Here is a 56,868-nt window from a genome sequence, read left to right as displayed (position 1 = left end):
TAACCACGCTGAAGAAGACCATGCCGGGGCGCTGACCGAGCTGATGTCCTGCATCCCGGACACGCCGATTTACTGCACCGCCAACGCTATTGACTCTATCAACGGGCACCACCATCACCCGGAATGGAACTTTAACGTAGTGAAAACCGGTGACAGCCTGGACATCGGTAACGGCAAGCAGCTGATCTTCGTTGAAACGCCGATGCTGCACTGGCCGGACAGTATGATGACCTACATGACCGGCGATGCGGTGCTGTTCAGTAACGACGCTTTCGGTCAGCACTACTGCGACGAACGTCTGTTTAACGACGAAGTTGACCAGACTGAACTGTTCGAACAGTGCCAGCGTTACTACGCCAACATCCTGACGCCATTCAGCCGTCTGGTTACACCGAAAATTACTGAGATCCTCGGCTTCAACCTGCCGGTCGATATGATTGCCACTTCCCATGGCGTGGTATGGCGCGACAACCCGACACAAATCGTTGAGCTGTACCTGAAATGGGCGGCGGATTATCAGGAAGACCGCATCACCATTTTCTACGACACCATGTCCAACAACACCCGCATGATGGCGGACGCGATTGCCCAGGGCATCAACGAAGTCGACCCGAATGTAGCTGTAAAAATCTTTAACGTCGCCCGTAGCGACAAAAACGAAGTTTTGACCAACGTCTTCCGCTCTAAAGGCGTGCTTGTCGGGACTTCCACAATGAACAACGTGATGATGCCGAAAATTGCCGGTCTGGTGGAAGAGATGACTGGCCTGCGTTTTCGTAACAAGCGTGCCAGCGCCTTTGGCTCGCACGGCTGGAGCGGCGGTGCAGTAGACCGTTTGTCCACGCGTTTGCAGGATGCAGGTTTCGAGATGTCACTGAGCCTGAAAGCGAAATGGCGTCCGGACCTGGATGCACTGGAACTGTGCCGCCAGCACGGCCGTGAAATCGCGCGTCAGTGGGCGCTGGCTCCATTGCCGGAAACAACCGTGAAAGCCATCGCCCAGGAAGAAGCCTGTGCGTGTGCCGCTGCGGCTGCGGCCGATCTTGGTCCAAGCATGCAGTGCAGCGTGTGCCAGTGGATTTACGATCCGGCGAAAGGCGAACCGTTGCAGGACGTTGCACCGGGTACGCCATGGAGCGAAGTTCCGGACAACTTCCTGTGCCCGGAATGCTCACTAGGTAAAGACGTCTTCGACGTACTGGCAACGGAGGCAAAATGAGTCACGGCATTGTCATCATTGGTTCGGGCTTCGCCGCCCGCCAGTTAGTCAAAAATATCCGTAAGCAGGATGCGAATGTTCCGCTGACCTTGATTGCCGCGGACAGCATGGATGAGTACAACAAGCCCGATCTCAGCCATGTTATCAGTCAGTCACAGCGTGCAGACGACCTCACCCGCCAGTCGGCGGGGGAGTTTGCCGAACAGTTTAATTTGCGCCTGTTTCCACATACCTGGGTAACCGATATCGACGCCGATGCCCACGTAGTGAAAAGTCAGGACAAGCAGTGGCAGTACGACAAGCTAGTGCTGGCGACGGGCGCTTCAGCCTTTGTACCGCCGGTTACCGGACGTGAGTTAATGCTCACGTTAAACAGCCAACAAGAGTATCGCGCTTGTGAAACGCAGCTGCGTGACGCCCAGCGGGTGCTGATTGTCGGCGGCGGGTTGATTGGTAGTGAACTGGCGATGGATTTTTGTCGTGCCGGTAAAGCGGTAACGCTTATCGAAAACGCCGCCAGCATTCTGGCTTCGCTGATGCCGCCGGAAGTCAGCAGTCGCTTACAGCATCGTCTGACCGATATGGGCGTACACCTGCTGCTGAAATCACAGCTCCAGAGTCTGGAGAAAATCAGCACCGGTATTCGCGCCACGCTCGATCGTAGCCGCAACGTAGAAATCGATGCGGTGATTGCCGCCACCGGCCTGCGCCCGGAAACCGCACTGGCGCGTCGCGCCGGATTGAACATCAATCGTGGCGTCTGCGTCGACAGCTACCTGCAAACCAGCCACCCGGACATTTATGCTCTCGGCGACTGTGCGGAGATTAACGGTCAGGTGCTCCCGTTCCTGCAGCCGATTCAGCTGAGCGCCATGTATCTGGCGAAAAACATGCTCGGCGGCAATACGCCATTGAAACTGCCAGCCATGCTGGTAAAAGTCAAAACGCCAGAACTGCCTTTACATTTGGCCGGGGAAACCCAGCGCCGCGATCTGAACTGGCACATCGCCGCCGAAGCACAGGGGATGGTCGCAAGAGGGATGAACGACGAAGGCCAGCTGTGTGCGTTTGTCGTCAGTGAAGACCGCATGAAAGAGGCCTTTGCGCTGCTGAAAACGTTACCCGTGTAAGTCTGTGATGCCGGATAGCGCCGCTTCGCGTCTTATCCGGCCTACGACTTTGCCCGGCAACGCTGCTACTGATTTATTAACCTCACGCACATGGATGTGCGTTGCCACTTGTCGGTATGCCCCGACATGTTTTTCTTGCCCCGCCAGTCCCGGGGCTTTTTTTATTTTTGCGTCAACACCCGCGCCGCGGCAATCACGCCCTGTCCCAATGACAACCCGCCGTCGCCCGCCGGTAAACGCTGCGGGAACAGTAAGGTAAAATCGCGCAGATAAAACGCCAGACGGGCCGACAATAAGCGGTTATGCATCACGCCACCGCTGAATACTAACGTTTTAATTCCGCGCGCTTCGGCCTGCTCACGCATCAGCGTGGCAAAACCACACGCCAGCGCGTCGTGAAACGCCCACGCTCTTTCTGCAGGGTCGGTCTGCCAGGTCAGCCATTGCTGCCAAAAAATTGCTAAGTCCAGTTGATTGCCATTAAGCGGCACCGTAACAGGGTGATCAACACCGGCACACTGCGATGCCAGCGCCTCCAGCGCACAGGCCGCCTCACCTTCATAACTCAACGATTCCGGCGCACAATGCAACGCGGCGGCAACCGCGTCAAACAAGCGCCCACACGACGATGCCAGCGGGGCATTGATTCCCCGCTCGATGGCGCGCGCCAGTACGTTCCAGTTTTGATGCTGTAGCCCCGATGTTTCTGGGTAACGCTGCCAGTCAGGAACAAAACGCAGGCACTGCACGAGCAGATTGCGCCATGGCTGTTTTGCCGCTAAATCGCCGCCCGCCAGCGCTACCGCCGGTAAGCCGCCAAGGTGTTCGTATTCACGATAGTTGACCCGCAGACATTCGCCGCCCCACAGCTCGCCATTTTCCCCCATGCCGATACCGTCCAGCGTCAGAGCAATCACATCGCCGCCATCGAGCGGCCAACCGTGCTCGGCAAGACATGCAGCGGCATGAGCATGGTGATGCAATACCGTTTCGGTTGGCAGATTCATTTCGCTGGCCCACTGGCTGGAAACATAGCCAGGGTGGGCATCATGCACGATACGCTGTGGCGTAAAATCATAAATATTCTGGATCAGGCGTAGCGCATCACGCCACTGCTGCTGAATGCCGTCATCGCTGAGATCGCCTAAATGCTGGCTGATAACCGCCTGTTCGCCACGCACCAGGCAGAAGGTATTTTTCAGATCCGCGCCTAAGCACAGCATCGGTGGCACGTCGCGAAATCCTGGCGGCAGCGCGACCGCATCCGGCACGTAACCCCGGGAACGACGCAGCATTTCCCCACTGTCACGCACCACGGAGTCATCCATCCGCTGCACAATTTCGCGGTTATGCAGCAGGAAACCATCAGCAATCGCACTTAAATCTTCCAGCGCCTGGGCGTTGGTAATGGCCGGAGGCCTGCCGCTGAGGTTGCCGGAGGTCATCACCAGTGGACAATTCATCTCTTGTAAGAGCAAATGCTGCAACGGATTCGCGGGCAGCATAACTCCAACCTCCGTTAACCCTGGCGCAATGCCCTCGCTCAATGCAGCGACATAGCGTTTCTGCACCAGCACGATCGGCGCAGCAGGTGTAGTCAGCAAACGACGAGCAGGTTCGGGCAGTCCGTCATCACCTGGCAGCATTACCGCCAGCGGTTTCGCCGGACGGTGTTTACGCAGCCTGAGCAGCGCGACAGCGTCATCATTGCGCGCATCGCACACCAGATGAAACCCACCAATGCCTTTAACTGCCACAATACCGCCTGCTTTCAGTCGCGATACCGCCGCCTGCAGCGCCTCTTCTTTCACTGCCCGCTCATCCGTGCTGAGCCACTCAAGATGAGGGCCGCACGCCGGACAGGCAACGGGCTGGGCATGGAAGCGACGATCATACGGGTCACGATACTCTTTGTCGCATTGCGCACAGAGTGGGAACGACGCCATCACGGTGAACGGGCGGTCATAGGGCATGGCGCGGATAATCGTAAAGCGTGGACCACAGTGGGTGCAGTTGATAAAGGGGTATCGGTAGCGACGTTCGCCGGGGGTGTTCATTTCAACAAGGCATTCGGGACAGGTCGCGGCATCCGGAACGATTTGCGTATTCATCGTACCGCCAGCACTTTGACGAATCGAGAAATCGGCAGGTTGCTGCGTCCAGGCGAATGCTTCGCTCTCAACGCTGTCAATGCGCGCCAGCGGTGGGCAGTGTTGATGTAACTGCGCAATAAATACCGCCGGATCTTCCTGTAAGCGCACAACCACACCGTCACCGTCGTTACACACATCGCCATGCAGTTGTAACCGCTGCGCCAGTTGCCAGACGTAGGGGCGAAATCCGACGCCCTGTACTTTGCCGCGAATACGCAACTGTACGCCGGAGTGGTTGTTTATTGTCATTAGATTATTCCCGCAGTCATCAATCCCGGTTAGCCTGATGGCGCGATGCTTATCAGGCCTACGGGGATGCGAACAGTAGGCCGGATAAGGCGAAGCCGCCATCCGGCATAAGTACTACCGTATTTTACGCGGATTTTCAGATATCAGAACAGCAAAGATGCGGTGGAATCCAGCGCCGCGCGACGGCGTTTTTCCGCGCTAAGTTGCTCAAGCTTATTGCGATCTACATAAATCAGCGCGTGAGTCGGGCACACTTCCATACAGGCAGGACCGGCCTCGCGATGGTGGCACAGGTCGCACTTATTGGCTTCAGCTTTTTCTGCACGGACGTTCAGACCCGCGCCGCTGTTACGCACAACCGGACGCACGACCACTTCCATTGCGCCGTAAGGACAAGCCACAACGCAAGTTTTACAGCCAATGCAGCGTTCCTGCATTACGTGAACAAAACCTTTATCACGGCTGATCGCACCGTTCGGGCAGACGTTAGCGCACGGCGCGTCTTCACACTGGCGGCACAGCGTCGCCGTGGAGACATTAACGCCTTTGATGACGTGAATGCGGGGTAAAAAAGTTTCAGGGGTCAGCGATGCGCAGTCCTGGTTATCCTGATGGGATACCACGCAGGCCACTTCACAGGTACGGCAACCAATGCATTTATTGGCGTCTGCAATGATGAAACGGTTCATCAATTTCTCCAGCAATGACAGAATATCTGCCGAAGCATTCACAAATCGTGCCAGAATTCAATTTGCTGTTATTAAAGGAATTTTATTTTGAAGAACGCAAGAAGGGCGTGTCATCGTCACTAGTGACGATGACAAATGACAGCCGTCAGCGCGAAGCGGGCGGCGCAACTGAGTCGCGCTGGATGAGTTCACCGGTGAAGGTCTTTGGCGGCCTAAACGCCCCGTCACCCAACATAAAGATCAGACGCCCAATCGTTTCCTGAATCATTTCTGTTACCGGAATTTTAACGCTGGAAAGCGCCGGAATAGTGTATGGCGCGAGGGCGATATCATCAAAGCCAATCACCGACACCTGTGCGGGAACGCTCACGCCTTGCTCGTGCAACTGCTTCATCGCGCCGATCGCCATATCGTCATTACTGGCCACCAGCGCGGTAAAATTGACATTGCGCGAAAGCAAAGTATCCACACCCGCTGCGCCGCAGGCTGGCGTCCATTTCCCTTTAACAATCAGATCATTATTTAGCGCGATACCATGATGTGCCAGCGCGTCTTTATAACCTGAAAGTCGCTCCAAGCCTGTTGGAGAATCCATCGAGCCGGTAATAAAACCAATCTCTTTATGCCCGGCGGCAATGAGCTGAGTAACGGCGTTAAAGCTGGTCTGCTTTTGATCACACCATACGCTGTGGCTACTGTTTTTCCGCAGGCGTCGATTAAGCACCATAATCGGCTGGCTGTGGGCATCGATGATATCGTCTATCTCATCCACGCTGAGAAAACGCGGATAAATCATAATCGCGTCACAGCGCAGGTCGAGCAGGTACTGGATCGCCTGGCGCTCTTCCTCAGCGCTGTGCTTACCGTCAGCCAGTAACAGCTGGCGTCCTTTATCTTCCGCCATCCGCGCGGTATGAAACAGCAGCTCGCTGAAATAGACTCCGTGATAAAGGGTATTTGTTACCACCAGGCCCAGCGTCTGCGTGGTTTTCACCGCCAGACTGCGCGCCAGCAAGTTTGGGCGGTAACCACTCTCTTCAATGGCCTGAAACACGCGGTCTTTGGTCTCCTGGCTGACGTAGCCGTTCCCGGAAAGCACCCGGGAAACTGTCGCTTTCGACACCCCGGCACGTTTCGCCACCTCCAGCATCGTGGTCATATTACTCATCCCTATTCTCTCAATGTGACGCAGTGTACTGCACCGTTTCGCCGCTGTCCTTGCTGCTAAATCGCAGACGCTGACATCTGGTGATCGTAGTCACAATTACAAAAAATGATCAAAATTAAATCTTGCTCATTACTAATATTTTAAACATGATTTTGTGGAACCGGTTTCCTATCTGCGTTTCATAACCCAGAAAAGCGACCCAACGTAAACGGATAAAACATAACGTATCCTACTGATAAAACAGGATTAAATCCGATGTCCAAGAATTATGCAGCGCTGGCGCGCTCCGTTGTGACGGCTCTGGGAGGCGTCGACAACATCACAGCAGTGACCCACTGTATGACCCGTTTGCGTTTCGTTATCAAAGATGACTCGCAGGTCGACAGCGCGACGCTGAAGACGCTTTCTGGCGTACTTGGCGTGGTGCGTAGCGATAACCAGTGCCAGGTGATCATCGGCAACACCGTTTCGCAGGCGTATCGCGAAGTGGTCAGCCTGTTGCCTGCCAATATGCAGCCTGCTGAGCCGCAAACCAAACCCCGACTGACGCTGAAGCGGATTGGCGCGGGGATCCTCGACGCGCTGATCGGCACCATGTCGCCGTTGATCCCGGCAATTATCGGCGGATCAATGCTCAAACTGCTGGCAATGATCCTCGAAATGACCGGCGTGCTGGAGAAAGGATCGTCCACGCTCACCATTCTGACCGTTATCGGTGACGGCGCATTTTTCTTCCTGCCGCTGATGGTCGCCGCGTCGGCCGCTATCAAATTCAAAACCAACATGTCGCTGGCAATCGCCATCGCGGGCGTACTGGTGCATCCCAGCTTCATCGATCTGATGGCGAAGGCTGCGCAGGGTGAGCACGTTGAGTTTGCCCTAATCCCGGTGACAGCAGTGAAATACACCTACACGGTGATCCCGGCGCTGGTGATGACCTGGTGCCTGTCATACATCGAACGTTGGGTCGATCGCATCACTCCGGCGGTAACCAAAAACTTCCTTAAACCAATGCTAATCGTGCTGATCGCCGCGCCGCTCGCCATTGTCATCATTGGCCCGATCGGTATCTGGATCGGTAGCGCAATTTCAGCGCTGGTCTATACCATTCACGGCTATCTCGGCTGGCTGTCGGTGGCCATTATGGGCGCACTGTGGCCGCTGCTGGTAATGACCGGTATGCACCGTGTCTTTACGCCAACCATTATTCAGACCATTGCCGAAACCGGAAAAGAAGGCATGGTGATGCCGTCAGAAATCGGCGCCAACTTGTCGTTAGGTGGTTCATCGCTGGCAGTAGCATGGAAAACCAAAAACCCGGAACTGCGTCAGACGGCGTTAGCGGCAGCCGCCTCCGCCATCATGGCGGGGATTTCCGAACCTGCGCTGTATGGCGTAGCGATCCGCCTGAAACGACCACTGATTGCGAGTCTTATCAGCGGTTTTATCTGCGGTGCCGTTGCAGGAATGGCCGGACTTGCAAGCCACTCCATGGCAGCTCCTGGCCTGTTCACCAGCGTCCAGTTTTTCGATCCGGCCAATCCGATGACTATCGTTTGGGTATTTGGCGTGATGGCGCTGGCGGTAGTGCTTTCCTTTGTATTAACGCTGATTCTCGGCTTTGAAGATATCCCTGTCGAAGATGCAGCCGCGCAGGCAAGAAAAAACCAGGCCGCACAACCGGGCAATATCAATGGAGCCAGCATTTGACTGGTATGAACTGAGGTTAATTATGTCTGTTTTTCCGCAAGGATTTTTATGGGGCGGCGCACTGGCCGCCAACCAGTCTGAAGGGGCATACCGGGAAGGCGGCAAAGGACTGACTACCGTCGATATGATCCCCCACGGCACACATCGGATGCCCGTCAAGCTGGGTCAGGAAAAGCGCTTTGCGCTGCGGGATAACGAATTTTATCCTAGCCATCAGGCGATCGACTTTTATCATCGCTATAAAGAAGATATCGCGCTGATGGCAGAAATGGGTTTTACGGTATTTCGTACTTCCATTGCCTGGAGCCGTCTCTACCCTAACGGCGATGAGCTGACGCCGAATAAAGAGGGCATCGCGTTTTACCAGAGCGTGTTTGCCGAGTGTAAAAAATACGGTATTGAGCCATTAGTCACGCTGTGTCACTTCGATGTGCCAATGCATCTGGTCACCGAGTACGGCTCCTGGCGTAACCGCAAAATGGTTGAGTTCTTTACCCGCTACGCCCGTACCTGCTTCGAGGCCTTTGACGGTCTGGTGAAGTACTGGCTGACGTTCAACGAAATCAACATTATGCTGCACAGCCCCTTTTCAGGCGCCGGGCTGGTATTTGAAGAAGGTGAAAATCAGGATCAGGTGAAATATCAGTCCGCTCACCACGAACTGATAGCCAGTGCCCTGGCGACTAAAATAGCCCATGAAATTAATCCGCAAAACCAGGTCGGTTGTATGCTGGCTGGCGGTAATTTTTATCCTTATTCCTGTAAACCAGAAGATGTGTGGACCGCGCTGGAAAAAGACCGCGAAAACCTGTTCTTTATTGATGTGCAGGCGCGCGGGGCCTACCCGGCTTATTCTGCCCGCGTGTTTCGCGAAAAAGGCGTGGTCATAGAAAAAGCCCCAGAAGATGACGACATCCTGAAAAACACCGTTGATTTCGTCTCGTTCAGCTATTACGCATCGCGCTGCGCCTCGGCGGAAATGAACACCGGCAATACCAGCGCCGCCAACGTGGTGAAGTCGCTGCGTAATCCGTATATTGCGGCCAGCGAATGGGGCTGGGGCATCGATCCGCTTGGTCTGCGCATCACCATGAATATGATGTATGACCGCTACCAGAAACCGCTATTTCTGGTGGAAAACGGGCTGGGAGCGAAGGATGAAATCGATGCCAATGGTGAGATCAATGACGACTATCGCATTAGCTATTTACGCGAACATATTCGCGCCATGGCAGACGCGATTGAAGATGGCGTGCCCCTGATGGGTTACACCACCTGGGGCTGTATCGATCTGGTTTCTGCCTCAACCGGTGAGATGAGCAAACGCTACGGTTTTGTGTATGTGGACCGCGATGACGCGGGCAACGGCACGCTGGAGCGCACCCGTAAGAAATCATTCTGGTGGTACAAAAAAGTAATCGCCAGCAACGGCGCCGATCTGGCATAACAGATCTGCCGGAGGGGGTTACAGTCTTCCGGCAGAATTACATATTTTCATTTCATTTATTACATTCCAGATGTGGAATCGTCCTTCCAGTTTCAGGTTTGCCCTCATCCTTTTTTACTGGCATTTTATTCAGTAGTTTTTAATCCTGGCCGTTCACCACAAGGAAGCGTGCATGTTTGATAAAAAGGGTAAATCAGCAGAGGTAATCACCAAACCGGTACGTCGCTTGAAAGTCAGCTATGTCAGAAAACGCCATGAAGATCCAAAAACGGGTTACACGCGACGAATCAGTCGGCACGCCTCGCTCACGCTGAACGGCGACTGGCTGGAACAAGCTGGATTTCCGACCGGTACGGCAGTGAATGTATCAGTGATGCAGGGGAAATTAATTATTGAGCAGGCAATTGAATGACGAGGATACACTGGGAAAACAGGCCGGATGTCGTTCACATCCGGCACTGATACAGTTTACTCTTCTGGCGCTTCCAGCTCGGAGAATCCACCGTGTCCTTCCCAACCGGCTAATCGCTGATAGACGGTATCAACAGCATCTTTGATCGGCTGTGTCATCGGGTAGTAAAAACCGACGATGTCCGGTTGAATGCCGAGGAAAATCACCTCACCAACGTCGTCTTTCAGCTGATCGACCAGGTAATTCAGCGGCATGTTATGGGTGGTCATCATGAACATCTCGGCAATGTCATCGGGATCGATAATGCGGATTTCACCTGGGTTCAGCCCCATATCGGTAGCATCAACAATCAACAAACGTTGCGGACGCAGTTCACGGATGGCGACAATATCGTTCTCCGGCGCGCTACCGCCGTCGATGACAACCCAGTTGCCTTGAGGATTTGCAGCACACATTTCAGCCAGCAGCGGGCCCGCGCCGTCATCGCCCATCATGCTGTTACCCACACATAATAAAACGTCAGTCACGGTGTCTCCTCACCATCAGATAGATGGCGCTTTCCTGGTGTATGTCGTGCAGCATGCTAAGCATCAGCTTGCTCCACTCCTGCTGCTGCGGGGTCTGTACGGCACGCGCATCATCGAACGCGCGTGCCAGCATTTGCACATGGTTGAAATCGATAACGATCTCGCCGTATTTCGGCACGCCTTCCATTTTCCGGCGGGCTTCGCTTCCCTCAGCAAGGGTAGCAATCCATGCCAGATATTCGTCCCATGGACAAGTTAACGCCGCTTCCAGGCAATCGATGATCCCAAGGTGGTGACCAATCGCCAGGCTGTAATAGACAACCTGCTGCGCCTCAGCGGGCGTCGCATCGTTCTCATCAATAAACTTACGGCTCAGTTGACTGAACACCACCGTTTCACTCATCGGATACGCGCCTCTTCGACAACATGGTTAAGATGCGTGACGATCTCGGTCAGACGCGGATCGTTTTCCGCCTCCAGCCAGCGCGCCACCTGATGCTCGCCCTGCCCTAACTGCGTCATATAGTCATCAGCAATCTGGCGGCCATAGCGGTATCCCGCCAGACGGCGAGCCTCGCGATCCACCTTCACTCGCAGCGGCTGAACCATATCCGGATGCAGAATTTCGGCGGGCTGTTCGTCCAGTTCACCCGGCGCACGCGCGTGAATTTTTTGTTCCAGCAGACCCAACGCCATGGCAAAACCATACAGCGTGGCTGCAGGCGTTGGCGGGCAGCCAGGGATATACACATCCACCGGTACGATTTTGTCCGTGCCGCCCCAGACGCAGTATAAGTCGTGGAAAATACCGCCGCTGTTACCGCAAGCACCGTAAGAGATACAAATTTTCGGGTCTGGCGCAGACTGCCAGGCGCGTAGCGCCGGAGAGCGCATGGCACGGGTTACCGCGCCGGTAAACAGCAGGATATCCGCATGGCGCGGGGACGGTACCACTTTGATACCAAAACGTTCGGCGTCAAACAGCGGAGAAAGCGTGGCGAAGATTTCGATTTCGCAACCGTTGCAGCCGCCGCAGTCCACACGGTAAACGTACGCTGAACGCTTGATGCTTTTTAGCAGCGACGCTTTCATGCTGGCAATGGATTCATCCACCGTCATCGGTACCGGAATACCGTTGGCGTCACGTGGGCCTAATAAATTGCTCATCAGCTGGCCTCTTTCATATGGCGAGTCAGTTCAATACGGTCAGACGGCACCAGGCATTTCTGGCGCTTACAGTCCGGGCAGGTCTCAAAGCTTTCACGGTGGTTTTCCGCGCGACTATCACCGTTGTGCTTAAGTAGCGCAATGGCGTAATCAATCTCTTTTTGTACCGCAAACGGACGGTTACACACGCGGCAATTACACAGCGCAAAGCGGGACTGCTGCAGGAAATCCTCTTTCTTCCACACCGCCAGCTCATACTCCTGCGACAGCTTGATCGCCGCCGTCGGGCAAACTTCTTCGCAGCGGGCGCAGAAGATGCAGCGACCGAGGTTGAATTGCCACGCCAGTTCATTGGTGACCAGATCGGTTTCGACCGTCAGCGCGTTCGACGGGCACGCATTTACACAGGCCGCGCAGCCAATACACTGCTGCGGGTTATGTTCCGGTTTGCCACGGAAGTTTTTATCGACCGCGATCGGCTCCAGCGGATACGACGACGTCGGTGCCCCAGTTTTGATGACTTTTTTGATAAAGGTAAACATGGCGATTCCTTATTTCAGCGGCGAGTTTTTACGCTCGATGCTGTAGCGCTCAAGTTCTTTGTACGGCACGACTTTGCTCTTCTTCTTACGTACATCGACCACGGTCATACGGTCAGTACAGGAGTAGCAAGGATCGAGGCTACCGATAATCAGCGGTGCATCGGAAACGGTATTGCCACGCAGCATGTAGCGCAGCGTCGGCCAGTTGGCGTAGGTCGCCGCACGGCAGCGCCAGCGATACAGTTTCTGGTTGTCGCCGGTCATACTCCAGTGGATGTCATCTCCACGCGGCGCTTCAGCAAAGCCTAGTGCGAAACGGTGAGGAATATAGGTAAAGCCTTCTACCATCAGCGGGCCGCCCGGCAGGTTATCCAGACCGAAGTCGATCATATTCAGTGCAGTGTAGACTTCATTAATACGAACTTTCAGACGAGAAATAACGTCGCAGCCCTGCTCGCTATGAACTTCCATCGGCAGCAGACCATAGCCGACAAACGGGTGATCGGCGCGGGTGTCACGCGCGTGGCCGCTGGCGCGAACCATCGGGCCGACGTTACTGAAGTCACGGGCAATTTCCGGATCCAGACGACCAATACCAACGGTACGCTGTTCCATGTTCGGCGTGCTGAGCAGCATATCGACCAGTTCCTGCACGTCACGACGCATCTGCTGCGCCAGTTGACGGGTCTGGATCATATCTTCTTTCAGCAGATCACGACGGATACCGCCGATCAGGTTCAGACCGTAAGTTTTACGAGCCCCGGTGAGGATCTCCGCCATCTTCATCGACGTTTCACGCACGCGGAAGAACTGCATAAAGCCGGAGTCAAAACCGGTGAAGTGACAGGCCAGGCCGAGGTTCAGCAGGTGCGAGTGCAGACGCTCAACTTCCAGTAGAATGGCACGGATCATCTGCGCACGTTCCGGCACCACGATGCCCATCGCATTCTCAACGGAGGTGGTATAGGCGGTGCTATGCGCAAAGCCGCAGATACCACACACGCGATCTGACAGGAACGTCACTTCGTTGTAACCCATACGGGTTTCCGCCAGTTTCTCCATGCCGCGGTGGACATAGAACAGACGGTAGTCGGCATCGATAATGTTCTCGCCGTCCACGAACAGGCGGAAGTGACCAGGTTCATCGGAGGTGACGTGCAACGGGCCAATCGGCACCACGTTATTTTTCTTGTCGCCCAGTTCGTTGATGAACTCGTAGGTTTCAGCATCGGTAGTCGGCGCCGGGCGCTGACGATAATCCATGCTGTCTTTACGCAGCGGATAGAGTTCGTCCGGCCAGTCATCGGGCAGTACCAAACGGCGCTCATCCGGCAAACCAACCGGGATCAAACCGTACATATCGCGCACTTCGCGCTCGCCCCAGACCGCAGCCGGAACGCGCGGCGTGACGGACGGGAACTCCAGCTTGTTGGCATCGACTTCAACGCGGACGGTTATCCAGCATTTGGTGCCCTGCTCCATCGACATCACGTAATAAACAGCGTAATGGCCGCACAGCTGGCGTTCGTCGTTACCAAACAACACGGACAACCAGCCGCCCTGTTTGTAGTACAGGAACTCCACCACTTCCGGCAGGTAGTTCACCTTGACGGTGATCGTCAGCTGATCTTTGGTCTGCCAGGCTTCATCCAGTACCACGCCCGGAAAGGCCTGATGCAGCGCAGCGAGATATTGTTGACCTAATTTTTCTTCAGACATGCTCAAACTCTCTTAAATCACGCCACCAGCAAGGAGACGAACGCTAAAAACGCAAACCCAAAACCGGCCCAGGTCACGCGTGAAGTGGCGCAAAAACGCAGACGCGCCATGCTGTTTTCGAACAGGGCGATGACCAGCACGCCGAGGACCAGCTTGACGACGGCAATCACCAGCGCCAGCAGCAGCCCACCCGCGGTGAAGGTTTCCATCTGTCCCCACGGCAGGAACACACCAACGAACATTTGCAGAACGACCAGTTGCTTGAGGCTAATGCCCCATTTCAGCACGGCAAAACCGCTGCCGCTGTATTCAGTCAATGGACCTTCCTGCAGCTCTTGCTCTGCTTCTGCCAGATCGAATGGCAGTTTGCCCATTTCGATAAAGGTGGCGAAAGCACAGGCACACAGTGCCAGAATCAGCGGGATGCTGTGCGCAGCAGGCCAGTGGTAAATGGTATCGGCGATATTGCTGATATGGGTTGAACCCGCAACCTGTGCCGCTACCCACAGCCCCAGCAGCAGGATAGGTTCAACCAGCACGCCAAGCATCGCTTCACGGCTGGCACCAATGGCGGTAAACGGGCTACCGGTATCCAGTCCCGCGATAGAGAAGAAGAAACGGGCAATGGCGAACAGGTAAATTAAGGTGATCAGATCGCCCAGTTGCGGCAGCGGTGAGCCAACGGTCACTACCGGTAGCGCAGTGGCGATAGTCAGCATCACGCCCACCATCACAAACGGCGTCAGGCGGAAGACCCAACTGGAATCCGCAGGCGCAATGCTCTGACGACCCAGCAGTTTGATAATGTCGCGGTATTCCTGCAAAACGCCAGGACCACGGCGATTGTGCAAACGCGCACGCGCCACGCGGGTAACGCCGGACAGCAGCGGCGCAACGGCAAACAGCACGAGCGCCTGAATTAACGGATATAAAACACTCATTTTCAGGCTCCTCGTGAAACCACAATCACCACCAGCACCGCCAGCTCAATCAGCGCCAGGCGACGGAACAGCACCGGCGCAGCCGCATTCTGCCAGCCCGGAACCAGTGATACCGGATTTAACCACTTACGCAGTTTGAGTACCGGGGCAAAGGCTTCTTTCACCGGCATGGCAAAACCGTGCGCGGTAATGACCATTGACTGCTCGTGATCGTAACCACACACCCATGCCGCACCGCGTGAACGCGACGGCAGACGGTTGCCTTTGAAAATTGCCATGATGATGAACGGCAGCAGCGGACATGCGATCAGCAGCAGCGTGATCATTGGCTGAGAAACGGTGGTGTTCGCAGTTTCCAGCGGCAGCGGAACGGCAGAGGAGATCATCGGCAGCAGCCACGGCGCAGCCACGCCGCCAATCACGCAGCAGATAGCCAGCGCAACGACGCTCACGCTCATCAGGATTGGTGCGCAGCAGGCGTTTTCAGCTTCCTTCGTACGCGGTGCGCCAAGGAACGTTACGCCATAGACTTTCGCCATACACATCACCGCCAGCGCGCCGGTAATTGCCAGCCCAACCGCCAGCAACGGCCCTAACAGACGACCGACAAACGCCCCGCTGTTACCCAGCTTGAAGAAGGATTGATAGATAACCCACTCACCGGCAAAACCGTTCAGCGGTGGCAGCGCGGCCATCGCCATCAGGCCAACCAACATCGCCAGAGAGATAACCGGCATGCGTTTGCCGATACCGCCCAGTTTTTCGATATCACGATGACCGGTACGGAACCAGATGCTGCCTGCGCCCAGGAACAGAACGCTTTTGAACAGGCTGTGGTTTACCAGGTGGTACAGACCGCCGGTCAAACCCAGCGCAATCAGCGCCGGTTGATTCAGGGAAATCCCGGTCACGCCAGCGCCCAGCCCCAACAGAATAATGCCGATGTTTTCCAGCGTGTGGTACGCCAGCAGGCGCTGGATATTGTGTTCCATCAGCGCATAAAGACCGCCAACAAATGCGGTGATCATGCCCAACACCAGCAGCGTAACCCCCCACCACAGCGGTGCATTACCGCCCAGCAGCGACAGGGAGAGAATACCCAGTAGACCGACCTTCATGACGACGGTAGAGAACAGTGCCGCAGCCGGTGCGCTGGCATTGGCGTGTGCCTGTGGCACCCAACCATGCAGAGGAATAATCCCGGCCAGCAGGCCAAAACCTGCCACGCCCAGCAGCCAGATGTCAGACCCGAGCGGCAGCTCCTGGGTGCGCAGGTCTAGCAGACGCAGCTCCAGAGTGCCGTAACGTTGCCACACAAGGTAGCAGGCAACCGCCAGCAGCAGCGTACCAATACGCCCCAGCGCAAACCACAGTTTGCCTTCTTTACTGCAGCCGGTGAGGAACACGGCACACAGCGCCATGATTTCCGCCATCACCACCAGCGTACCGAGGTTGCTGGCAATCACCGCACATACCGCCGCGGCCATCAGCAAATTCACCAGCAGGCCGTTAGCTTTCACCTGGGGATGACGATGCCAGTCAATGTTGTACAGGCTGACAAACAGGCCGCACAGTCCCAGCGTAATCAGCCAGATAGCATTCAGCGGAGTAATTTGCAGACTGTGCCCAATAAACGGCATCACGCCGCTCACCGCCAGCGCATTAGTCAGAACGGTAAAACCAGCGGCTGCCGTACACAAGCTGCCGACCGCACCGCCAACTCCAGCAATCCAGCCGCTCAGCGATTTATGAAATGAAAACAGAAATGCCAGAACCGCAGCCGCTGTAAACCAGGCCACGCCGCTGTTAATCAGTGAAATTGCGCTCATTTTGCATCCCCACTCTGAGCCTGCTGAAACAAGGTGAGATCGCCGAAATCGGTATTGAAAGTCAGCTCACGCTTACGTTTGCTGGCGCGGGCGATATCCATGTTGCTCACCAGGTGCAGGGCTTTGGTCGGACACATGCGCACGCAGGCCGGACCAAGCTCGTCAAAACTGCACAGATCGCATTTCACCGCGATGGCACGAACGCCTGGAACCCAGTCCAACAGCGAACTCACGCGAGCAGGCGCTGGCGGAGCCGGAGGCGCTTTTGGCGTATTGGCGTTTGCCGGGATATGCAGCGGACGGCTACCAGAAAACTCTATCGCGCCAAACGGACAAGCGATCCCGCACAGTTTGCAGCTTACGCACAGGCTTTCATTCAGCTGTACGGCGCCATCAACGCGGTTAATGGCATTAACCGGACACACGGTGGCGCAAGGCGCATCTTCACACTGGTGGCAAAGCTGCGGCGCGGATTCTTTTTCATTTAACATCACTTTCAGGCGCGGCATTGACTGCAGGCCATGCTGGCGATGTGTCTCTGAGCAGGCGGCTTCACAGGTGTGGCAGCCAATACAAAGAGTGGAGTCAGCAATTACAAAACGATTCACCAGGCATTCCTCAGGTGATAGTCATTTTTGACGAAAACATGTCTGCAAAATGTCATTTCGACATTTTTCGACATGCCCATTCCCTAAAACATCGTGACGCAGTATGTAAACCGCATCATGACAAAGTGGACAGCACCTGAGGCTTAAGCCGGGCTATGTCCCTCAACCAGTTGGCTTAAATTCACCGGCATATTGTTCTCAACCGCGGTGTACAGGCTGTCGTAGACGGTGGCGATTTTCTCAAGATAGTGCTCCAGCACCTGTTCGCGATCGCGGTTACTGAAACGCTCATCGACTTGACCGTCGATGGTCAACTGTGCCTGTGCAATCAGTTGCTTATCATCACCATCTTTTGTTTCGACGTAGTACTCGATGGTGTGGCTATTGAAGCCATCCGCCAGCGTGACGTAGATAGTGAAGTGTTCAAAAAGGACAAAGCAGAGATCTTTGTCCGGCGCACAGCTCATTGCATGATGCAAACGCGCTTTCGACAGGGTGATCCCCTGAACCAGCGAGTTGCAGTAAATACGCCACTGGTCCTGTAGGCGACGATGCCGTTCAGCGATGTAATCGGCTTTTTCGCTTATTTCCCAAATAGTCATGTCAGGTTACCCGTTTAGCAGAGATGAACAGCCTTAAGCACATTTCATGCCAAAATTAAATTACTTAATTTTCATATAGATAAAAAATAAAAGGCGGGTGACGACATGTCATTTCGTCATTGTCGTCATTGTCACGAATGAAAAAATTCAACCTGGCATGCTTATTGCTTTTGATACGGCAACTTCACAGGAGGCGGTATGCACGAAATAACCCTCTGCCAACGGGCACTGGAATTGATTGAACAACAGGCCACGCAACACGGTGCTCAGCGAGTAACTGGGGTCTGGCTCAAAATTGGCGCATTTTCTTGCGTAGAAACCAGCGCTCTCTCCTTTTGTTTTGATCTGGTATGCCGCGGGACCCTTGCAGAAGGTTGTAAACTCCACCTCGAAGAACAAGAAGCCGAATGTTGGTGCGAATCTTGTCAACAATACGTCACATTACTGACGCAACGCGTGCGCCGATGTCCGCAATGCAACAGCGATATGCTGAGAATTGTGGCCGATGACGGCTTACAGATTCGACGTATTGAAATAGATCAGACTCCAGCGCCGGATGGCGACGCTTAAGCGTTTTATCCAGCCTACAGAAAGAGCTCGTTTGTAGGCCGGATAAGGCAACGCAGTCATCCGGCAACAGATGTATCGCAAGTAAAAAGATCAGGAGTGAGCGATGTGTACGACATGTGGTTGCGCTGAAGGCAACCTATATATAGAGGGTGATGAGCATAATCCCCACTCGGCGTTTCGCAGCGCGCCATTTGCCCCAGCGGCTCGTCCAGCGCTGAATATTACCGGTGTGAAGACCTCAAATTTCACACCGAGCCAGACCGAAGAAGGCGATTTGCACTACGGTCACGGTGAGGCAGGAACCCACGCACCAGGTATGAGCCAACGCCGTATGCTGGAAGTGGAAATTGACGTACTGGACAAAAACAACCGCCTGGCCGAACGCAACCGTGCCCGCTTTGCGGCCCGTCAGCATCTGGTGCTGAACCTTGTTTCAAGCCCGGGTTCCGGTAAAACCACGCTGCTGACCGAAACGCTGATGAAGCTGAAAGATAGCGTGCCGTGCGCCGTTATTGAAGGTGACCAGCAGACGGTGAACGATGCTGCCCGTATTCGCGCCACAGGCACGCCCGCCATTCAGGTCAACACCGGTAAAGGTTGCCACCTTGACGCACAAATGATTGCTGACGCTGCGCCGCGTTTGCCGCTTGACGATAACGGCATTCTGTTCATTGAGAACGTCGGCAACCTGGTCTGCCCGGCCAGCTTCGACCTCGGCGAGCGCCATAAAGTGGCCGTGCTTTCCGTCACCGAAGGTGAAGACAAACCGCTGAAATATCCACATATGTTTGCCGCCGCATCACTGATGCTGCTCAACAAAGTGGATCTGCTACCGTACCTCAATTTTGACGTTGAAAAATGCATCGCCAGCGCCCGGGAAGTGAACCCGGGAATTGAGATTATCCTGATTTCCGCCACCAGTGGTGAAGGCATGGATCAATGGCTCTCCTGGCTGGAGACGCAGCGATGTGCATAGGTGTTCCGGGTCAAATCCGCACCATTGATGGTAACCAGGCCAAAGTCGACGTTTGCGGTATTCAGCGCGACGTCGACCTGACGCTGGTCGGTAGCTGTGATGAGCATGGCCAACCGCGCCTCGGCCAGTGGGTACTGGTCCACGTCGGTTTTGCCATGAGCATCATTAATGAAGCTGAAGCGCGCGATACGCTCGACGCGCTGCAAAACATGTTTGACGTTGAGCCGGATGTCGGCGCGTTGCTGTACGGCGAGGAAAAATAAATGCGTTTTGTTGACGAATACCGCGCACCAGAGCAGGTGATGCAACTGATAGAGCACCTGTCTGAACGTGCCGCCCACCTCCCCTACACGGCTGAACGCCCACTGCGCATCATGGAAGTTTGTGGTGGTCATACCCACGCTATCTTCAAATTCGGCCTCGACCAGTTGCTACCGGAAAACGTGGAGTTTATTCATGGTCCGGGTTGCCCGGTTTGCGTTCTGCCGATGGGTAGAATCGACAGCTGTGTAGAAATCGCCAGTCATCCAGAAGTCATTTTCTGCACCTTTGGTGATGCGATGCGCGTCCCGGGTAAGCAAGGCTCCCTGCTGCAAGCCAAGGCGCGCGGTGCAGATATCCGCATCGTCTATTCACCGATGGATGCGCTGAAACTGGCACAGGAAAACCCAACGCGTAAGGTGGTGTTCTTTGGTCTGGGTTTTGAAACCACAATGCCAACGACCGCTATCACTCTGCAACAAGCAAAGCAGCGTGACGTGCAGAACTTTTACTTTTTCTGCCAGCACATCACGCTTATCCCTACGCTGCGCAGCCTGCTGGAACAGCCGGACAACGGTATTGACGCCTTTTTAGCACCAGGCCACGTCAGCATGGTGATTGGCACTGATGCCTATAATTTCATTGCTTCAGACTTCCATCGTCCGTTAGTGGTCGCCGGTTTTGAACCGCTCGATCTCCTGCAAGGCGTGGTGATGTTAATTGAGCAGAAAATTGCCGCGCACAGCCAGGTAGAAAACCAGTACCGCCGCGTGGTACCGGATGCCGGTAACGCGTTAGCACAACAGGCCATCGCCGAGGTGTTCTGCGTCAATGGCGACAGCGAATGGCGCGGTCTGGGCGTTATCGAATCCTCTGGCGTTCACCTGACGCCTGACTATCAGCGCTTTGATGCCGAAGCCCATTTCCAGCCAGCGCCGCAGCAGGTGTATGACGATCCGCGCGCGCGTTGTGGGGAAGTGCTGACGGGCAGATGTAAACCACATCAGTGCCCATTATTTGGCAAAACGTGTAACCCGGAGACCGCTTTTGGCGCCCTGATGGTCTCCTCTGAAGGCGCATGTGCCGCCTGGTATCAGTATCGTCAGCAGGAGTGTGAAGTATGAGCAGCGTACAACTCGCCCACGGTAGCGGCGGTCAGGCTATGCAGCAGTTGATCAACAGTCTGTTTATGGAGGCATTCGCGAATCCGTGGCTGGCGGAACAAGAAGATCAGGCACGTCTGGAACTGGCGCAACTGGTCGCTGAAGGCGATCGTCTGGCGTTTTCAACCGACAGCTATGTTATCGATCCGTTGTTCTTCCCGGGCGGTAATATCGGCAAGCTGGCTATCTGTGGTACGGCTAACGACGTGGCGGTCAGCGGCGCGATCCCGCGCTATCTCTCCTGCGGTTTTATCCTCGAAGAAGGTTTACCAATGGAGACGCTGAAAACCGTCGTTAACAGCATGGCGGCAACCGCGCGCGAAGCGGGTATCGCCATCGTCACCGGCGACACCAAGGTTGTACAGCGCGGCGCGGCGGACAAACTTTTTATCAACACCGCCGGAATGGGCGCGATCCCCGCCAACATTCACTGGGGCGCACAGACCCTGAGCGTGGGCGATGTGCTGCTGGTCAGCGGCACGCTGGGTGATCATGGTGCAACGATCCTTAACCTGCGCGAACAACTGGGTCTTGATGGCGAACTGGTCAGCGACTGCGCGGTATTGACGCCGCTTATCCAGACGCTACGTGATATTCCCGGCGTGAAGGCGCTGCGTGATGCAACCCGTGGCGGCGTGAATGCAGTAACGCACGAATTTGCCGCATCATGTGGGTTTGGCATTGAGCTGTCTGAAGCGGCCCTGCCCGTGAAGCCCGCGGTGCGTGGCGTTTGCGAACTGCTGGGACTGGATGCGCTCAACTTTGCTAACGAAGGTAAGCTGGTGATTGCCGTTGAGCGTCAGGCCGCTGAAACGGCGCTTGCCGCGCTGCGCGCGCATCCATTAGGACGCGATGCCGCAATGATTGGCGAAGTGGTAGAACGCAAAGGTGTGCGTCTGGCCGGACTTTACGGCGTGAAACGAACCCTCGATTTACCACACGCCGAACCTTTACCTCGTATATGCTAACTGCCCATTAGCAGCAACGTGTAGGCCGGATAAGCGAAATCGCTATCCGGCAATAATTTACGACTTATACCTATAATTCATTTACCGTTTTCGCACCGTTCTGCGGTGCTTTTCCTGGAAAAGCAATATGTCGTATACACCGATGAGTGACCTCGGACAGCAAGGCCTGTTCGATATTACTCGTACATTATTACAGCAGCCCGATCTCCCGTCTCTTAGCGAGGCGCTTTCGCAGCTGGTCAAGCGTTCAGCGCTGGCCGACTGTGCGGCTATTGTCTTATGGCAGGCACAAACGCAGCGTGCGCGTTATTTTGCGACGCGTGAAAATGGTAAACCCATCGATTATGAAGACGAAACGGTACTAGCTCATGGTCCGGTACGCCGTATTTTGTCTCGCCCCGATGCGCTGCACTGCAACTATCACGAGTTTACGGAAACCTGGCCACAGCTGGCCTCTGGCGGACTGTATTCTGAATTTGGCCACTACTGCCTGCTGCCGCTGGCGGCGGATGGGCGTATCTTTGGCGGTTGCGAGTTCATCCGTAATGAAGATCGTCCATGGAGTGAAAAAGAATATAACCGTCTACAGACCTTCACCCAAATAGTCGGCGTCGTTGCTGAACAAATTCAAAGCAGGGTCAGCAACAACGTCGATTACGATCTGTTGTGCCGTGAGCGTGATAACTTTCGCATCCTGGTCGCCATCACCAATGCGGTACTCTCCCGCCTGGACATTGACGAACTGGTCAGCGAAGTCGCCAAAGAGATCCATCACTACTTCGACATTGATGCCATCAGCATCGTGTTACGCAGCGATCGTAAAAACAAGCTCAGCATTTATTCCACCCACTATCTGGATGAACATCATCCAGCGCACGAACAAAGTGAAGTGGATGAAGCAGGTACGCTTTCCGAACGCGTGTTCAAAAGCAAAGAGATGCTGCTGATTAATCTGAGCGAACGCGATACGCTCGCTCCTTACGAACGGATGCTGTTCGAAACCTGGGGCAACCAGCTACAAACCCTGTGTCTGTTACCGCTGATGTCGGGCAATACGATGCTCGGCGTACTCAAGCTGGCACAGTGCGAAGAGAAAGTTTTCACTACCGCTAACCTCAAGCTATTGCGCCAAATTGCCGAGCGTGTGGCAATTGCCGTGGATAACGCGCTTGCGTATCAGGAGATTCACCGCCTGAAAGAACGTCTGGTAGATGAAAACCTGGCGCTGACTGAACAACTCAACAATGTAGAGAGTGAGTTCGGCGAAATCATTGGCCGCAGCGAAGCGATGTACAGCGTACTCAAGCAGGTCGAAATGGTGGCGCAAAGCGACAGCACCGTCCTGATTCTGGGTGAGACCGGAACGGGTAAAGAGCTGATCGCACGGGCCATTCACAACCTGAGCGGACGTAACGCCCGTCGGATGGTGAAGATGAACTGCGCGGCAATGCCTGCCGGATTACTGGAAAGCGATCTGTTTGGTCATGAGCGTGGCGCGTTTACCGGTGCCAGCACGCAGCGGATTGGTCGTTTCGAACTGGCCGATAAAAGCTCGCTGTTCCTCGACGAAGTGGGCGACATGCCACTGGAGCTACAGCCTAAGCTGCTGCGCGTTTTGCAGGAGCAGGAGTTTGAACGTCTGGGCAGCAATAAACTGATCCAGACCGACGTACGCTTGATCGCCGCCACTAACCGCGATCTGAAAAAGATGGTAGCCGATCGCGAGTTTCGTAACGATCTCTACTATCGACTGAACGTCTTCCCGATCCATCTGCCGCCGCTGCGTGAGCGCCCGGAAGATATTCCGCTGCTGGTAAAAGCCTTTACCTTTAAAATTGCTCGCCGGATGGGGCGCAATATCGACAGCATTCCCGCCGAGGCGCTGCGTACGCTGAGCAGCATGGAGTGGCCGGGCAACGTGCGCGAGCTGGAAAACGTGGTAGAACGTGCGGTTCTGCTTACCCGAGGCAACGTGCTGCAGCTGTCCCTGCCGGATATTGCCCCTTTGATGCCGTCTACGCCTCCGGTGGCAACCGAAGTCGCACAGGACGGCGAAGATGAATACCAGTTGATTATGCGCGTATTGAAAGAAACCAACGGCGTGGTTGCCGGTCCCAAAGGCGCGGCACAACGGCTGGGGCTGAAACGTACAACGTTACTCTCACGCATGAAACGCCTGGGCATTGATAAGGATGCGCTGGTTTAACGGTTCGCCCGATGGCGCTTTGCTTATCGGGTCTATCCACTGGTGCGTTTGTATTTGTAGGCCGGATAAGGCGCAGCCGCCATCCGGCATAGAATTGTTACATTACTTCTTGCGCTGATATTTCTCTGGCAATTCCGGGACAGGGCGTTTGTCATCAATCAGATGACGCACGGTCAGAATCGGATGACGCCAGAGCATTCTTGGCCCAGCCCAACGCATAATTTGCTTCATCTCTTCGCGTTTAGCAGGTTGATAGCAGTGCACCGGACACTGCTTGCAGGCCGGTTTTTCCTCGCCAAACACGCACTTATCCAGGCGCTTTTGCGCATAGACAAATAACGCATCGTAATGCCCCGGCTCGTCTGAAGCCTGCGGACACTGGCTTTCATACAGCGAGATCATTCTCTGGATCGTCATTTTTTCACGTGCAATACGTTTGCCGGACATAATGCCTCCACAATTAAGTTGCATAAATAATACACCTTAACCATAGAGGCAACCAATAGCCGTTAACAATTCCAGGAAGAATGACTAAATTGCCCGGCGTTTATAAGGACGGTAGTGCGGTAGCCAAAAGTTATCGTTGATGCTCTGCAGCAACACCTCGTCGCTTATCTTCTCTGCCACACCGGACTGCTGTGCCGCCTTACCGACCTCAAAAGCAATGCTGCGAGTCACGTCGCAGATTGTCCCAATCTCCGGCAACAGAGCGCCTTCCCCGTTACGAACCAGCGGAGAAGCATCGGCCAGTGCGCAGCTTGCCGCCATCAGCATAGCGTCTGTTATGCGCGTCGCACCACTGGCGATAGCCCCCAGACCGATAGCCGGGAAAACATACACGTTATTACATTGCGCAACCGGAATGGAGCGCCCATTAAATTCAACTGCATCACAGGGGCTGCCGGTCGCGATGATGGCCTGTCCCCTGGTCCAGCGAACAATATCTTCTGGCCGCGCTTCCATTCTCGAGGTGGGATTCGACAGCGGCATAACAATCGGGTGATCGCAGTATTGATACATCGTGCTAATCACCTCCTGCGAGAACAATCCGGCCTGGCCCGACACACCCAGCATCACCGTGGGTTTGACATTATGAATCACCTCCAGTAATGACGGCGCCTGCCCCTCATACTGCCAGTCAGATAAGGCCTCGGGAGGTTGTGCCAGCGGTTGCTGGAAATCCGCTAAAGCATGATTGGTGGTCATCACCAGACCGTCGCGATCCACCATAAAAATTGTCCGTCTGGCTTCAGACTGGCTCATCCCTTCACTGATGCGACAGGCAATGATATGCCGGGCTATGCCACATCCGGCTGCGCCCGCTCCCACAATCACGATCGGTTGCTTGCAGAAATCGCGGCCGCTGCCACGACATGCGGCAAGTAAGGTCGCCAGAGCTACCGACGCAGTGCCCTGAATGTCATCATTAAAGCAGCACAGATCATCGCGATAACGCTCCAGCAGAGGCACTGCGGTATGTTGAGCGAAGTCTTCAAACTGCAGCAAAACGTCAGGCCAGCGCCGTTTTACGGCCGCAATAAACATGCCAATAAATGCGAAGTAGTCTTCACCGGTGATACGCGGATGACGCCAGCCGATATAGCGCGGATCGTCCAGCAGTCGCGTATTGTTCGTCCCGACATCCAGTAGAATGGGGAGCGTATTAGCCGGATTTACCCCGCCACATACGGTATAGAGCGACAGTTTTCCGATAGGGATCCCCATACCGCCTACGCCCTGGTCACCCAGTCCCAGAATGCGTTCGCCATCTGTAACGACGATGACCTTGATATCGTGCCGTGGATTATCATGCAAAATATCGTCAATACGATCGCGATCGGGCCATGAAATAAAGACGCCACGCGCACGACGATATATCCAGGAGAATTTTTCGCAAGCGGCCCCGACTACCGGGGTATAAACGATGGGCAGCATCTCCGGCAGATGCTTTTTCAGCAGGTAATAAAATAACGTTTCGTTGGTATCCTGAATATTACGCAGATAAATATGTCGAGCGTTGTGGGATTCAGCCTCAAGATATTGTTGATACGCCCGCTCGGCTTGTTCATCAATATTCTCAATGGCGCAAGGCAGTAGTCCACTCAGATTAAAGTCATGTCTTTCTTGCTGCGTGAAGCTACTTCCCTTGTTCAATAACGGAGACTCAAGCAGTAACTTCCCCGTAAACGGGACGTATAAAACATCGTTTGTCACGTTGCCATCCATAAATTACAACCAGATAAAAAAATAAGAGCCTGCATTAACAGGCTCTCGGGATTCAAATCAGGACATAGTTGGCAACCAGCATCGCCGCGATACCGGCCAGCGCTGGAAGCAGCGTTCTTCTGACGATCATAAACGGTGAACATTCCCCTGCTTTGCTTACCGCAATAATGATGCCAGCCACAGGAGACATTGAGCGCCCCATTCCCGCCATCAACTGCATTGGCAGAATCATATTGACAGCGCTCTCACCAAATTTTGCCGCAATGGAGGGAGCCAGGCCGGAGAAAGAGAAAAAGGCGGCTACGCCAGAGCCTGTCAGGACGGCGGTGACGCCCACCAGCGCGGTCATCACCAGCGTCATACTGGTAAAACCCAGGCCTGCGTTTTGCACTGACTGCAACAGGTAGTCCACCGCGCCAATTTTCTGCAGCCCCTGGGCATAGATATCCGCACACACCAACAAGGAAACAATACTGGTAAACATGCTGCCCATGCCTTTGAAAAAGACCTGTAACCCTTTACAGCAGTTTTTGAAATCTCGGGTAGCCACCAGTTCGAAGAAAAACGCGACGACCGCGCCAAGGATCATTGCCGTGACCACGTCAATTTTGATGGATTTGATCACCAAAGGGCTAAAGACCAGCACCAGTGCTACAGGCAGGACCGGTAACAACGCGTAAATAGCGGGTGCCTTGCGGCCCTCTTCTTCTGCTTGCGCGACGCTTTGCTCGCCTGATATGAAGCCATCCTTTTTGTCGAAATACTTCGCGGTGAAGTAAATCACTACAGCAACGGCCAACATCACCACCACCGCCACCGGCATCTGGTAATGAGCGAAGTAGATAGCGCTTTCCATGCCAGCATGCTTGGCCGCCAGATTCGCAGTACCAACCGCAGGCCCTAGATCCATAAATGCGCACAGACCGATCATCGCGGCTGCAGAAGCTTTACTGACCCCAAGACGAACCAGTACCGGGAAGAATGTCACCAGCAGCAACATCGCCAGCCCCGCCGCACTTGAAATTGCCACGTGCAGAAGCTGTGCGCAGATGTACCCCAACGCGAGGATCAGGTAAGGCGCTTTAATCACCTGTAGCGGACGAATGCACATATTCACCATCGCATTCGACGCTTTGATGTGATCCATATAGCTGGCAAATCCACCCGCCGCCATGATGATAAGACCAATACCCGCAATTTGTGTGGTCAGCGATTCTTTGGCAAAGCTAAAGATGTCCAGCCAGGTTGACCCCGTGGATTTCGCTTTATCATAGAGAATGCTGTTTTCAGGATAAAACAATACGGTAATGGTCAATAATGCCAGTCCAGCGAGTAATAAAACAGTTTGCGGCTGATAGTTTTTTACAATTAACCATGCTGCAATAACTGTTATCACTATTGCTATAATAAACGCTGTCATAATAACAATTCCTATGCCATACAAATTTGGTAGGGTTACCCGTCATATCATCATTGCTTATGTAGGATAGTAAAAAAGCGCCTCCATATATAAGCAGTTATAATATGTACGTAAATTTATCGTATTACACACTCAAATATTGAGATTTAATTGTAATGGGTTGTGTGGTTATAAAATACGGGAAAGATATTTTCCCACCCCTTTTTGTGAGTAAGATCGCAACTTATATGAGTATGGTCATATCTTCCAGGAAGAGCTGGATGCGGGTTTCCAGGATATTCATTCAATGATTGACGTCGAAAGCGTATTACCCTATAACAACGTTGATATTCAACAGCAATCGGGTGTTATCCATGTATAATAAAAACACATTAAGTCTGGATGAGTATAACTTACTTACTCTTAATATGGGTGATCTAACTGAATCTGAGTGCCGACTTAATGAGTACATTAATAAACACTTCAATGAACTGCCTTACCATGGCATTGTTGATCTCTCGCAAAATGCGATGGTAAGCAAAGCAACTATTGGCCGATTTTTAAATAAAATGGGGTTTACGGGTTATGCTGCTTTCCGCAAGGCATTAGACATCACGCTGTCAAAAAATAAAATATCCGCACCGTTTGAGAAAAACATCAAACTGCGTAACAATCCTGGGATTACCACTGAAAGTATCGTTACCGATTTCACCTACAAAGTATCAGAATTATTTAATCAATTTAAAAATAATATCGATATTGAGAGCCTTAATGCATTTATCGATCTGGTGCTGAACAACAAACGTCATATTTATGTCGTCGGCCCTTCATCGTCTCATGCCATGGCAACGCATTTTTGTACACTGCTAAAGTACTTCCGCAGTAACATCTCCCTGTTACCGACGGACATCAGCGAACTCCCCAAATGTCTCGTCAACATTGAGGAAGGAGATGTCCTGATTGTTTTCTCTTACTATCGATTTAACCGGGTCGCCCTCAATATTGCAAGATGGTTCAGAAAAAAGAATGCCGCCGTAGTGTTGGTGACCAACTCAGAGGCGAACCCTTACGGTAAGTTCTGCGATCTGCAGTTTGTTCTCCCAAGCGACGTACATTCCATTTTTCAAAGCCGTATTCTTGGCTTCTTTTTTATCGAACTCATTCTACATCTGGCTTATGAGAAAGGAGATAGCGAGGGGAATTTTGCCCAACTGGAAGAATTATTCGTCTTTTTCGAAACATTTTCGGCATCGTCCCACAATACTTAGTGCCACCAACCGCCAGGAGAGCTATCCCTCCCGGCGACATGACGAATCAGGCAATATCTGCGGTTTTCACGCGATCGAACTCAGCGATAGTCTCAGCGATTAACGCGTCGTTAGCCCCGATATATGACAGCGGCTCGCAGGCGGCAGCAATTTCCGCCCCAGATAATGACGCGCGGATTTCCGGGCTAGCCTGTACGATCTCCATGAAGCTGTACTCGCCGGTTGCATGCTTCAGCAGATTTTTCACCAGGTTATAGGCGGACTCTCTGCCAATTTTGGCGGCAAGCTTCATCGTCAGCGACTCAGACATAATAAAGTGCTTTGAGCAGTCAAAATTAGCGCGCATCTTATCTTCATTAACAATGAGATGCGAAAGCAGATTCTTTGCGCGTGTCAGGCTGGTCGATAACGCATTAGAGGCCTCCGGGAGGATCGTCCAGTTTAATACCCGCATTGAGGCAGCTCGTACATCCTGTTGATCCAGCATTGCTGGCGCGCCGGAAGCATACATCCACCCCATTCTTGCCAACGTTTGCACCATATTACAGGCGCGTGGATTAACTTTGTGTGGCATGGTGCTGGATCCGCCACCGCCCTCTCCTTCGAGTACTTCTGCAATCGGCGTGCGTCCCATGGTTTCGACATCGTTGGCCAGACGACACAGCGTGCCGTGAACAAGAGCAAAAAACTGCACAACCTCAACAACCGCATCCTGGCTGGCATTATTAATCCCGCAGGGCACGTTCAGACCCAACGCTAACATCAGCCGCTGGCGCGTTTCCATTCCCTGCTTACCTACAGAAGCCAGATTCCCCACCGCACCGCCAAAAAGTCCGGTTACGGCACGCGGATACAGCTGCTGTAGTCGTGTCAGGTGGCGGTTTATCTCCGCCAGATAACTGCAAACATGAAGCCCCCACGTCGTTGCAGAGGCATCCACCGAATTGGTACGCGCAACCATTACCGTACGCGCGTGTCGTAACGCCATCGCTTTCATGGCTTCGCCAACATCAAGCAATTGCTCACGCAATAGCCGCAGCGTTTGCTGCAATCTCATCGCCATGCCTGAGTCGAGTAAATCCTGAGTGGTGCATCCCCAATGCAGAAACTGACTGACCAGCGGTGTTCCGCTGGCGGAGATCTGATCGATCAGCGGCTTTATCGCCATGCCGACCGTTTGTGTTTCCTGCGCCAAGGCTGGCCAGTCTATCTGTATTTCCCGACAGGTTTGTTCAATTTCAACGGCTGCTTGTTCAGGAATAATTCCCAACTCACTTTGCACTCGAGCGACCGCCGCCTCAAAACGCAACCAACAACGCAGCAGATTGTCGTCAGACCATATTTCCCGCATCTTATCCTGAGTGAACAATGATGAATAAAGGTCAGAATCAAATACCGTTGTTTGCTTCCCGTACATACAGCGCCTCTCCGGCTAGTGAATGCGTGATAATAGAAAATTTGATTAATCAATTTTGCGGGATTTGTCTGCCAAATTATAGGGGAAAATAGTATTCCCACCTCAATAGTAATCATGAGAATACAACATTCCCATTTTCAGTTTTTCTACCCAGTAGAAATGAGACGTACTTCACAGTAATTTTCATGATCATATATTGTAGAGCCGTAACATTTTAAAAGCCCCATAATTAAATATTAGAACCATTAATACAATAGTAAAAACAGAGATATTTATGCGTGAATAATCACATTTTATCACGAGAAAAAATGATTCCCATATCACTACCATTCCTTTTTCACGAACAATTATCCCGCTGTAAACTTTATTTATGGTCAGGAAATCAATGCTGGTTTGAGGGATGATATGAAGCTAAAAAATTATTCACTAATATTACTAATGGGTATGAGTTCCTCGGCGTTCGCCTTAAATGTGTATAATAAAGATGGAAATACGCTGGACATCTATGGCCGCGTTGAGGGTAAAATCGCGAGTGGTCAGAATTCATTTGCTGGCAGTGAAAGCCGAAGCGATTTGGGTGGACGTATAGGTATTTATCTCACGCGAGATTTGGATATTCTGCCAGAGACCAAAATCGTGGGGCGCCTGGAATGGCAGGTGCGTACCGAAAAAAATGATAACAATACCGGTGAAAGCGATATGGAGGCCCGATATTCCTATGTCGGCCTGTCAAATAAAACATGGGGTGAACTGATCACCGGGAGAACCAAAAACCCGTTGTATCAGGTAATGAAAATGACCGATAAATACAAAAATTTCACCCCTAATATCTACAGCTATGGCATTACAACCATTGATGATTCGTACCAGTTCAACCGACAGGACGGCACCGTTCAGTGGAACGCTAAATTTGCCGGCAATGAGATTCAGCTGGCATGGGTCTCCGGTAACGGCAACAGTGATAACGAAGCTCTGGATTACGGCGCGATGGCCAGCTATCGCAAGTCTTTCAAATTTGGCGACTTTAGGATTACACCTGCGATAGCGGCCAGCCGTTATAAACGACAGGACGGCGTAGTGACCACCGATGGACGTAATCAAAACGATCAAATCATGGGAGGATTACAACTCAGTTATAAAGCCTATGAAGTCGCAGTAACCGCATTACGTACGTCTATCTCTCGCGATAACAAAAGCGATAATAATTACAAAGGGATGGATTCGCTCATTTCCTACAACTTTGGCACCGTCAAGGTTCTTACCGGATATAGCTTTTTAAATGAAGATGGTAAAGATATTGCTGAAAAAGAAGACTGGCGTGCTGAAGCGCAATTAACATTGGCTAAAGACACGTGGTTATCATTTACTTACGATAAAGAGTTCGCAAGTAAGAACAAAAAGACCAATGATGATGCGCTTATCGTTGGGCTCCGTTATGATTTCTAAGAGATAAAAAATGAAAAAAATAACATTACTTGCCGCAGCGACGACTTTCGCATTAAGTAGTATCTGTGTTCACGCAGATACGTTATTAGCGCCTTCCGCACATGCGAAAATGGATGGTGAGAATAAAATTGTCGCGCTTTATGGTAACTCTTTCACTTTCTATAACAATAATATTAATACCCGCCTGCGGGATTTGACGCAGTCCTTACTGCCTGATCACGCCAAAGGCTATAAATATCGGGGGATCACGATTTCCAGCGGTCATTTAGGCTGGCAAATTGAGAATATGCGCTATCAGAACACGCTACAGAAATGGGATGTCGTCGTCCTGCAGGGAAACTCAACAGAAACGATTTCAAAGAAAGAAAGTACCCGGCAAAACTTCGTGGACTCTGCAACCCAAATGGCCGAAATGGCGCATAAAGCCGGTGCAAAAGTCGTCTATTTCATGACCTGGCCGAAAAAAGACAAACCCGAAGATAGCCAAAAACTGGCAGATGCTTATCTCTCGATTGCGCAAAAAACGGGGGGATATGTGGCTCCGGTAGGCCTGGCTTTCGAGAAAGCACGTAAAACGCACCCAGAAATTAACCTGTATTATCAAGATGGTGTACACCCTTCGATTTCTGGAACGTATCTCGCCGCCTGTGTATTTTTCGCTACTCTGTATAACCAGTCTCCGGTCGGCGGTGCGCTTCCTATTGATACAGACATGAGCCCTGGCGACGCCAAAGCCTTGCAGCAAGTGGCCTGGGAAACCGTCACTGAGTTCCAGAAGCCATAATCATCGGGTTAGTCTTCCCCCACACGCCGACAATCGTGTCGGCGTAAACGCATTATCCTCATCCATTCCTTAGCGCCCCACGCAAATAAGAATTATTTTCATTTATTTATGCCATGTGCTATATAACATAGCAAAGGCTATATTTGATGATAAATTAACCATTTTGTTGTGAGGGATACTATGCCGCATCTGCCCCATCTCAAGTCATTTCTCCTTGCCAGTGCGTTAACAGCGCTGACGCTGTCGCCCGCCTGGGCGAAAGAAAAATTTAAGGTAGTAACCACCTTTACGGTGATTGCCGATATGGCGAGCAATGTGGCGGGAGATGCAGCAGAGGTCAGTTCCATCACCAAACCTGGCGCAGAAATTCACGAATATCAACCAACCCCAGGTGATATTAAACGAGCGCAAGGCGCACAGCTTATTCTCTCCAACGGTCTTAACCTCGAACTATGGTTTGCCCGCTTCTACCAAAATTTGTCCGGCGTACCAGAAGTGATGGTCTCAAACGGCGTCCAGCCAATGGGTATCAGCGAAGGGCCGTACAACGGCAAACCGAACCCGCATGCCTGGATGTCAGCGGAGAACGCACTCATCTACGTGGATAACATTCGCGATGCGCTGATGAAATACGATCCAGACAATGCCGCCACTTACCAGAAAAATGCACAGAATTATAAAGCGAAAATCCAGCAGACCCTGGCGCCGCTGCATGCTGAACTGGTAAAACTCCCCGCCGATAAACGCTGGCTGGTCACCAGCGAAGGCGCATTCTCCTACCTGGCACGTGATAACGGCCTGAAAGAGCTGTATCTGTGGCCGATCAATGCCGATCAGCAAGGCACGCCCAAACAGGTACGCAAAGTGATCGACGCGATCAAAGAGCATCAAATCCCCACTGTATTTAGCGAAAGTACCGTTTCCGACAAGCCTGCACGTCAAGTCGCCCGCGAGTCTGGCGCACATTATGGCGGTGTGCTGTATGTCGATTCACTCAGTGCTGCCGACGGTCCGGTACCGACGTATCTGGATTTACTGCGCGTAACGACAGAAACCATCGTCAGCGGCATCAACGACGGGTTAAGGAGCCAAAAATGAGTCAATCTGCGATTACCGTGAATCAGGTTACGGTGACGTATCGCAACGGTCATACCGCATTGCGGGATGCCACTTTTCAGGTTCCGGGCGGCTCAATTGCCGCTCTGGTCGGCGTAAACGGGTCGGGAAAATCAACGCTTTTTAAAGCGCTGATGGGTTTTGTCCGCCTGGCGCAAGGGGAAATCTCAATTCTGCAACTGCCGGTAAATAAGGCGCTCAAACAGAATCTGATCGCCTATGTCCCTCAGTCAGAAGAGGTGGACTGGTCGTTTCCGGTACTGGTGGAAGATGTGGTGATGATGGGACGCTTTGGCCATATGGGCTGGCTGCGTCGACCAAAACAAATCGACCACGCCTGCGTGGATGCGGCACTGGCGCGGGTTGATATGCTGGACTATCGCCATCGTCAGATAGGTGAACTGTCCGGTGGGCAGAAAAAACGCGTCTTTCTGGCACGCGCCATTGCACAGGACGGACAGGTTATTTTACTGGATGAACCCTTCACCGGCGTGGATGTAAAAACCGAGGCCCGGATCATCGACCTGCTGTGTGAGCTGCGTGATGAGGGTCGAACCATGCTGGTCTCTACCCATAATCTGGGATCCGTCACCGAGTTTTGTGATTACACGGTGATGATTAAGGGCACGGTGCTGGCAAGTGGACCAACCGATACCACCTTTACCCCCGAGAATCTCGAGCTGGCATTCAGCGGCGTACTGCGTCACGTTGCGCTGAGCGGCGGCGAACAACACGTGATTACCGACGATGAACGCCCGTTTATTTCGCGACGTGCGGCAAGCGAGGGGGAATAATCATGAACTGGCTGACAGAGCCGTTTGGTTACCAATATATGCTCAACGCCATGTGGGTCTCAGCGATGGTCGGCGGCCTGTGCGCGTTTCTCTCCTGCTATTTGATGCTCAAAGGCTGGTCGCTGATCGGCGATGCGCTGTCGCACTCTATTGTTCCGGGCGTGGCAGGCGCTTATATGTTAGGGCTTCCCTTCGCACTGGGCGCATTCCTTTCCGGCGGCCTGGCGGCGGGCAGCATGCTGTTTCTTAATCAGCGTTCGCGCCTGAAGGAAGATGCGATTATCGGACTGATTTTTTCGTCTTTTTTCGGTATCGGGCTGTTTATGGTGTCGCTCAATCCGATGTCAGTGAACATTCAGACCATTATTCTCGGCAACGTGCTGGCGATTGCACCGGAAGATATTCTACAACTGGCCATCATCGGGGTTATCTCACTGACTATCCTGTTTTTGAAGTGGAAAGATCTGATGGTGGTCTTTTTTGATGAAAACCACGCGCGCTCTATCGGTTTGAATCCGGGCCGGTTGAAGCTGTTGTTTTTTACGCTGCTCTCCGTTTCCACAGTCGCCGCACTGCAAACCGTCGGTGCATTTCTGGTGATTTGCCTGGTGGTTACGCCCGGAGCGACGGCCTGGCTGCTGACCGATCGTTTTCCACGCCTGCTCACCATCGCCGTAGCTATCGGCAGCCTGACCAGCTTTTTCGGCGCCTGGCTGAGCTACTGGCTGGACGGCGCAACCGGCGGAATTATCGTCGTTCTGCAAACATTGCTGTTCCTACTGGCATTTGTCTTCGCACCAAAACATGGTCTGCTGGCGAATCGCCGACGCGCCCGACTGGTGAACAAGGAGTCAGTATGATCTTAACAACGCTATTAGAACCCTTTCAGTTTAGCTTTATGGTCAATGCGCTGGTTATCTCCACCATTGTCGCCGTGCCCTGCGCGCTGCTGTCGGTATTTTTAGTTCTCAAAGGCTGGGCGCTGATGGGCGATGCCATGAGCCATGCGGTTTTTCCAGGGATCGTTCTGGCTTATATCGCAGGCATCCCGCTGGCAATTGGCGCATTTGTCGCTGGATTGTTCTGCGCGATAGCAACCGGATACCTCGACGATAACAGCCGCATTAAGCGCGACACCATCATGGGCATTGTTTTCTCCGGGATGTTCGGTGCGGGACTGGTGCTGTATGTTTCCATTCAGTCGGAAGTGCATCTGGATCATATTCTGTTCGGCGATATGCTCGGTATATCACTGACCGATATCATGCAAACAATGGCGATCGCTTTGGGGATCGCGCTTATCATTGGGCTTAAGTGGAAAGATCTGCTGCTGCATGCGTTCGATCCGCATCAGGCCAAGGCCAGTGGGCTTAACACTGCACTGCTACATTACGGCCTGCTGTGCATGATCGCCCTGACGATTGTCGCCACGCTAAAATCAGTCGGGATTATTTTGTCGATCTCCTTACTGATTGCACCCGGCGCCATCGCGATCTTAATGACGCGAAAATTTTCTCACGCCTTGTGGCTGGCGGTGATTATGTCGGTCGTTACCTCGTTTATGGGCGTGTACCTGTCTTTTTTCATCGACAGTGCACCGGCCCCCACCATCGTCGTACTATTTTCACTGCTGTTTGTGATGACCTTTATTTATTCCACCCTGCGCGATCGCCGTTTAGAACGGCAACGCCTGCATGATGTATAAATAATGATTCATAATATGTCAGCTAATGATTTTGATATTAAATAGCCTCCGCAGGAGGCTAGATTGCTCTAACGTGAGCAAGGGTTTTGGCTTGCCAATATGGTATCCCTGTAACCACCCGATATTCATCTGCTCCAGGCACATCTGGATTTCAGCATTTTCAACAAATTCGGCGACAACCTGCATATCTTTCATTGCCGCAACCTGGCAGAAAGATTCGATGATATAGTGACTAATCCTACATTTTGTAATCCCACGAACGAAAGACCCATCGATCTTCAAAATATCTGCTTCAATGCTCATCAGACGTTCATAGCTTGCAAACCCAGCCCCAAAGTCATCTATCGCGATCCGGTATCCCAACTGACGTAGTGAGCGTAGCGCTTCTACCGTTTGCTCTTTATCTGACAGGGTATCAGCCTCGGTTATCTCAAAAATAATCCGTTGCGGTATCACCATATATTCCCGCAACAACTCCGCGATCTTGTAACCAAACCTGAACAGCATAACGTCACTGGCGCCAGGTTAATGGAAAAACAACTCAGCGTATGGTAGCGCATGATAAGGCTCTTCACCACGAGTACTGACGATAGGCTGGGCCAGCAGGACAAAGGTGTTGTGATCCAACGCGTGCAGCAGTGCAGCGCGAATATCCGTTGTATCGGCAGTAGGGTTGCCAAACCATCGGCTATGCTGTGACTCGAGACTTTCCGGCCTGCCGTTGATCATTGGCGATATAACTTTTGTTATTATTGGAAGAAATATCATATTCATATCAAATTAATAAATAAATACTAATTTATAGATAAAAATGGACATTTCGTGTAGAGTGCAGTAAACACTTCAGACGATATCAATGTTAACTTTAATAGATAAACAAAGAGAGTTTTCCTCGATTCATAATTATTTTTCCGTCATTTACTAACTCCTGCAGTACTTTATGGATAGCACTGCGTGAGATATGATTTCGAGCGAGAATAAATGTATACACGGACGTTTTCTCACGTACCCCAGGATCCATCGCCCAGATATATTTTACGTGTTCAATAATCTGCTCACGTATAGTGCGGTGCGACTGCAACGCCTCACGCTGGAAATAACGTTGAAGATGATGCGTTAAGATATCAAACGCCTGCTTCCATAAGTTTTTTGCTGTAAACAGGAGATCGGCATTTTGTACGCTCATCGCCCACATTTCACAATCAGTATCACAACGTAAATAGTGGCCGGCCACTTCCGTACGCATTTGTGGCAGGCCGAGAATGGCAGGTGCAGAAATACTCACCGTGACTAAATCGTTTTCCACACGATAAACAGAGACAGTCCCTTTCTCCAGAAACAAGATATGTCCATCGGTCTTCAAATCAATACGCTGACGTTTTTTACGTAACGACAGCCAGGCATTATCCGACTTCTTCATTTCATCGCCAACGAGCACTACAGCATTTTCAATTTCTTTCTGGAACATGGGACTCTCTACCGCAAATTATGGCTTTGTCAAAAAGATGGTTAAATTTACTCAGCACTAAAAATAAATGTCAGCCCGCAAACAAGCTGACATTTATTCGCATCTACATCTACCACCGGCATTCCCTGGTGCCGTTGACGCGTTAAGGTTCATGCTGTTTTCGCGTGGTGGTGTCAGGCAGTATATGGCGCTGTCCATAAAGAATTAATAGCAATCATCTTTGTCGACATTTTTTCATCTTTCTGTTCTTTTTATAGTGGCAAAAAAGATACAATCAATTGATTTCAATGAATTTTATTTTCATTAAAAAGTTATCATTCTTGTTATATCATGATACTAAATTGCAACACTTCTCGGTTCTCACTGTGGGATTAGGTCCATGCTGGTGGTCTTTATAGGCTCAGTGGTATCATGACTAACCAATCATCTGACGCATCATCAAGAGTAGAGACAATATGTCTGAGACTGGCAATGTCAGTTATCTGATTGAAAATAGAATAATATTTACGCCAGCCGCACAATGTCTGGCGCGGGTAGATCACCCCAATCAGCGGATAAAACTCAAACACTCAGCGTCGTTATGTCTTTTATTACTTATTCAACATCGCGGGCAAGTGGTTTCTCAAAACGAATTGCTGGAATTCGGTTGGGGTAAAAATCACCGCCAGGTAAGTTTCAACGCCTTTTATCAAAGTATTCTCTCGTTGCGTAAAAGCTTGCTGCAGCTGGAGCTTCAACAACCGCTGATCACAACGATTCCCCGCAAAGGGCTGATCATTCAAGAAGAGTTTGATATTCAGGTCATTGATACACCGGAGAATAACTCTGCTTCTGCTGAAGAATCCTTAGCGCCAGATGCCACCATTGAGGAACTTTTGGCTGACACGCCGCGTCAACCTTTGATAACGACAGCAGAAACGATAATGTTGGCACTTACCCTGATAATTTGTGTGCTTATATTATATCCGTGGCAAGCCAGCGATGATTATTTCTCCGGCTATATCGCCGCGAGCAAAACACCAACAGACTGTCAGTATTATTTCAATAGCGATGCCAGTAACTTTTCCCGGCATACCGCGTTTATCGACAAAAACCCAGGATTGTGTCAGAGCCATAAATTTATTTATATCACAACCTATCCTGAGTCTAAGAAACTGTCCGCGCTGGTGTGTCGCTCACCGATAAAAGCCAGGCAGGAAAACGCCTGTCAGCCGGTATATTACCCACGGTATGATAGCTAATGAATTTATATCCCCGAACCTCCCGCATCCAGACAGGTATTATCCTGCTGCTTTGTTTTGCTACGCTAATTCTTACTGTCATTTATCGGTACAGTAAGAACAATGGCGAGTTACAAGATCTTACCTGCCGCTCAGCCATCGAAATTGTACGCAATACAAGCTCGTTCCGAGGGATTATTGATATCAAAACCGGGGGCAGTAAAGGTATTGTTAATATTGATGGTATTATCAAAGATGCCGAAAATAATGAGCAGACCGTGCAACGCATGGTACTTTTTACACAATCCAGCTACGGCTCAAGCCCGGTTTGGATTTCACAGAAAATCCAAATTTCCAATCGCGAAACGGCTCCCGCCAGCCTTATTCAGGAACTCCTCCCCGACTTTTTCCTGACAAACACCAGCGTATCCAACGTCGATTTTTTTGCGCTGAACAGCGAGACATACCTGATTACCAAAGAGGGGATCCCCTATCTGTATTGCCAGAATTATGCTTTGCCGGAAAATGAATAATCAATAAGCGTTCTGGCGGCAAAACCTACGGATGAATCTCAGCCGTTGTCGGTGATAAGATAGACCATTCAGGCCGAGCCAACGCTCGTCGTTACTGCCCTTCAGGCGGCTTTCGAATGACAAATTTGTGGGTTTATGTGAGTTTCCAGGGGCTCACGTGAGACTGCCCAGGTACCCCAAAAGATTAAAAAAAGAGCAAAAGCGATATGAAAGAGTCACTTGATACGGACTTCACGAACCATACCCCAATGATGCAGCAGTATCTCAAGCTGAAAGCCCAGCATCCGGAGATACTGTTGTTTTACCGCATGGGCGACTTTTACGAACTGTTTTATGACGATGCGAAACGCGCGTCTCAGCTGCTTGATATCTCCCTGACCAAACGCGGCGCATCAGCAGGCGAGCCTATCCCGATGGCGGGTATTCCTCACCATGCGGTAGAAAACTACCTCGCCAAGCTGGTCAATCAGGGGGAATCTGTCGCTATTTGTGAGCAAATCGGCGATCCGGCAACCAGCAAAGGTCCGGTTGAGCGCAAAGTGGTGCGTATCGTCACGCCTGGCACCATCAGTGATGAAGCGCTGTTGCAAGAACGCCAGGACAACCTGCTGGCCGCTATCTGGCAAGACAGTAAAGGTTACGGCTATGCCACGCTGGATATCAGCTCCGGGCGTTTTCGCGTCAGCGAACCGGCCGACCGCGAGACCATGGCCGCAGAATTGCAGCGCACCAATCCCGCTGAACTGCTGTATGCCGAAGATTTCGCTGAAACCTCACTGATTGAGGGGCGTCGCGGATTACGTCGTCGCCCACTATGGGAATTTGAAATCGATACTGCTCGCCAGCAGCTAAACTTGCAGTTTGGCACGCGGGATCTGATTGGTTTTGGCGTGGAAAACGCCCCGCGCGGATTATGTGCTGCTGGCTGTCTGCTGCAATACGTAAAAGATACCCAGCGCACCTCGCTGCCGCATATTCGTTCTATCACCATGGAACGTCAACAGGACAGCATCATTATGGATGCCGCCACGCGCCGCAATCTGGAAATTACCCAGAACCTGGCGGGCGGTGTTGAAAACACACTGGCTTCAGTACTCGACTGCACCGTGACGCCGATGGGCAGCCGTATGCTCAAGCGCTGGCTGCATATGCCGGTCCGTGACACCAAAGTCCTTACCGAGCGTCAACAGACTATCGGCGCGCTACAGGATTCCACCAGTGAATTGCAACCCGTGCTGCGTCAGGTCGGCGATCTGGAACGTATCCTGGCGCGTTTGGCCCTGCGTACTGCGCGTCCGCGGGATCTGGCCCGTATGCGTCATGCCTTCCAGCAATTACCGGAACTGCGCGCGCAACTGGAAAGTGTAGACAGTGCCCCCGTGCAGATGCTGCGCGAGAAAATGGGTGAGTTTGCAGAGCTGCGTGAACTGCTGGAACGTGCCGTTGTGGAAGCTCCGCCAGTGCTGGTTCGCGACGGTGGCGTCATCGCCCCGGGCTATAACGAAGAACTGGACGAGTGGCGAGCGCTGGCTGATGGCGCAACTGACTATCTGGACAGACTGGAAATCCGTGAGCGCGAGCGCACCGGTCTGGATACGCTGAAGGTTGGGTTTAACGCCGTTCATGGCTACTACATTCAGATCAGTCGCGGTCAGAGCCATCTGGCGCCGATTAACTATGTGCGTCGCCAGACGCTGAAAAACGCTGAACGCTACATTATTCCGGAACTGAAAGAGTACGAAGATAAAGTTCTGACGTCAAAAGGCAAAGCACTGGCGCTGGAAAAACAGCTGTACGATGAGTTGTTCGACATGCTGTTGCCGCACCTGGCTGATTTGCAACAGAGCGCCAGCGCGCTGGCGGAGCTGGACGTACTGGTCAACCTTGCAGAACGCGCTTATACCCTGAATTACACCTGCCCGACCTTCACCGATAAACCCGGCATTCGTATTACTGAGGGACGTCATCCGGTGGTTGAACAGGTGCTAACCGAGCCGTTTATCGCCAACCCGCTTAACCTCTCGCCTCAGCGACGGATGCTGATCATCACCGGTCCGAATATGGGGGGTAAAAGTACCTATATGCGCCAGACCGCGTTGATTGCGCTGTTGGCCTACATCGGCAGCTACGTTCCGGCGCAGAAAGTAGAAATAGGCCCGATCGATCGGATCTTTACCCGCGTGGGCGCGGCGGATGATCTGGCATCCGGTCGTTCTACCTTTATGGTAGAAATGACCGAAACCGCCAACATTCTGCATAACGCCACCGAGAACAGCCTGGTACTGATGGATGAGATTGGACGCGGCACCTCCACCTACGACGGCCTGTCGCTGGCATGGGCGTGCGCGGAAAATCTGGCCAATAAAATCAAAGCATTAACGTTGTTTGCCACCCACTACTTCGAACTGACTCAGTTACCGGAAAAAATGGAGGGCGTCGCGAATGTGCATCTGGATGCATTAGAGCACGGCGATACCATCGCCTTCATGCACAGCGTACAGGATAGTGCAGCGAGCAAGAGCTATGGTCTGGCAGTAGCAGCCCTGGCTGGCGTGCCGAAAGAGGTTATTAAACGCGCGCGGCAAAAACTGCGCGAACTGGAAAGCATTGCGCCAAACGTTGCTGCGACCCAGGTCGATGGAACACAGATGTCGCTGCTTTCAGTGCCTGAAGAAACCTCGCCCGCCGTTGAAGCGCTGGAAAACCTCGACCCGGATTCACTAACGCCTCGCCAGGCGCTGGAGTGGATCTACCGGTTGAAAAGTCTGGTGTAGTAACGTTGTAATGCCCGATGGCGCTTTGCTTATCGGGCCTACGGCAACGCGAGAATGGGTGCAAGAGGACGAAACCGGACCATCAAAACGCGGGGTTTCCCCCGCGTTGTTGCTACTTCTTCGGTTCGTAAGCGAGAACAGCTTTAAACTCCATACCACGTTCTTTAATACTTAACTCGCACAACGAATCTCGTACCATTAACGTGAATCCCAGCACCGTGAAACACAGCACTACAATTGCCACAAGGGCATATTTTGTCAGCATGTCTTGCCTCCCTGCAAAGAAGAGACTAACATCCAAATGGTCTAGGTTTGTACGCTAGCCTCAGGTTGATAGAACTATCTCCTGGGGCTTTTGTCTTTCCGGGACCTTACAAATGCTCAAAGCCCAGAAAGCCTCAAGCACCCGCAGCTATTCTATTCCCGATGCCGCTGTAACAAATCAATTTATCAATACGTTACGAGTCTGCTCGCAAAAAAGACCCGGAATCCCGGGCCTTCAGTATTAGCGCTTACCTTCCGCCAGCAGCGGTGGGATACTCGGCACCATCGGTGCGTCATCCATATCTTTTTGCGTCATACGAAACGCCTCCGGGTAGTGCTCGCAACTGGTACGACGTAGCGGTTCGGTATTACGCCAGGTGTACAGACAATGCTGGCACTGATATACCGTCCAGACACCTTTTACCGGCGAGTTTGCCATCACTTCAATATGTTCATCGGCACAACGTGGACAAATCATCTGCTACTCCTTATTTACGGTTGGCCAGCATGGCGGTCAGTTTTTCTGCCCAGGCTTTCGTTTCCGGTAAATCACATACCGGCTGGCTGTAGTGCCCACGGTTATCCGGCGCGACCGGCGTGGTAGCATCAATAATTAACTTGTCGGTAATCCCCGCCGGACTGGAACCCGGATCAAGCTCCAGCACCGACATATTCGGCAGTTGCACCAGATCGCCCGCCGGATTGACCTTCGAAGACAGCGCCCACATCACCTGCGGCAGGTTGAACGGGTCAACATCCTCATCAACCATAATCACCATTTTCACGTACCCCAGGCCATGCGGCGTCGTCATTGCGCGCAGCCCCACCGCGCGGGCAAAGCCGCCGTAGCGTTTTTTGGTGGAGATAATCGCCAGCAAACCGTGGGTGTACATGGCATTCACCGCCTGCACTTCCGGGAACTCGGCTTTCAGCTGTTGATACAGCGGTACGCAGGTTGCCGGCCCCATCAGGTAGTCAATCTCCGTCCACGGCATCCCCAGATATAGCGATTCAAAAATCGGTTTGGTGCGATAAGAGACTTTATCGATACGTACGACCGTCATATTACGTCCACCGGAATAGTGCCCGGTAAACTCGCCAAACGGCCCTTCGATTTCACGCTTACGGCTTTCAATGACCCCTTCGAGGATCACTTCCGAACCCCAAGGTACGTCAAAGCCGGTAAGCGGTGCGGTAGCGATCGGGTACGGGCTTTCACGCAGCGCTCCCGCCATTTCGTATTCCGACTGATCGTACTTCAGCGGCGTGGCCCCCATCAGGGTGATGATAGGATCGTTACCCAGCGTGATGGCAATCGGCAGATCTTCACCGCGCTCTTCAGCTTTATGCAGATGCAGCGCGATATCATGCATCGGCACCGGCTGCAGGCCAAGCTTGCGTTTGCCCTTCACTTCCATACGATAAATGCCGACGTTCTGTTTGCCGAAGTTGTCCGGATCCAGCGGATCGCGCGACACCACGCAGGCTTTATCAAGATAGAAACCGCCGTCACCATCGTTCAGACGAAACAGCGGCAGAATATCAAACAGGTTGATCTCCTCACCATCAACACAGTTTTCAGCCCACGCCGGGTTGGCACGACGCTCCGGCGTAACCGGAAATTTATCCCAACGGCGAATAAACTCATCAATTTGTTTTTTCACCGGCGTATTGGGCGGCAGGCCTAATGAAATGGCATGATTCTGCCATGAGCCGATGGTATTCATCGCCACGCGGGCATCGGTAAAACCGCGAATATTGTCAAACCACAGCGCAGGCGCACCATCACCAATACGTCCGGTCGCGTTAGCCGCCGCAGCCAGATCCGGCTCAGCGTTGACTTCTTCACTGATTTTCAGCAATTGTCCCTGGTCGTCCAGCGCTTGTAAAAAGCTGCGCAAATCATCAAATGCCATTATTCATTCTCCTGTGAAAAATTCTGCGCCTGCCGTAAACCCTGCCAGCGACGGGCGTTTGGATGCTCCAGACCAAACTGATCGAGCACACGCGCAACGATATGCTGAGTGATGTCATCGACCGTTTGCGGGTGGTTGTAAAACGCGGGCATCGGCGGGACCATCGCCACGCCCATGCGGGAAAGTGCGAGCATGTTTTCCAGATGAATAGTGCTGAGCGGCATTTCACGCGGAACCAGAACCAGCTTGCGCCCTTCTTTCAGCACCACATCAGCAGCGCGCCCCACCAGTCCTTCCGCGTAGCCTGCTCGAATACCGGCCAGCGTTTTCATACTGCAGGGGATAATGATCATGCCGTCAGTACGAAACGATCCTGAGGATATGGTCGCCGACTGGTCCGCCGGGTTGTGGCAATAATCGGCCAACGCCGACACATCACGGACGCTGTACGGCGTCTCCAGTTCAATAGTGGTTTTGGCCCACTTTGACAGCACCAGATGGGTTTCTACCCCCGGCATTTCCCGCAGCGCCAGCAATAGCGACACACCAAGCGGTGCGCCGGTCGCCCCGGTCATTCCTACAATCAGTCTCATTTCGCCCTCAATTTTGTTCGTGTACGAACATTTTGATTAAAATACTCCCTCGATGCATTCCGGACAAGAGCACCTCGCACAGATTGCTAAAGCAGCAATGGTTAAACTATGACGCGTTACCCGTTAAGATAGAGACTGACAGATATTCCGGAGCTCTCATGCCGTTAAGAAACACAGCCTTTCACCTTTTACGTCAGCTTTTTCAGCAACATACGGCTCGCTGGCAACATGAATTACCGGATCTGACCAAACCGCAGTATGCGGTGATGCGCGCCATTGCCGAGCATCCCGGCATTGAGCAGGTCGCCCTGACCGAAGCCGCAGTCTGTACCAAGGCAACGCTTGCGGAAATGCTGAGCCGGATGGAAAAACGGGAGTTGGTCAGACGTGAACACGACCCGGCGGATAAGCGTCGGCGATTTGTTTATTTGACCGCGCAAGGAGAAGCATTACTGACCAGCGCAACCCCGTTAGGCGATAGCGTGGATGATGAGTTTCTGGGGCGATTATCTGATGAAGAACGTGAGCAGTTCACACGTCTGGTGCGTAAGATGATGAACTAATCTGCCGGATGGCGACATAAATGTCTTATCCGGCCTACAAAGTCCTGCTCCCCGTAGGCCTGATAAACGCAGTGCCATCAGGCAACAAACATAGAAAAAGGCCAGTCTCAATGAGACTGGCCTTTCTTGATAGAACTTGTGCTTACTCGCGGAACAGCGCTTCGATATTCAGTCCCTGAGTCTGCAGGATTTCACGCAGACGACGCAGACCTTCAACCTGAATCTGGCGAACACGTTCACGGGTGAGGCCAATTTCGCGGCCTACATCTTCCAGTGTCGCAGCTTCATACCCCAGCAGACCAAAGCGACGTGCCAGTACCTCACGCTGTTTGGCGTTCAGTTCGAACAGCCATTTGACGATGCTCTGTTTCATATCATCGTCTTGCGTGGTGTCTTCCGGGCCGTTTTCCTTTTCATCGGCCAGAATATCCAGCAACGCTTTTTCGGAATCGCCACCCAGCGGGGTGTCTACCGAGGTAATACGCTCGTTGAGTCGGAGCATACGGCTGACGTCATCAACCGGTTTGTCCAGTTGTTCAGCAATCTCTTCTGCGCTCGGTTCGTGGTCCAGTTTATGCGACAACTCACGCGCGGTACGCAGATAGACGTTCAGCTCTTTTACAATGTGAATTGGCAGTCGGATCGTACGGGTTTGGTTCATAATCGCCCGTTCGATCGTCTGGCGGATCCACCAGGTTGCGTATGTTGAGAAGCGGAACCCGCGTTCTGGGTCAAACTTCTCGACTGCACGGATCAGTCCCAGATTGCCCTCTTCAATCAGGTCCAGCAATGCCAGACCACGATTGCCATAACGACGAGCAATTTTCACCACCAGACGCAAGTTACTTTCAATCATGCGACGGCGGGATGCGACATCCCCACGCAGTGCGCGACGCGCAAAATAAACTTCTTCTTCGGCTGTTAACAGTGGTGAATAACCAATCTCACCAAGGTAAAGCTGAGTCGCGTCCAACACACGCTGTGTGGCCCCCTGCGATAACAGCTCTTCTTCAGCCAGGTCGTTATCACTGGGTTCCTCTTCACTCAAGGCTTTTTCATCAAAAGCCTCTACTCCGTTCTCATCAAATTCCGCATCTTCATTTAAATCATGAACTTTCAGCGTATTCTGACTCATAAAGGTGGCTCCTACCCGTGATCCCTAACGGAACTAGCACGTGAAAGCCTGGTTCCGCCGAATTATCGCTGCGGTAAATAACGCAGCGGGTTTACGGATTTCCCCTTGTAACGAATTTCAAAATGCAAGCGTGTTGAACTGGTTCCGGTACTACCCATGGTAGCTATTTTCTGCCCCGCCTTGATTTCTTGTTGTTCCCGGACCAGCATTGTATCGTTATGGGCGTAGGCACTCAGGTAATCATCGTTATGTTTGATGATAATAAGATTACCGTAACCACGCAGCGCGTTACCGGCATAGACGACGCGTCCATCTGCGGTCGCGACAATAGCCTGTCCCTTGCTGCCTGCAATGTCGATCCCTTTATTGCCACCTTCGGTAGCCGCAAAGTTTTCGATCACTTTGCCGTCGGTCGGCCAGCGCCAGGTAGAGATTGGCGAGCTGGTTGACGTTGAGCTTGCAGTTGATTCGGTTGCGCTAACTGCCGGAGCCGTTACAGGCGCTGTGACCACAGTCCCAGCAGGCTTGTTGTTCGGCAACATTTTATTAGCACTTTGTTCACCTGAATCCTCAGAATACGTAATTGTTGGTTTCGAAGCAACAGCAACGGTGGAATTTTGTGCAGGGTTGGTCACAACTCCTTGCTGTGCTGCATCCGCCTGGGTGATGGCATTTCCACCGGTAATCGGTGCGCCAGACGCATTGCCCACTTGCAGAGTTTGACCGACATTCAGGCCATACGGGGCCGGAACGTTATTGCGTTGTGCGAGATCACGGAAATCGTTCCCGGTAATCCAGGCAATATAGAAAAGGGTGTCGCCTTTCTTAACAGTATAGGTACTGCCGCCCGTATAGCTACCTTTCGGAATGTTCCCATACTTACGGTTGTACACAATACGACCGTTTTCCATCTGCACAGGTTGTTCCGCAACAGGCTGGATCTGTGTTGACTGTGTGGTCGGACGCTGCACCGGCTGGATCTGCGGCGTTTGCTGTACTGTCGACGTCGAGCCCATTTTTGGTGGAGGCGTAATCAGCATACCGGAATTGGTGTTCGTTGATGCACCGCCATCAACGGAACTGACCGGTGCAGGTGGATTCGAGGTATTTGAACAACCCGCCAGCCATAATGAAACCAGTGACAATGCCGCAATGCGGCGAACGGTAAATTTGTGGCTTCCCGCGCTCATTTATCCCCCAGGAAAATTTGGTTAAAACCAGTGACGTAATCACCGTGCAAGGCATCGGACTGGGCACTGGAAACGTGACCACGATACGCTTACTAATTCCAGAATATCCAGGAAAACTCCAGGTATTCAGAGCCTGTATCTACGCAAGCTCCCCTTTTACTAAGGGAACGAAGCGTACGGCCTCCACGGTATCGATAATAAATTCGCCTCCCCGACGACGCACCCGTTTCAGAAACTGGTGCTCGTCACCCACGGGTAAGACGAGAATGCCGCCTTCATCCAACTGCATCATCAATGCGGTTGGGATCTCAGGCGGCGCTGCCGTAACAATGATAGCGTCAAAAGGGGCTCGCGCTTGCCAGCCTTGCCATCCATCACCATGACGGGTAGAAACATTATGTAAATCAAGCTGTTTAAGTCGACGACGCGCCTGCCACTGCAAACCTTTAATGCGCTCAACAGAGCACACATGGTGCACCAGGTGCGCCAGAATCGCCGTTTGGTAGCCAGAGCCAGTACCAATTTCCAGCACCCGGGACTGTGGCGTTAACTCCAGCAGCTCGGTCATCCGCGCAACCATATAGGGCTGCGAAATCGTCTGCCCCTGACCAATCGGCAGGGCAATATTGTCCCAGGCCTTATGTTCAAACGCCTCATCAATGAATTTTTCACGCGGCACGGCGGCAAGTGCATCGAGAACAAGCTCATCTCTGATGCCCTGCGCACGTAATTGTTCAAGAAGAGTGTGTACGCGTCTGCTTACCATTGCGTGTCGGCTCCCACGCTGTCTAACCAGTCAGAAACAACTTCATGCGCGCCGTATGCGGTTAAATCGACATGCAGCGGCGTGATGGAAACATAGCCTTCATCGACGGCGGCAAAATCAGTATCCGGTCCGGCGTCGCACTTTTCGCCCGGTGGCCCGATCCAGTACAGCGTATTACCGCGCGGGTCCTGCTGTGGTATCACCTGATCCGCAGGATGGCGACTACCGCAGCGGGTGACGCGGATACCTTTAATCTGATCCAGCGGTAAATCCGGCACGTTGATATTCAAAATGCGCCCGGTGCGCAGCGGTTCACGACTCAGCGCCCGTAAGATACGGCAGGTTACTGCGGCAGCAGTATCGTAGTGTTTATGCCCATCAAGTGAGACAGCCAGCGCAGGGAAGCCCAGGTGACGACCTTCCATCGCCGCCGCAACGGTACCGGAATAGATAACATCATCGCCGAGATTAGGACCTGCGTTAATACCAGACACGACAATGTCCGGACGCGGACGCATTAATGCGTTAACGCCCAGATAGACGCAATCGGTAGGTGTACCCATTTGTACGGCGATATCACCGTTATCATAGGTGAACGTGCGAAGTGAGGATTCCAGCGTCAGCGAGTTGGACGCGCCACTGCGGTTACGATCCGGGGCAACCACCTGTACGTCAGCAAACTCACGCAGCGCTTTCGCCAGCGTTTGTATACCGGGTGCGTGAACCCCATCATCGTTACTCAGCAATATACGCATAATCACCCATTGTGTTAATAAGTTCCCTTACAACACTGGTGGCGAAGCTACCTGCCGGTAGCCAGAAACGTAACTCAACGGTTACGTCATCCCACCAGTTCCAGCTTAATTGTTGTGGATACAGCAACATAGCGCGACGCGACGCGTCGACTTTCTCGCGCAATAACAGAGACTGCAGCGCGGTTTCATCAGCAACAGCGGCTTCTTCAAACGCCAGCGCGTCGCGTTGAGTTCCCCACTCACCGCTGCCCGGCAATGCCGCTGTAATCATCAACTCTTTCTCATCGACGCGACGCTGTAATTCAGTTTGTTCTTCCTGTGTGGCGACAAACCAGCTTCCGCGCCCCGATAATTGTAGCGCATCGCCGTCAACAACTTGATTAAAGTCTGTTTTTTTCAGGCGTTCACTGACTATCTGATTAAACAACGCGCTACGGGCCGCCGACAACCAAAAACTGCGTTTATTGCGATCGCGCACCGGCGCATCGCTTTGCGCCCAGCGCAGCGCCCCTTGCAGGTTGCTGCCGCCGATACCAAAACGCTGAGCGCCAAAATAGTTCGGTACGCCGCGCTCGTTAATTGCCTGCAAACGCGCTTCAACATCATTTCGCTCGCTCACTTCACGCAACACCAGCGTAAATTCGTTGCCTTTCAGCGCCCCTAAACGCAGCTTACGCTTGTGGCGCGCGTACTCCAGCACTTTACAGCCTTCAAGCTCAAATTTGCTTAAATCAGGCATCGCATTGCCCGGCACACGCGCACACAGCCACTGTTCCGTGACCGCATGCTTGTCTTTCTGGCCAGCAAAACTCACTTCGCGGGCATGAATTTTCAGGAATTTCGCCAGCGCGTCAGCCACAAAACGGGTGTTACAACCGTTTTTCAGGATACGCACCAAAATGTGCTCGCCTTCGCCATCGGGTTCGAAGCCTAAATCTTCGACGACGACAAAGTCTTCCGGATTCGCTTTCAGAACGCCATGGCCTTGTGGTTTGCCATGGAGATACGTCAGATCTTCAAACGCAGTCATTTCGTTGCCTTAATGAGTAACGCCACCGCTTCACAGGCAATCCCTTCCCCACGCCCGGTAAAACCGAGTTTTTCCGTGGTGGTCGCTTTCACGTTAACATCATCCATATGGCAGCCGAGGTCTTCGGCAATAAACACACGCATTTGTGGAATGTGCGGCAGCATCTTCGGCGCCTGGGCAATAATTGTCACATCCACATTACCAAGCGTATAGCCTTTGGCCTGAATACGCCGCCAGGCTTCACGCAATAATTCACGACTATCTGCACCTTTAAAGGCCGGGTCGGTGTCCGGGAATAGCTTACCGATATCCCCCAGCGCAGCCGCGCCCAGCAGAGCATCGGTTAACGCGTGCAACGCCACGTCACCATCAGAATGCGCCAGCAATCCTTTTTCATACGGGATGCGCACACCACCAATGATAATTGGGCCAACTCCTCCAAAAGCGTGTACGTCGAAACCGTGTCCAATTCGCATTATGCCTTCTCCTGATATACACAGCGTCCTCCAGGCAGCCTGAAGGATGATGTATCTAGATAGTTCGGGTCAGATAAAATTCCGCCAGCGCCAGATCTTCCGGGCGGGTGACTTTGATGTTGTCAGCACGTCCTTCGACCAGCTGCGGATGAAAGCCGCAATATTCCAGCGCCGAAGCTTCGTCTGTAATAGTTGCACCTTCGTTGAGTGCACGTGTCAGGCAATCGTGCAATAACTCGCGCGGGAAAAACTGCGGCGTCAACGCATGCCATAAATCGGTGCGATCGACCGTATGGGCGATGTCTGTTCGCCCCGGCTCCGCGCGTTTCATTGTGTCGCGTACCGGTGCGGCAAGGATCCCGCCGGTACGGCTGGACTCGCTGATTGCCAGCAAACGGGCCAGATCATCCTGGTGCAGGCACGGACGCGCGGCGTCATGCACCAGCACCCAACGGGCCTCCCCTGCGGCTTGCAAACCGGCAAGGACAGAATCGGCACGCTCGTTGCCGCCATCCACCACTGTAATTTGCGGGTGCGCAGCAAGTGGAAGTTGGGCAAAGCGACTGTCTCCTGGGCTGATAGCGATGACGACTCGCGTCACCCGGGGATGAGCCAGCAGCGCATCAACCGAGTGTTCAAGAATGGTTTTATTGCCAATAGAGAGGTACTGCTTAGGACACTCTGTTTGCATTCGGCGGCCAAACCCGGCAGCCGGCACCACGGCGCAAACGTCCAATAAAGTGGCTGCCATGTTAAATCCCTGGACGGTTTATCGATTGTTTTGCCCTGCAGTCTGAGCGCGTTTAGACGCGTCAGGCACCAGACGATAAAAGGTTTCGCCCGGCTTAGTCATACTGAGTTCGTTGCGCGCACGCTCCTCAATAGCCTCTTGTCCGCCATTGAGATCGTCAATTTCGGCAAAGAGCTGATCGTTACGCGCTTTAAGTTTCGCGTTTGTAGCTTGCTGCGCAGCAACATCATCGTTGACGCGACTATAGTCATGTATGCCGTTCTTACCGAACCACAGCGAATACTGCAGCCAGACTAATAAAGCCAGCAACAGCAGCGTTAGTTTACCCATCCTGCCCCCTGAAAAACGGCATTAATATCCCATAACTTCCGCAGACAACTTTACATCAACGGTCGGGAATGCCGCGACAACGCGGGCAAATGTACCACATTTGCCCGTTGTTACGTATACCCCGTGTAAGGAGAACATAATCTCATTGTTGGTTACGGTTTGAATTATGACCAGAGAGTGAACAACGTCGGCGATTGTTAAAAAAAGGCGTTTGCCTAACCCAATAACCATAAAAATAGTGCGCCAAACATCGCCCCAACCACCAGCAGGGTACAGGTAATGCTCAGCAGCAACCTCCCCTTCAATAGCGAGTGCAAGGCAATACCCGCGACAATCGCCACGGGCAGCAATGCGAGGAAAAAGGGCCAGGTATAAATGAAGAAAAACAGTGTATTAGGGCCATACATCAGACACGGGAATCCCAGCGCCAGCAACCACGCGATAAAACCGACCACCGCCCCCGGTAGTGACCAGGTGGTTTCGTCGTCGGCGGCGAAGGTATCTGAATCTGTAATAGTAATGTTATGGCTGTTACGCATATCTAATCCTGTGACCGTGACTGACCGGGCATGTGAGCTCGGGTGTCTCAGGATCTGATAATATCTTCCTGCCTCAGCAGGTCTAATAATTGGGGTACCAAATTTGTTACCAATTGTTCACCATCAAGATGAATCTCTGGCGATTCAGGCGCTTCGTATACCGAATCAATTCCGGTGAAATTGCGTAACTTACCCGCCCGCGCTTTTTTATACAGCCCTTTTGGATCGCGTGCTTCACACGTTGCTAATGGCGTATCGACAAAAACTTCAATAAAACGCCCTTCGCCAACTCGCTCACGAACCATTTTGCGCTCAGCGCGATGCGGTGAGATAAAGGCGGTCAACACCACAAGCCCCGCATCCACCATCAGGTTAGCCACTTCACCAACCCGGCGAATATTCTCCTTACGATCGGCATCACTAAATCCAAGATCGCTGCACAAGCCGTGACGCACGTTATCGCCATCCAAGAGATAAGTACTCACCCCCAGCTTATGCAACGCTTCTTCAAGCGCCCCTGCTACCGTGGATTTACCGGAACCAGACAACCCGGTAAACCACAGTACAACACCACGATGACCGTGGCGTTGTTCCCGCTGTTGCGGTGTAACAGGATGGGCATGCCAGACGACGTTTTCGTCATGCAGCGCCATTATTTTCCTCCCAGCAGATCGCGCGCACCCCAGTGTGGGAAGTGGCGACGCACCAGTGCATTAAGCTCCAGCTCAAACGCGCTGAACTGAGAAGCCGCGGCGTGCTCCTGAACAAGTGGCTCACGCACCAGTCCCGCGCCAACGGTAACGTTGGTCAGGCGGTCAATAATTATCAGCCCGCCCGTCACCGGGTTCTGCTGATAGGTATCCAGCACCAGCGGCTCATCAAAGGTCAGATTAACCAGACCGATGCCGTTTAGCGGTAGCGCTTCAACGTCACGTTGGGTCAGGTTGTTTATATCGACCTGATATTGCACGCTATCAACGCGTGCGCGGGTCTTCTTGCCTGCGACTTTGATGTCGTAGCTTTGTCCAGGCGACAGCGGTTGTTCCGCCATCCAAACCACATCAATGGCAGCGCTTTGAACCGCCGGCAACGCCTTACCGGCATCAAGTAACAGGTCACCCCGGCTGATATCGATCTCATCTTTCAGCACCAGGGTGATCGCTTCACCTGCATGCGCTTCCTGTAAATCGCCATCAAAGGTCACGATCCGCGCTACGCTGGACTCAACGCCGGACGGCAGTACTTTGACGCGCTGCCCGACCTTCACGCTACCGGAGGCCAGCGTTCCGGCATAACCACGAAAATCCAGATTCGGTCGGTTCACATACTGCACCGGGAAGCGCATCGGCTGAGTATCAATACTGCGCTGGATCTCAACGGTTTCCAGCACTTCCAGCAGCGTCGGACCGCTGTACCACGGCATACTGGCGCTTTGCGAAGCCACGTTATCGCCTTCCAGCGCAGAGAGCGGCACAAACCGGATATCCAGGTTGCCCGGAAGTTGTTCAGCAAAAGTAAGATAGTCTTCGCGAATGCGATTAAATGTCTCTTCGCTAAAGTCCACCAGATCCATTTTGTTGATCGCCACCACCAGGTGTTTGATCCCAAGCAGCGTGGAGATAAAGCTGTGACGACGAGTCTGATCCAGCACACCTTTACGCGCATCGATCAATAGGATCGCCAGGTCGCAGGTCGACGCACCGGTCGCCATGTTACGGGTGTACTGTTCATGCCCGGGAGTGTCCGCAATAATAAATTTGCGCTTCTCGGTAGAGAAATAACGGTAAGCCACGTCGATGGTGATGCCCTGCTCGCGCTCGGCCTGTAAGCCGTCAACCAATAACGCCAGATCAAGCTTTTCGCCCTGAGTGCCGTGACGTTTACTGTCATTGTGCAGCGATGAAAGCTGGTCTTCATAAATCTGACGCGTATCGTGCAGCAGGCGACCAATCAGGGTGCTTTTCCCGTCATCCACGCTACCGCAGGTTAAAAAGCGCAGCAGACTTTTGTGTTGCTGGGCAACCATCCAGGCTTCAACGCCGCCTTCATTAGCAATTTGTTGTGCAAGTGTCGTATTCATGGCGGCTCCTTAGAAATACCCCTGACGTTTCTTCAGCTCCATGGAGCCCGCCTGGTCGCGGTCAATCACGCGGCCCTGACGTTCACTGGTGGTTGAGACCAGCATTTCTTCGATAATTTCCGGCAGCGTCTGCGCATTCGACTCCACCGCGCCTGTCAGTGGCCAGCAACCGAGCGTACGGAAACGTACCATGCGTTTTTTAATCACTTCCCCGGGTTGCAGATCGATTCTGTCGTCATCAATCATCATCAACATGCCGTCGCGTTCAAGCACCGGACGCTCCGCCGCTAGGTACAGTGGCACGATGTCAATGTTTTCCAGCCAGATGTACTGCCAGATATCCTGTTCGGTCCAGTTGGAGAGCGGGAAGACGCGAATACTTTCGCCTTTGTTAATTTGTCCGTTGTAGTTGTGCCACAGCTCCGGGCGCTGATTTTTAGGATCCCAGCGATGAAAACGATCGCGGAAAGAGTAAATACGCTCTTTGGCACGCGATTTCTCTTCGTCACGACGAGCACCGCCAAACGCGGCATCAAAACCGTATTTATTAAGCGCCTGCTTCAGCCCTTCGGTTTTCATAATGTCGGTATGCTTGGCGCTGCCGTGGACGAACGGGTTGATGCCCATCGCCACCCCTTCCGGGTTTTTATGCACCAGCAGTTCGCAGCCGTAGGCTTTCGCCGTACGGTCACGAAACTCGTACATTTCGCTGAATTTCCAACCGGTATCAACGTGCAGTAATGGGAACGGCAGCGTGCCAGGATAAAACGCTTTACGCGCCAGATGCAGCATTACGCTGGAATCTTTGCCGATGGAATACATCATCACCGGATTAGAAAACTCGGCGGCCACCTCACGAATGATATGGATGCTTTCCGCTTCCAGTTGCCGCAGGTGGGTAAGTCGTTTTTGATCCATAACCGTTCCTATGTAATGCCGTTATTTTGCTAACGATGCTCAGATAACCTGACTATAGGGAGGGCAAGAGGGCGAATGAAATTACGAATTGGAATGAGTAGTTCCTCAAAGGAATAACGATCCGGAAAAGCAAATATCAAAAAGTGCTTAAGCTACCGGATTTCGGGCATTTAGGAGCAAATGAAATTGTTTTACCTCGATCACAGTTTCATACTAGCGGCTGAAAATTTCTGCTTGGTATTTAAGGACTCATTATGTTTTCCGCAACGCGCCACCTTATTGCTGCCATGGCGCTCGGCGCGTGTTTTATCCTTCCTGCACAGGCAACATCCTCCAAACCTGGCGATATCGCAAATACCCAGGCTCGATATATCGCAACGTTTTTCCCGGGCCGCGTGACGGGATCTCCGGCTGAAATGTTATCTGCTGATTATATACGTCAGCAATTTCAGCAGATGGGCTACAGCAGTGATATTCGGACGTTTAATAGCCGCTATGTTTATACCGCCAAAAATAACCGTAAAAACTGGCATAACGTAACGGGAAGCACCGTTATTGCAGCACATGAAGGCAAAGCGCCGCAGCAGATTATTATTATGGCGCACCTCGACACCTACGCCGCACAAAGCGATGCCGATTCAGATGCCAATCTGGGTGGATTAACCCTGCAAGGGATCGACGACAACGCCGCAGGTGTTGGCGTGATGCTGGAACTAGCGGAAAAACTCAAAGACGTGCCGACGCAGTACGGCATCCGATTTATCGCCACCAGCGGCGAGGAAGAAGGCAAACTGGGCGCGGAGAACATCCTGAAGCGAATGAGCGCCGCCGAGAAGAAAAACACGCTGCTGGTTATCAACCTCGATAACCTGATTGTCGGTGATAAGCTCTATTTCAACAGCGGTAAGAAAACCCCGGAAGCGGTGCGAAAACTAACGCGCGACCGGGCACTGGCTATCGCGCATAGTCGCGGCATTGTAGCCAGCACAAATCCAGGCCTGAACAAAGACTATCCGAAGGGAACAGGATGTTGTAACGATGCGGAGGTCTTCGACGACGCGGGTATTGCTGTGCTCTCCGTTGAAGCGACCAACTGGAACCTGGGCAAGAAAGATGGCTACCAACAGCGCGCCAAAAGCGCCTCGTTCCCGTCTGG

At 52.6% G+C, this 56,868-nt stretch carries 58 protein-coding genes (2 of these 58 running past the window's edge); 23 read left to right on the top strand and 35 right to left on the bottom strand.

Annotation, left to right across the window (positions count from 1 at the left end):
- Both norV and norW read left to right on the top strand, forming a co-directional pair.
- On the top strand, positions 1–1,219 hold the 3' portion of the coding sequence (gene norV / locus OGX66_RS16085; protein WP_049002946.1) for an anaerobic nitric oxide reductase flavorubredoxin. It extends 230 nt beyond the left edge of the window; only the last 1,219 of its 1,449 coding nucleotides appear in the window; its start codon lies off the left edge, out of view; the stop codon is at positions 1,217–1,219.
- Entirely contained in the window at positions 1,216–2,349 is a 1,134-nt protein-coding gene (gene norW / locus OGX66_RS16080; protein ID WP_270922552.1) for an NADH:flavorubredoxin reductase NorW, read from the top strand. The genes norV and norW overlap by 4 nt, the downstream gene beginning before the upstream one ends.
- Before the next feature lie 161 nt (positions 2,350–2,510).
- On the opposite strand, the gene hypF is transcribed toward norW, so the two are convergent.
- The 3 genes from hypF to OGX66_RS16065 all read right to left on the bottom strand — a co-directional run bounded on the left by hypF (position 2,511) and on the right by OGX66_RS16065 (position 6,599).
- Entirely contained in the window at positions 2,511–4,751 is a 2,241-nt protein-coding gene (gene hypF / locus OGX66_RS16075; protein ID WP_213749878.1) for a carbamoyltransferase HypF, read from the bottom strand.
- Positions 4,752–4,894: 143 nt separating this feature from the next.
- Entirely contained in the window at positions 4,895–5,440 is a 546-nt protein-coding gene (hydN, locus tag OGX66_RS16070) for an electron transport protein HydN (protein ID WP_003037366.1), read from the bottom strand.
- A gap of 145 nt (positions 5,441–5,585) precedes the next feature.
- On the bottom strand, positions 5,586–6,599 hold the full coding sequence (locus OGX66_RS16065; protein WP_270922553.1) for a LacI family DNA-binding transcriptional regulator: 1,014 nt from the start codon (positions 6,597–6,599) through the stop codon (positions 5,586–5,588).
- 264 nt (positions 6,600–6,863) lie between these two features.
- Here OGX66_RS16065 and ascF point away from each other — a divergent pair, with 264 nt between their 5' ends.
- From ascF to OGX66_RS16050, 3 genes are all read left to right on the top strand, one after another.
- Positions 6,864–8,318 carry a PTS cellobiose/arbutin/salicin transporter subunit IIBC gene (ascF, locus tag OGX66_RS16060; RefSeq protein WP_003037374.1) on the top strand — a complete coding sequence of 485 codons (1,455 nt, stop codon included), beginning with the start codon at positions 6,864–6,866 and terminating at the stop codon, positions 8,316–8,318.
- Positions 8,319–8,340: 22 nt separating this feature from the next.
- Positions 8,341–9,765: a 6-phospho-beta-glucosidase gene (locus OGX66_RS16055; protein WP_057102038.1), complete on the top strand. Its 1,425-nt coding sequence runs from the start codon at positions 8,341–8,343 to the stop codon at positions 9,763–9,765.
- Between the two features lie 172 nt (positions 9,766–9,937).
- Positions 9,938–10,177, top strand: coding sequence for a SymE family type I addiction module toxin (locus OGX66_RS16050; protein WP_003037379.1), 240 nt, complete (start codon positions 9,938–9,940; stop codon positions 10,175–10,177).
- A gap of 56 nt (positions 10,178–10,233) precedes the next feature.
- Here the strand turns inward: OGX66_RS16050 and hycI are convergent, their stop codons facing one another.
- From hycI to hycA, 9 genes are all read right to left on the bottom strand, one after another.
- A complete protein-coding gene (gene hycI / locus OGX66_RS16045; protein WP_003037382.1) occupies positions 10,234–10,704 on the bottom strand; it encodes a hydrogenase maturation peptidase HycI in 471 nt (156 codons plus the stop codon).
- Positions 10,697–11,107: a formate hydrogenlyase maturation HycH family protein gene (locus tag OGX66_RS16040; protein ID WP_003037385.1), complete on the bottom strand. Its 411-nt coding sequence runs from the start codon at positions 11,105–11,107 to the stop codon at positions 10,697–10,699. The genes hycI and OGX66_RS16040 overlap by 8 nt, the downstream gene beginning before the upstream one ends.
- Entirely contained in the window at positions 11,104–11,871 is a 768-nt protein-coding gene (gene hycG, locus OGX66_RS16035; RefSeq protein ID WP_003037388.1) for a formate hydrogenlyase subunit HycG, read from the bottom strand. The genes OGX66_RS16040 and hycG overlap by 4 nt, the downstream gene beginning before the upstream one ends.
- Positions 11,871–12,413 (bottom strand): formate hydrogenlyase subunit HycF, encoded by a 543-nt coding sequence (gene hycF, locus OGX66_RS16030; protein WP_003846595.1) that lies wholly within the window; start codon positions 12,411–12,413, stop codon positions 11,871–11,873. Before hycF ends, hycG begins: the two co-directional genes overlap by 1 nt.
- A gap of 9 nt (positions 12,414–12,422) precedes the next feature.
- The gene (gene hycE, locus OGX66_RS16025; protein WP_003037393.1) at positions 12,423–14,132 is read right to left on the bottom strand and encodes a formate hydrogenlyase subunit HycE; all 1,710 of its coding nucleotides are present in this window, start codon (positions 14,130–14,132) and stop codon (positions 12,423–12,425) included.
- Between the two features lie 17 nt (positions 14,133–14,149).
- The gene (locus tag OGX66_RS16020; RefSeq protein ID WP_003037395.1) at positions 14,150–15,073 is read right to left on the bottom strand and encodes a respiratory chain complex I subunit 1 family protein; all 924 of its coding nucleotides are present in this window, start codon (positions 15,071–15,073) and stop codon (positions 14,150–14,152) included.
- Between the two features lie 2 nt (positions 15,074–15,075).
- A complete protein-coding gene (gene hycC / locus OGX66_RS16015) occupies positions 15,076–16,902 on the bottom strand; it encodes a formate hydrogenlyase subunit 3 (protein WP_088903116.1) in 1,827 nt (608 codons plus the stop codon).
- Positions 16,899–17,510, bottom strand: coding sequence for a formate hydrogenlyase subunit HycB (gene hycB / locus OGX66_RS16010; protein WP_003037401.1), 612 nt, complete (start codon positions 17,508–17,510; stop codon positions 16,899–16,901). Before hycB ends, hycC begins: the two co-directional genes overlap by 4 nt.
- A 143-nt stretch (positions 17,511–17,653) precedes the next feature.
- A complete protein-coding gene (gene hycA / locus OGX66_RS16005; RefSeq protein ID WP_003840271.1) occupies positions 17,654–18,112 on the bottom strand; it encodes a formate hydrogenlyase regulator HycA in 459 nt (152 codons plus the stop codon).
- A gap of 198 nt (positions 18,113–18,310) precedes the next feature.
- Here hycA and hypA point away from each other — a divergent pair, with 198 nt between their 5' ends.
- The 6 genes from hypA to flhA all read left to right on the top strand — a co-directional run bounded on the left by hypA (position 18,311) and on the right by flhA (position 24,256).
- A complete protein-coding gene (hypA, locus tag OGX66_RS16000) occupies positions 18,311–18,682 on the top strand; it encodes a hydrogenase maturation nickel metallochaperone HypA (protein WP_003037406.1) in 372 nt (123 codons plus the stop codon).
- Between the two features lie 103 nt (positions 18,683–18,785).
- The gene (hypB, locus tag OGX66_RS15995) at positions 18,786–19,658 is read left to right on the top strand and encodes a hydrogenase nickel incorporation protein HypB (protein ID WP_003037409.1); all 873 of its coding nucleotides are present in this window, start codon (positions 18,786–18,788) and stop codon (positions 19,656–19,658) included.
- Entirely contained in the window at positions 19,649–19,921 is a 273-nt protein-coding gene (gene hypC, locus OGX66_RS15990) for a hydrogenase 3 maturation protein HypC (RefSeq protein WP_003037411.1), read from the top strand. Before hypB ends, hypC begins: the two co-directional genes overlap by 10 nt.
- Positions 19,922–21,043 carry a hydrogenase formation protein HypD gene (gene hypD / locus OGX66_RS15985; RefSeq protein WP_088903115.1) on the top strand — a complete coding sequence of 374 codons (1,122 nt, stop codon included), beginning with the start codon at positions 19,922–19,924 and terminating at the stop codon, positions 21,041–21,043.
- Positions 21,040–22,050, top strand: a complete 1,011-nt coding sequence (hypE, locus tag OGX66_RS15980) for a hydrogenase expression/formation protein HypE (protein WP_003037416.1) — start codon at positions 21,040–21,042, stop codon at positions 22,048–22,050. The genes hypD and hypE overlap by 4 nt, the downstream gene beginning before the upstream one ends.
- A 127-nt stretch (positions 22,051–22,177) precedes the next feature.
- The gene (flhA, locus tag OGX66_RS15975; RefSeq protein ID WP_003840276.1) at positions 22,178–24,256 is read left to right on the top strand and encodes a formate hydrogenlyase transcriptional activator FlhA; all 2,079 of its coding nucleotides are present in this window, start codon (positions 22,178–22,180) and stop codon (positions 24,254–24,256) included.
- Positions 24,257–24,358: 102 nt separating this feature from the next.
- On the opposite strand, the gene OGX66_RS15970 is transcribed toward flhA, so the two are convergent.
- The 3 genes from OGX66_RS15970 to dcuC form a co-directional block, all read right to left on the bottom strand.
- Positions 24,359–24,703, bottom strand: coding sequence for a nitrous oxide-stimulated promoter family protein (locus tag OGX66_RS15970; protein WP_088903114.1), 345 nt, complete (start codon positions 24,701–24,703; stop codon positions 24,359–24,361).
- An 84-nt stretch (positions 24,704–24,787) separates the two neighbouring features.
- Positions 24,788–26,482 carry an NAD-dependent malic enzyme gene (locus OGX66_RS15965; protein WP_270922561.1) on the bottom strand — a complete coding sequence of 565 codons (1,695 nt, stop codon included), beginning with the start codon at positions 26,480–26,482 and terminating at the stop codon, positions 24,788–24,790.
- A gap of 52 nt (positions 26,483–26,534) precedes the next feature.
- Positions 26,535–27,902 carry a C4-dicarboxylate transporter DcuC gene (dcuC, locus tag OGX66_RS15960; RefSeq protein ID WP_003846583.1) on the bottom strand — a complete coding sequence of 456 codons (1,368 nt, stop codon included), beginning with the start codon at positions 27,900–27,902 and terminating at the stop codon, positions 26,535–26,537.
- Positions 27,903–28,255: 353 nt separating this feature from the next.
- Here dcuC and OGX66_RS15955 point away from each other — a divergent pair, with 353 nt between their 5' ends.
- A complete protein-coding gene (locus OGX66_RS15955; protein ID WP_003840284.1) occupies positions 28,256–29,149 on the top strand; it encodes a MurR/RpiR family transcriptional regulator in 894 nt (297 codons plus the stop codon).
- 46 nt (positions 29,150–29,195) lie between these two features.
- Here the strand turns inward: OGX66_RS15955 and OGX66_RS15950 are convergent, their stop codons facing one another.
- Positions 29,196–30,566 (bottom strand): class-II fumarase/aspartase family protein, encoded by a 1,371-nt coding sequence (locus OGX66_RS15950; RefSeq protein WP_088903112.1) that lies wholly within the window; start codon positions 30,564–30,566, stop codon positions 29,196–29,198.
- 405 nt (positions 30,567–30,971) lie between these two features.
- Here OGX66_RS15950 and OGX66_RS15945 point away from each other — a divergent pair, with 405 nt between their 5' ends.
- The 6 genes from OGX66_RS15945 (at position 30,972) to sitD (ending at position 36,411) form a co-directional block, all read left to right on the top strand.
- Positions 30,972–32,012, top strand: a complete 1,041-nt coding sequence (locus tag OGX66_RS15945) for a porin (RefSeq protein ID WP_016150891.1) — start codon at positions 30,972–30,974, stop codon at positions 32,010–32,012.
- Between the two features lie 10 nt (positions 32,013–32,022).
- Positions 32,023–32,796, top strand: coding sequence for an SGNH/GDSL hydrolase family protein (locus OGX66_RS15940; RefSeq protein WP_003840292.1), 774 nt, complete (start codon positions 32,023–32,025; stop codon positions 32,794–32,796).
- Between the two features lie 180 nt (positions 32,797–32,976).
- Positions 32,977–33,894 carry a metal ABC transporter substrate-binding protein gene (locus OGX66_RS15935; RefSeq protein ID WP_049003390.1) on the top strand — a complete coding sequence of 306 codons (918 nt, stop codon included), beginning with the start codon at positions 32,977–32,979 and terminating at the stop codon, positions 33,892–33,894.
- A complete protein-coding gene (gene sitB, locus OGX66_RS15930; protein WP_049003391.1) occupies positions 33,891–34,706 on the top strand; it encodes an iron/manganese ABC transporter ATP-binding protein SitB in 816 nt (271 codons plus the stop codon). Before OGX66_RS15935 ends, sitB begins: the two co-directional genes overlap by 4 nt.
- Positions 34,707–34,708: 2 nt before the next feature.
- Complete coding sequence (gene sitC / locus OGX66_RS15925; protein ID WP_008785642.1) at positions 34,709–35,566, top strand: iron/manganese ABC transporter permease subunit SitC; 858 nt, start codon at positions 34,709–34,711, stop codon at positions 35,564–35,566.
- Positions 35,563–36,411: an iron/manganese ABC transporter permease subunit SitD gene (gene sitD / locus OGX66_RS15920; RefSeq protein WP_003846568.1), complete on the top strand. Its 849-nt coding sequence runs from the start codon at positions 35,563–35,565 to the stop codon at positions 36,409–36,411. Before sitC ends, sitD begins: the two co-directional genes overlap by 4 nt.
- 18 nt (positions 36,412–36,429) lie before the next feature.
- Here the strand turns inward: sitD and OGX66_RS15915 are convergent, their stop codons facing one another.
- The 3 genes from OGX66_RS15915 to OGX66_RS15905 form a co-directional block, all read right to left on the bottom strand.
- Positions 36,430–36,918 (bottom strand): EAL domain-containing protein, encoded by a 489-nt coding sequence (locus tag OGX66_RS15915; RefSeq protein WP_225990934.1) that lies wholly within the window; start codon positions 36,916–36,918, stop codon positions 36,430–36,432.
- An 18-nt stretch (positions 36,919–36,936) separates the two neighbouring features.
- Entirely contained in the window at positions 36,937–37,140 is a 204-nt protein-coding gene (locus OGX66_RS15910) for a hypothetical protein (RefSeq protein ID WP_225990933.1), read from the bottom strand.
- A gap of 136 nt (positions 37,141–37,276) precedes the next feature.
- On the bottom strand, positions 37,277–37,879 hold the full coding sequence (locus OGX66_RS15905; protein ID WP_003846564.1) for a helix-turn-helix domain-containing protein: 603 nt from the start codon (positions 37,877–37,879) through the stop codon (positions 37,277–37,279).
- A gap of 455 nt (positions 37,880–38,334) precedes the next feature.
- On the opposite strand from OGX66_RS15905, the gene OGX66_RS15900 reads away from it, so the two are divergent.
- From OGX66_RS15900 to mutS, 3 genes are all read left to right on the top strand, one after another.
- Positions 38,335–39,120: a winged helix-turn-helix domain-containing protein gene (locus OGX66_RS15900; RefSeq protein ID WP_003846562.1), complete on the top strand. Its 786-nt coding sequence runs from the start codon at positions 38,335–38,337 to the stop codon at positions 39,118–39,120.
- Entirely contained in the window at positions 39,120–39,632 is a 513-nt protein-coding gene (locus tag OGX66_RS15895; protein WP_003846560.1) for a YqeJ family protein, read from the top strand. The genes OGX66_RS15900 and OGX66_RS15895 overlap by 1 nt, the downstream gene beginning before the upstream one ends.
- Positions 39,633–39,838: 206 nt before the next feature.
- Entirely contained in the window at positions 39,839–42,406 is a 2,568-nt protein-coding gene (mutS, locus tag OGX66_RS15890) for a DNA mismatch repair protein MutS (RefSeq protein ID WP_286511789.1), read from the top strand.
- Positions 42,407–42,518: 112 nt separating this feature from the next.
- Here the strand turns inward: mutS and OGX66_RS15885 are convergent, their stop codons facing one another.
- From OGX66_RS15885 to OGX66_RS15870, 4 genes are all read right to left on the bottom strand, one after another.
- A complete protein-coding gene (locus OGX66_RS15885) occupies positions 42,519–42,671 on the bottom strand; it encodes a Hok/Gef family protein (RefSeq protein WP_003846557.1) in 153 nt (50 codons plus the stop codon).
- A 240-nt stretch (positions 42,672–42,911) separates the two neighbouring features.
- Complete coding sequence (locus OGX66_RS15880) at positions 42,912–43,148, bottom strand: non-oxidative hydroxyarylic acid decarboxylases subunit D (protein ID WP_286511787.1); 237 nt, start codon at positions 43,146–43,148, stop codon at positions 42,912–42,914.
- A 10-nt stretch (positions 43,149–43,158) separates the two neighbouring features.
- Complete coding sequence (locus OGX66_RS15875; RefSeq protein ID WP_003846554.1) at positions 43,159–44,586, bottom strand: non-oxidative hydroxyarylic acid decarboxylases subunit C; 1,428 nt, start codon at positions 44,584–44,586, stop codon at positions 43,159–43,161.
- Positions 44,586–45,179, bottom strand: coding sequence for a non-oxidative hydroxyarylic acid decarboxylases subunit B (locus OGX66_RS15870; RefSeq protein WP_003034196.1), 594 nt, complete (start codon positions 45,177–45,179; stop codon positions 44,586–44,588). The genes OGX66_RS15875 and OGX66_RS15870 overlap by 1 nt, the downstream gene beginning before the upstream one ends.
- A 158-nt stretch (positions 45,180–45,337) precedes the next feature.
- Here OGX66_RS15870 and OGX66_RS15865 point away from each other — a divergent pair, with 158 nt between their 5' ends.
- Complete coding sequence (locus OGX66_RS15865; RefSeq protein WP_003840322.1) at positions 45,338–45,742, top strand: MarR family winged helix-turn-helix transcriptional regulator; 405 nt, start codon at positions 45,338–45,340, stop codon at positions 45,740–45,742.
- Positions 45,743–45,884: 142 nt separating this feature from the next.
- Here the strand turns inward: OGX66_RS15865 and rpoS are convergent, their stop codons facing one another.
- The 12 genes from rpoS to cysD form a co-directional block, all read right to left on the bottom strand.
- Positions 45,885–46,877, bottom strand: a complete 993-nt coding sequence (rpoS, locus tag OGX66_RS15860; protein WP_000081498.1) for an RNA polymerase sigma factor RpoS — start codon at positions 46,875–46,877, stop codon at positions 45,885–45,887.
- 62 nt (positions 46,878–46,939) lie between these two features.
- Positions 46,940–48,022: a murein hydrolase activator NlpD gene (gene nlpD / locus OGX66_RS15855; protein ID WP_223232897.1), complete on the bottom strand. Its 1,083-nt coding sequence runs from the start codon at positions 48,020–48,022 to the stop codon at positions 46,940–46,942.
- Positions 48,023–48,206: 184 nt separating this feature from the next.
- Positions 48,207–48,833, bottom strand: a complete 627-nt coding sequence (locus OGX66_RS15850) for a protein-L-isoaspartate(D-aspartate) O-methyltransferase (RefSeq protein ID WP_003034172.1) — start codon at positions 48,831–48,833, stop codon at positions 48,207–48,209.
- On the bottom strand, positions 48,827–49,588 hold the full coding sequence (gene surE / locus OGX66_RS15845; RefSeq protein ID WP_003825728.1) for a 5'/3'-nucleotidase SurE: 762 nt from the start codon (positions 49,586–49,588) through the stop codon (positions 48,827–48,829). The genes OGX66_RS15850 and surE overlap by 7 nt, the downstream gene beginning before the upstream one ends.
- The gene (gene truD / locus OGX66_RS15840; RefSeq protein ID WP_003840327.1) at positions 49,569–50,618 is read right to left on the bottom strand and encodes a tRNA pseudouridine(13) synthase TruD; all 1,050 of its coding nucleotides are present in this window, start codon (positions 50,616–50,618) and stop codon (positions 49,569–49,571) included. The genes surE and truD overlap by 20 nt, the downstream gene beginning before the upstream one ends.
- Complete coding sequence (ispF, locus tag OGX66_RS15835; RefSeq protein WP_003034167.1) at positions 50,615–51,094, bottom strand: 2-C-methyl-D-erythritol 2,4-cyclodiphosphate synthase; 480 nt, start codon at positions 51,092–51,094, stop codon at positions 50,615–50,617. Before ispF ends, truD begins: the two co-directional genes overlap by 4 nt.
- A 55-nt stretch (positions 51,095–51,149) precedes the next feature.
- The gene (gene ispD, locus OGX66_RS15830) at positions 51,150–51,845 is read right to left on the bottom strand and encodes a 2-C-methyl-D-erythritol 4-phosphate cytidylyltransferase (protein ID WP_003840328.1); all 696 of its coding nucleotides are present in this window, start codon (positions 51,843–51,845) and stop codon (positions 51,150–51,152) included.
- 18 nt (positions 51,846–51,863) lie between these two features.
- Positions 51,864–52,175 (bottom strand): cell division protein FtsB, encoded by a 312-nt coding sequence (gene ftsB / locus OGX66_RS15825; protein ID WP_003034163.1) that lies wholly within the window; start codon positions 52,173–52,175, stop codon positions 51,864–51,866.
- A gap of 215 nt (positions 52,176–52,390) precedes the next feature.
- Positions 52,391–52,714, bottom strand: a complete 324-nt coding sequence (locus OGX66_RS15820; protein WP_054528734.1) for a DUF3561 family protein — start codon at positions 52,712–52,714, stop codon at positions 52,391–52,393.
- A gap of 47 nt (positions 52,715–52,761) precedes the next feature.
- Positions 52,762–53,367: an adenylyl-sulfate kinase gene (gene cysC / locus OGX66_RS15815; protein ID WP_088903108.1), complete on the bottom strand. Its 606-nt coding sequence runs from the start codon at positions 53,365–53,367 to the stop codon at positions 52,762–52,764.
- Positions 53,367–54,794: a sulfate adenylyltransferase subunit CysN gene (gene cysN, locus OGX66_RS15810; RefSeq protein ID WP_088903107.1), complete on the bottom strand. Its 1,428-nt coding sequence runs from the start codon at positions 54,792–54,794 to the stop codon at positions 53,367–53,369. The genes cysC and cysN overlap by 1 nt, the downstream gene beginning before the upstream one ends.
- 9 nt (positions 54,795–54,803) lie before the next feature.
- Positions 54,804–55,712: a sulfate adenylyltransferase subunit CysD gene (cysD, locus tag OGX66_RS15805; protein ID WP_003034152.1), complete on the bottom strand. Its 909-nt coding sequence runs from the start codon at positions 55,710–55,712 to the stop codon at positions 54,804–54,806.
- 254 nt (positions 55,713–55,966) lie between these two features.
- Here cysD and OGX66_RS15800 point away from each other — a divergent pair, with 254 nt between their 5' ends.
- A protein-coding gene (locus OGX66_RS15800) for an aminopeptidase (protein ID WP_003034151.1) crosses the window boundary here: on the top strand, positions 55,967–56,868 show its 5' portion. It continues 142 nt past the right edge of the window; 902 of the gene's 1,044 nt are visible here — the first part of the coding sequence; the start codon lies at positions 55,967–55,969; its stop codon lies beyond the right edge, outside the window.

This window comes from Citrobacter sp. Cf072, from assembly GCF_030334485.1.
GTDB lineage: Bacteria > Pseudomonadota > Gammaproteobacteria > Enterobacterales > Enterobacteriaceae > Citrobacter > Citrobacter freundii.
This window is presented reverse-complemented; position numbering and strand designations above follow the sequence as displayed.

Coding starts and splice junctions, on each gene's coding strand:
- OGX66_RS15870 (WP_003034196.1), bottom strand. CDS start 45,179: ATGAGACTGATTGTAGGAATGACCGGGGCGACCGGCGCACCGCTTGGT.
- OGX66_RS15940 (WP_003840292.1), top strand. CDS start 32,023: ATGAAAAAAATAACATTACTTGCCGCAGCGACGACTTTCGCATTAAGT.
- hycA (WP_003840271.1), bottom strand. CDS start 18,112: ATGACTATTTGGGAAATAAGCGAAAAAGCCGATTACATCGCTGAACGG.
- cysN (WP_088903107.1), bottom strand. CDS start 54,794: ATGAATACGACACTTGCACAACAAATTGCTAATGAAGGCGGCGTTGAA.
- hypD (WP_088903115.1), top strand. CDS start 19,922: ATGCGTTTTGTTGACGAATACCGCGCACCAGAGCAGGTGATGCAACTG.
- norW (WP_270922552.1), top strand. CDS start 1,216: ATGAGTCACGGCATTGTCATCATTGGTTCGGGCTTCGCCGCCCGCCAG.
- OGX66_RS16050 (WP_003037379.1), top strand. CDS start 9,938: ATGTTTGATAAAAAGGGTAAATCAGCAGAGGTAATCACCAAACCGGTA.
- surE (WP_003825728.1), bottom strand. CDS start 49,588: ATGCGTATATTGCTGAGTAACGATGATGGGGTTCACGCACCCGGTATA.
- flhA (WP_003840276.1), top strand. CDS start 22,178: ATGTCGTATACACCGATGAGTGACCTCGGACAGCAAGGCCTGTTCGAT.
- OGX66_RS16065 (WP_270922553.1), bottom strand. CDS start 6,599: ATGACCACGATGCTGGAGGTGGCGAAACGTGCCGGGGTGTCGAAAGCG.
- OGX66_RS15910 (WP_225990933.1), bottom strand. CDS start 37,140: ATGATCAACGGCAGGCCGGAAAGTCTCGAGTCACAGCATAGCCGATGG.
- OGX66_RS15915 (WP_225990934.1), bottom strand. CDS start 36,918: ATGCTGTTCAGGTTTGGTTACAAGATCGCGGAGTTGTTGCGGGAATAT.
- ftsB (WP_003034163.1), bottom strand. CDS start 52,175: ATGGGTAAACTAACGCTGCTGTTGCTGGCTTTATTAGTCTGGCTGCAG.
- hypB (WP_003037409.1), top strand. CDS start 18,786: ATGTGTACGACATGTGGTTGCGCTGAAGGCAACCTATATATAGAGGGT.
- OGX66_RS15965 (WP_270922561.1), bottom strand. CDS start 26,482: ATGGATGGCAACGTGACAAACGATGTTTTATACGTCCCGTTTACGGGG.
- ascF (WP_003037374.1), top strand. CDS start 6,864: ATGTCCAAGAATTATGCAGCGCTGGCGCGCTCCGTTGTGACGGCTCTG.
- mutS (WP_286511789.1), top strand. CDS start 39,839: ATGAAAGAGTCACTTGATACGGACTTCACGAACCATACCCCAATGATG.
- OGX66_RS15820 (WP_054528734.1), bottom strand. CDS start 52,714: ATGCGTAACAGCCATAACATTACTATTACAGATTCAGATACCTTCGCC.
- OGX66_RS15895 (WP_003846560.1), top strand. CDS start 39,120: ATGAATTTATATCCCCGAACCTCCCGCATCCAGACAGGTATTATCCTG.
- cysC (WP_088903108.1), bottom strand. CDS start 53,367: ATGGCGCTGCATGACGAAAACGTCGTCTGGCATGCCCATCCTGTTACA.
- truD (WP_003840327.1), bottom strand. CDS start 50,618: ATGACTGCGTTTGAAGATCTGACGTATCTCCATGGCAAACCACAAGGC.
- OGX66_RS15885 (WP_003846557.1), bottom strand. CDS start 42,671: ATGCTGACAAAATATGCCCTTGTGGCAATTGTAGTGCTGTGTTTCACG.
- OGX66_RS15970 (WP_088903114.1), bottom strand. CDS start 24,703: ATGTCCGGCAAACGTATTGCACGTGAAAAAATGACGATCCAGAGAATG.
- hypE (WP_003037416.1), top strand. CDS start 21,040: ATGAGCAGCGTACAACTCGCCCACGGTAGCGGCGGTCAGGCTATGCAG.
- OGX66_RS15945 (WP_016150891.1), top strand. CDS start 30,972: ATGAAGCTAAAAAATTATTCACTAATATTACTAATGGGTATGAGTTCC.
- hypA (WP_003037406.1), top strand. CDS start 18,311: ATGCACGAAATAACCCTCTGCCAACGGGCACTGGAATTGATTGAACAA.
- ispF (WP_003034167.1), bottom strand. CDS start 51,094: ATGCGAATTGGACACGGTTTCGACGTACACGCTTTTGGAGGAGTTGGC.
- hycF (WP_003846595.1), bottom strand. CDS start 12,413: ATGTTTACCTTTATCAAAAAAGTCATCAAAACTGGGGCACCGACGTCG.
- sitD (WP_003846568.1), top strand. CDS start 35,563: ATGATCTTAACAACGCTATTAGAACCCTTTCAGTTTAGCTTTATGGTC.
- OGX66_RS15935 (WP_049003390.1), top strand. CDS start 32,977: ATGCCGCATCTGCCCCATCTCAAGTCATTTCTCCTTGCCAGTGCGTTA.
- sitC (WP_008785642.1), top strand. CDS start 34,709: ATGAACTGGCTGACAGAGCCGTTTGGTTACCAATATATGCTCAACGCC.
- hypF (WP_213749878.1), bottom strand. CDS start 4,751: ATGACAATAAACAACCACTCCGGCGTACAGTTGCGTATTCGCGGCAAA.
- ispD (WP_003840328.1), bottom strand. CDS start 51,845: ATGGCAGCCACTTTATTGGACGTTTGCGCCGTGGTGCCGGCTGCCGGG.
- dcuC (WP_003846583.1), bottom strand. CDS start 27,902: ATGACAGCGTTTATTATAGCAATAGTGATAACAGTTATTGCAGCATGG.
- OGX66_RS16040 (WP_003037385.1), bottom strand. CDS start 11,107: ATGAGTGAAACGGTGGTGTTCAGTCAACTGAGCCGTAAGTTTATTGAT.
- hypC (WP_003037411.1), top strand. CDS start 19,649: ATGTGCATAGGTGTTCCGGGTCAAATCCGCACCATTGATGGTAACCAG.
- OGX66_RS15875 (WP_003846554.1), bottom strand. CDS start 44,586: ATGGCATTTGATGATTTGCGCAGCTTTTTACAAGCGCTGGACGACCAG.
- OGX66_RS16055 (WP_057102038.1), top strand. CDS start 8,341: ATGTCTGTTTTTCCGCAAGGATTTTTATGGGGCGGCGCACTGGCCGCC.
- OGX66_RS15905 (WP_003846564.1), bottom strand. CDS start 37,879: ATGTTCCAGAAAGAAATTGAAAATGCTGTAGTGCTCGTTGGCGATGAA.
- OGX66_RS15850 (WP_003034172.1), bottom strand. CDS start 48,833: ATGGTAAGCAGACGCGTACACACTCTTCTTGAACAATTACGTGCGCAG.
- OGX66_RS15900 (WP_003846562.1), top strand. CDS start 38,335: ATGTCTGAGACTGGCAATGTCAGTTATCTGATTGAAAATAGAATAATA.
- rpoS (WP_000081498.1), bottom strand. CDS start 46,877: ATGAGTCAGAATACGCTGAAAGTTCATGATTTAAATGAAGATGCGGAA.
- OGX66_RS15880 (WP_286511787.1), bottom strand. CDS start 43,148: ATGATTTGTCCACGTTGTGCCGATGAACATATTGAAGTGATGGCAAAC.
- sitB (WP_049003391.1), top strand. CDS start 33,891: ATGAGTCAATCTGCGATTACCGTGAATCAGGTTACGGTGACGTATCGC.
- hycG (WP_003037388.1), bottom strand. CDS start 11,871: ATGAGCAATTTATTAGGCCCACGTGACGCCAACGGTATTCCGGTACCG.
- hycC (WP_088903116.1), bottom strand. CDS start 16,902: ATGAGCGCAATTTCACTGATTAACAGCGGCGTGGCCTGGTTTACAGCG.
- OGX66_RS16020 (WP_003037395.1), bottom strand. CDS start 15,073: ATGAGTGTTTTATATCCGTTAATTCAGGCGCTCGTGCTGTTTGCCGTT.
- cysD (WP_003034152.1), bottom strand. CDS start 55,712: ATGGATCAAAAACGACTTACCCACCTGCGGCAACTGGAAGCGGAAAGC.
- OGX66_RS15955 (WP_003840284.1), top strand. CDS start 28,256: ATGTATAATAAAAACACATTAAGTCTGGATGAGTATAACTTACTTACT.
- hycE (WP_003037393.1), bottom strand. CDS start 14,132: ATGTCTGAAGAAAAATTAGGTCAACAATATCTCGCTGCGCTGCATCAG.
- OGX66_RS15865 (WP_003840322.1), top strand. CDS start 45,338: ATGCCGTTAAGAAACACAGCCTTTCACCTTTTACGTCAGCTTTTTCAG.
- hydN (WP_003037366.1), bottom strand. CDS start 5,440: ATGAACCGTTTCATCATTGCAGACGCCAATAAATGCATTGGTTGCCGT.
- OGX66_RS15950 (WP_088903112.1), bottom strand. CDS start 30,566: ATGTACGGGAAGCAAACAACGGTATTTGATTCTGACCTTTATTCATCA.